Annotated in this window: 56 protein-coding genes and 1 pseudogene (1 of these 57 cut by a window edge); 19 read left to right on the plus strand and 38 right to left on the minus strand. The window is 42.2% G+C overall.

The annotated features are described in order from the left end of the window. On the minus strand, positions 1-351 hold the 5' end (the start) of the coding sequence (locus BOD01S_RS02450; protein ID WP_036155284.1) for an MBL fold metallo-hydrolase. The gene continues 498 nt to the left of window position 1, outside the view; only the first 351 of its 849 coding nucleotides appear in the window; its start codon is at positions 349-351; its stop codon lies beyond the left edge, outside the window. 236 nt (positions 352-587) lie between these two features. Here BOD01S_RS02450 and BOD01S_RS23170 point away from each other — a divergent pair, with 236 nt between their 5' ends. Then, the gene (locus tag BOD01S_RS23170) at positions 588-2,543 is read left to right on the plus strand and encodes a sigma-70 family RNA polymerase sigma factor (RefSeq protein WP_244887224.1); all 1,956 of its coding nucleotides are present in this window, start codon (positions 588-590) and stop codon (positions 2,541-2,543) included. 404 nt (positions 2,544-2,947) lie between these two features. Continuing rightward, a complete protein-coding gene (locus tag BOD01S_RS02460) occupies positions 2,948-3,421 on the plus strand; it encodes a GNAT family N-acetyltransferase (RefSeq protein ID WP_081977977.1) in 474 nt (157 codons plus the stop codon). Positions 3,422-3,511: 90 nt separating this feature from the next. On the opposite strand, the gene BOD01S_RS02465 is transcribed toward BOD01S_RS02460, so the two are convergent. The 3 genes from BOD01S_RS02465 to BOD01S_RS02475 form a co-directional block, all read right to left on the minus strand. Next, the gene (locus tag BOD01S_RS02465; protein ID WP_036155286.1) at positions 3,512-4,702 is read right to left on the minus strand and encodes an MFS transporter; all 1,191 of its coding nucleotides are present in this window, start codon (positions 4,700-4,702) and stop codon (positions 3,512-3,514) included. A 164-nt stretch (positions 4,703-4,866) separates the two neighbouring features. Beyond that, complete coding sequence (locus tag BOD01S_RS02470) at positions 4,867-5,106, minus strand: hypothetical protein (protein WP_036155288.1); 240 nt, start codon at positions 5,104-5,106, stop codon at positions 4,867-4,869. A 123-nt stretch (positions 5,107-5,229) separates the two neighbouring features. Beyond that, complete coding sequence (locus BOD01S_RS02475) at positions 5,230-5,436, minus strand: hypothetical protein (protein WP_036155290.1); 207 nt, start codon at positions 5,434-5,436, stop codon at positions 5,230-5,232. A 285-nt stretch (positions 5,437-5,721) separates the two neighbouring features. Between BOD01S_RS02475 and BOD01S_RS02480 the strand changes: the two genes are divergently transcribed. Continuing rightward, positions 5,722-6,243 carry a sigma-70 family RNA polymerase sigma factor gene (locus tag BOD01S_RS02480; protein WP_052124872.1) on the plus strand — a complete coding sequence of 174 codons (522 nt, stop codon included), beginning with the start codon at positions 5,722-5,724 and terminating at the stop codon, positions 6,241-6,243. Beyond that, the gene (locus tag BOD01S_RS02485) at positions 6,236-6,856 is read left to right on the plus strand and encodes a hypothetical protein (protein ID WP_036155292.1); all 621 of its coding nucleotides are present in this window, start codon (positions 6,236-6,238) and stop codon (positions 6,854-6,856) included. Before BOD01S_RS02480 ends, BOD01S_RS02485 begins: the two co-directional genes overlap by 8 nt. Before the next feature lie 103 nt (positions 6,857-6,959). On the opposite strand, the gene BOD01S_RS02490 is transcribed toward BOD01S_RS02485, so the two are convergent. The 3 genes from BOD01S_RS02490 to BOD01S_RS02500 form a co-directional block, all read right to left on the minus strand. After that, positions 6,960-8,369, minus strand: coding sequence for a DHA2 family efflux MFS transporter permease subunit (locus tag BOD01S_RS02490; RefSeq protein ID WP_036155294.1), 1,410 nt, complete (start codon positions 8,367-8,369; stop codon positions 6,960-6,962). 538 nt (positions 8,370-8,907) lie between these two features. Next, positions 8,908-9,117: a DUF6366 family protein gene (locus BOD01S_RS02495; protein WP_036155296.1), complete on the minus strand. Its 210-nt coding sequence runs from the start codon at positions 9,115-9,117 to the stop codon at positions 8,908-8,910. A gap of 128 nt (positions 9,118-9,245) precedes the next feature. Continuing rightward, positions 9,246-9,785, minus strand: coding sequence for a hypothetical protein (locus BOD01S_RS02500; protein WP_036155301.1), 540 nt, complete (start codon positions 9,783-9,785; stop codon positions 9,246-9,248). 496 nt (positions 9,786-10,281) lie between these two features. Here BOD01S_RS02500 and BOD01S_RS23495 point away from each other — a divergent pair, with 496 nt between their 5' ends. The 4 genes from BOD01S_RS23495 to BOD01S_RS02520 all read left to right on the plus strand — a co-directional run bounded on the left by BOD01S_RS23495 (position 10,282) and on the right by BOD01S_RS02520 (position 15,566). Next, complete coding sequence (locus BOD01S_RS23495) at positions 10,282-10,896, plus strand: hypothetical protein (protein WP_052124873.1); 615 nt, start codon at positions 10,282-10,284, stop codon at positions 10,894-10,896. Positions 10,897-11,232: 336 nt separating this feature from the next. Continuing rightward, complete coding sequence (locus BOD01S_RS02510) at positions 11,233-13,353, plus strand: methyl-accepting chemotaxis protein (protein WP_036155303.1); 2,121 nt, start codon at positions 11,233-11,235, stop codon at positions 13,351-13,353. Between the two features lie 285 nt (positions 13,354-13,638). Beyond that, positions 13,639-14,124: a PH domain-containing protein gene (locus BOD01S_RS02515; RefSeq protein ID WP_036155305.1), complete on the plus strand. Its 486-nt coding sequence runs from the start codon at positions 13,639-13,641 to the stop codon at positions 14,122-14,124. Continuing rightward, positions 14,124-15,566: a PH domain-containing protein gene (locus BOD01S_RS02520; RefSeq protein WP_036155490.1), complete on the plus strand. Its 1,443-nt coding sequence runs from the start codon at positions 14,124-14,126 to the stop codon at positions 15,564-15,566. Before BOD01S_RS02515 ends, BOD01S_RS02520 begins: the two co-directional genes overlap by 1 nt. Before the next feature lie 260 nt (positions 15,567-15,826). On the opposite strand, the gene BOD01S_RS02525 is transcribed toward BOD01S_RS02520, so the two are convergent. The 5 genes and pseudogenes from BOD01S_RS02525 to BOD01S_RS02540 form a co-directional block, all read right to left on the minus strand. Further along, a complete protein-coding gene (locus tag BOD01S_RS02525) occupies positions 15,827-16,096 on the minus strand; it encodes a hypothetical protein (protein ID WP_036155307.1) in 270 nt (89 codons plus the stop codon). Positions 16,097-16,464: 368 nt separating this feature from the next. Further along, positions 16,465-16,683: pseudogene (locus tag BOD01S_RS02530) on the minus strand (ABC transporter permease subunit); the annotation flags it as partial. A gap of 11 nt (positions 16,684-16,694) precedes the next feature. Then, complete coding sequence (locus BOD01S_RS22800; RefSeq protein WP_156117039.1) at positions 16,695-16,868, minus strand: alpha/beta fold hydrolase; 174 nt, start codon at positions 16,866-16,868, stop codon at positions 16,695-16,697. Between the two features lie 394 nt (positions 16,869-17,262). After that, positions 17,263-18,513 (minus strand): MFS transporter, encoded by a 1,251-nt coding sequence (locus BOD01S_RS02535; protein WP_088321742.1) that lies wholly within the window; start codon positions 18,511-18,513, stop codon positions 17,263-17,265. A gap of 18 nt (positions 18,514-18,531) precedes the next feature. Beyond that, the gene (locus BOD01S_RS02540; protein ID WP_036155311.1) at positions 18,532-19,122 is read right to left on the minus strand and encodes an ArsR/SmtB family transcription factor; all 591 of its coding nucleotides are present in this window, start codon (positions 19,120-19,122) and stop codon (positions 18,532-18,534) included. A 288-nt stretch (positions 19,123-19,410) separates the two neighbouring features. On the opposite strand from BOD01S_RS02540, the gene BOD01S_RS02545 reads away from it, so the two are divergent. After that, a complete protein-coding gene (locus tag BOD01S_RS02545; RefSeq protein WP_036155313.1) occupies positions 19,411-19,791 on the plus strand; it encodes an SLAP domain-containing protein in 381 nt (126 codons plus the stop codon). Positions 19,792-19,854: 63 nt separating this feature from the next. Here BOD01S_RS02545 and BOD01S_RS02550 read toward each other — a convergent pair whose 3' ends face one another. After that, the gene (locus tag BOD01S_RS02550; RefSeq protein WP_036155314.1) at positions 19,855-20,349 is read right to left on the minus strand and encodes an LURP-one-related/scramblase family protein; all 495 of its coding nucleotides are present in this window, start codon (positions 20,347-20,349) and stop codon (positions 19,855-19,857) included. 281 nt (positions 20,350-20,630) lie between these two features. Between BOD01S_RS02550 and BOD01S_RS02555 the strand changes: the two genes are divergently transcribed. The 3 genes from BOD01S_RS02555 (at position 20,631) to BOD01S_RS02565 (ending at position 23,736) form a co-directional block, all read left to right on the plus strand. Next, a complete protein-coding gene (locus BOD01S_RS02555) occupies positions 20,631-21,125 on the plus strand; it encodes a sigma-70 family RNA polymerase sigma factor (RefSeq protein ID WP_052124874.1) in 495 nt (164 codons plus the stop codon). Further along, positions 21,109-22,116 carry a hypothetical protein gene (locus tag BOD01S_RS02560; RefSeq protein ID WP_036155320.1) on the plus strand — a complete coding sequence of 336 codons (1,008 nt, stop codon included), beginning with the start codon at positions 21,109-21,111 and terminating at the stop codon, positions 22,114-22,116. The genes BOD01S_RS02555 and BOD01S_RS02560 overlap by 17 nt, the downstream gene beginning before the upstream one ends. Before the next feature lie 321 nt (positions 22,117-22,437). Next, positions 22,438-23,736: a globin-coupled sensor protein gene (locus BOD01S_RS02565; protein ID WP_036155322.1), complete on the plus strand. Its 1,299-nt coding sequence runs from the start codon at positions 22,438-22,440 to the stop codon at positions 23,734-23,736. Between the two features lie 54 nt (positions 23,737-23,790). Here the strand turns inward: BOD01S_RS02565 and BOD01S_RS02570 are convergent, their stop codons facing one another. Continuing rightward, entirely contained in the window at positions 23,791-24,459 is a 669-nt protein-coding gene (locus BOD01S_RS02570; protein WP_052124875.1) for a peptidylprolyl isomerase, read from the minus strand. A gap of 167 nt (positions 24,460-24,626) precedes the next feature. On the opposite strand from BOD01S_RS02570, the gene BOD01S_RS02575 reads away from it, so the two are divergent. The 4 genes from BOD01S_RS02575 (at position 24,627) to BOD01S_RS02590 (ending at position 27,228) form a co-directional block, all read left to right on the plus strand. Further along, complete coding sequence (locus BOD01S_RS02575; protein ID WP_036155498.1) at positions 24,627-25,073, plus strand: staygreen family protein; 447 nt, start codon at positions 24,627-24,629, stop codon at positions 25,071-25,073. Positions 25,074-25,167: 94 nt separating this feature from the next. Then, positions 25,168-25,659 carry an AAA family ATPase gene (locus BOD01S_RS02580; RefSeq protein WP_036155324.1) on the plus strand — a complete coding sequence of 164 codons (492 nt, stop codon included), beginning with the start codon at positions 25,168-25,170 and terminating at the stop codon, positions 25,657-25,659. A gap of 38 nt (positions 25,660-25,697) precedes the next feature. Beyond that, positions 25,698-26,135 carry a DUF4279 domain-containing protein gene (locus tag BOD01S_RS02585; protein WP_036155327.1) on the plus strand — a complete coding sequence of 146 codons (438 nt, stop codon included), beginning with the start codon at positions 25,698-25,700 and terminating at the stop codon, positions 26,133-26,135. Positions 26,136-26,829: 694 nt separating this feature from the next. Further along, positions 26,830-27,228 carry a hypothetical protein gene (locus BOD01S_RS02590; RefSeq protein ID WP_036155329.1) on the plus strand — a complete coding sequence of 133 codons (399 nt, stop codon included), beginning with the start codon at positions 26,830-26,832 and terminating at the stop codon, positions 27,226-27,228. A 462-nt stretch (positions 27,229-27,690) separates the two neighbouring features. Here the strand turns inward: BOD01S_RS02590 and BOD01S_RS02595 are convergent, their stop codons facing one another. The 18 genes from BOD01S_RS02595 to BOD01S_RS02675 form a co-directional block, all read right to left on the minus strand. Continuing rightward, entirely contained in the window at positions 27,691-28,026 is a 336-nt protein-coding gene (locus BOD01S_RS02595) for a hypothetical protein (RefSeq protein ID WP_036155332.1), read from the minus strand. A 315-nt stretch (positions 28,027-28,341) separates the two neighbouring features. Next, positions 28,342-29,328 (minus strand): hypothetical protein, encoded by a 987-nt coding sequence (locus BOD01S_RS02600; protein WP_036155334.1) that lies wholly within the window; start codon positions 29,326-29,328, stop codon positions 28,342-28,344. 289 nt (positions 29,329-29,617) lie between these two features. Next, entirely contained in the window at positions 29,618-30,172 is a 555-nt protein-coding gene (locus tag BOD01S_RS02605) for a hypothetical protein (protein WP_036155336.1), read from the minus strand. Positions 30,173-30,412: 240 nt separating this feature from the next. Continuing rightward, on the minus strand, positions 30,413-30,757 hold the full coding sequence (locus BOD01S_RS02610; protein WP_052124876.1) for a hypothetical protein: 345 nt from the start codon (positions 30,755-30,757) through the stop codon (positions 30,413-30,415). An 85-nt stretch (positions 30,758-30,842) separates the two neighbouring features. After that, a complete protein-coding gene (locus tag BOD01S_RS02615) occupies positions 30,843-31,265 on the minus strand; it encodes a DUF6678 family protein (protein ID WP_036155340.1) in 423 nt (140 codons plus the stop codon). Between the two features lie 140 nt (positions 31,266-31,405). Then, entirely contained in the window at positions 31,406-31,681 is a 276-nt protein-coding gene (locus BOD01S_RS02620) for a hypothetical protein (RefSeq protein ID WP_036155342.1), read from the minus strand. Positions 31,682-31,769: 88 nt separating this feature from the next. Then, positions 31,770-32,249: a hypothetical protein gene (locus BOD01S_RS02625; protein ID WP_036155344.1), complete on the minus strand. Its 480-nt coding sequence runs from the start codon at positions 32,247-32,249 to the stop codon at positions 31,770-31,772. A gap of 704 nt (positions 32,250-32,953) precedes the next feature. Next, positions 32,954-34,213: a VWA domain-containing protein gene (locus BOD01S_RS02630; protein WP_052124877.1), complete on the minus strand. Its 1,260-nt coding sequence runs from the start codon at positions 34,211-34,213 to the stop codon at positions 32,954-32,956. Continuing rightward, entirely contained in the window at positions 34,188-36,602 is a 2,415-nt protein-coding gene (locus BOD01S_RS02635; RefSeq protein ID WP_036155346.1) for a DUF5682 family protein, read from the minus strand. Before BOD01S_RS02635 ends, BOD01S_RS02630 begins: the two co-directional genes overlap by 26 nt. Next, positions 36,602-37,705: an AAA family ATPase gene (locus BOD01S_RS02640; protein WP_036155348.1), complete on the minus strand. Its 1,104-nt coding sequence runs from the start codon at positions 37,703-37,705 to the stop codon at positions 36,602-36,604. The genes BOD01S_RS02635 and BOD01S_RS02640 overlap by 1 nt, the downstream gene beginning before the upstream one ends. A 35-nt stretch (positions 37,706-37,740) precedes the next feature. Continuing rightward, positions 37,741-39,576, minus strand: a complete 1,836-nt coding sequence (locus BOD01S_RS02645; protein WP_052124878.1) for a HEAT repeat domain-containing protein — start codon at positions 39,574-39,576, stop codon at positions 37,741-37,743. A 61-nt stretch (positions 39,577-39,637) separates the two neighbouring features. After that, positions 39,638-41,074: an SWIM zinc finger family protein gene (locus tag BOD01S_RS02650; RefSeq protein WP_036155350.1), complete on the minus strand. Its 1,437-nt coding sequence runs from the start codon at positions 41,072-41,074 to the stop codon at positions 39,638-39,640. Between the two features lie 304 nt (positions 41,075-41,378). Continuing rightward, the gene (locus BOD01S_RS23175) at positions 41,379-41,537 is read right to left on the minus strand and encodes a hypothetical protein (RefSeq protein ID WP_156117040.1); all 159 of its coding nucleotides are present in this window, start codon (positions 41,535-41,537) and stop codon (positions 41,379-41,381) included. A 79-nt stretch (positions 41,538-41,616) separates the two neighbouring features. Further along, a complete protein-coding gene (locus tag BOD01S_RS02655; RefSeq protein ID WP_244887231.1) occupies positions 41,617-42,138 on the minus strand; it encodes a hypothetical protein in 522 nt (173 codons plus the stop codon). 126 nt (positions 42,139-42,264) lie between these two features. Beyond that, entirely contained in the window at positions 42,265-42,831 is a 567-nt protein-coding gene (locus BOD01S_RS02660; protein WP_036155354.1) for a hypothetical protein, read from the minus strand. A 108-nt stretch (positions 42,832-42,939) separates the two neighbouring features. Beyond that, positions 42,940-43,320, minus strand: coding sequence for an Imm10 family immunity protein (locus tag BOD01S_RS02665; protein ID WP_052124879.1), 381 nt, complete (start codon positions 43,318-43,320; stop codon positions 42,940-42,942). Positions 43,321-43,407: 87 nt separating this feature from the next. Continuing rightward, positions 43,408-45,054 (minus strand): DUF6138 family protein, encoded by a 1,647-nt coding sequence (locus tag BOD01S_RS02670; protein ID WP_036155356.1) that lies wholly within the window; start codon positions 45,052-45,054, stop codon positions 43,408-43,410. 20 nt (positions 45,055-45,074) lie between these two features. After that, complete coding sequence (locus BOD01S_RS02675; protein WP_036155358.1) at positions 45,075-45,875, minus strand: hypothetical protein; 801 nt, start codon at positions 45,873-45,875, stop codon at positions 45,075-45,077. 415 nt (positions 45,876-46,290) lie between these two features. Between BOD01S_RS02675 and BOD01S_RS02680 the strand changes: the two genes are divergently transcribed. Beyond that, entirely contained in the window at positions 46,291-47,673 is a 1,383-nt protein-coding gene (locus BOD01S_RS02680; protein ID WP_036155361.1) for an SMI1/KNR4 family protein, read from the plus strand. A 97-nt stretch (positions 47,674-47,770) separates the two neighbouring features. Here BOD01S_RS02680 and BOD01S_RS02685 read toward each other — a convergent pair whose 3' ends face one another. After that, on the minus strand, positions 47,771-48,655 hold the full coding sequence (locus BOD01S_RS02685; protein ID WP_036155363.1) for a YwqG family protein: 885 nt from the start codon (positions 48,653-48,655) through the stop codon (positions 47,771-47,773). A gap of 167 nt (positions 48,656-48,822) precedes the next feature. On the opposite strand from BOD01S_RS02685, the gene BOD01S_RS02690 reads away from it, so the two are divergent. Next, the gene (locus BOD01S_RS02690) at positions 48,823-49,269 is read left to right on the plus strand and encodes a hypothetical protein (protein WP_036155365.1); all 447 of its coding nucleotides are present in this window, start codon (positions 48,823-48,825) and stop codon (positions 49,267-49,269) included. A gap of 461 nt (positions 49,270-49,730) precedes the next feature. Beyond that, the gene (locus BOD01S_RS02695; RefSeq protein ID WP_036155367.1) at positions 49,731-50,801 is read left to right on the plus strand and encodes a hypothetical protein; all 1,071 of its coding nucleotides are present in this window, start codon (positions 49,731-49,733) and stop codon (positions 50,799-50,801) included. 352 nt (positions 50,802-51,153) lie between these two features. Here the strand turns inward: BOD01S_RS02695 and BOD01S_RS02700 are convergent, their stop codons facing one another. From BOD01S_RS02700 to BOD01S_RS02720, 5 genes are all read right to left on the minus strand, one after another. Further along, positions 51,154-52,443 (minus strand): hypothetical protein, encoded by a 1,290-nt coding sequence (locus BOD01S_RS02700; protein ID WP_036155369.1) that lies wholly within the window; start codon positions 52,441-52,443, stop codon positions 51,154-51,156. Between the two features lie 18 nt (positions 52,444-52,461). Then, positions 52,462-53,136, minus strand: coding sequence for a hypothetical protein (locus BOD01S_RS02705; RefSeq protein WP_036155371.1), 675 nt, complete (start codon positions 53,134-53,136; stop codon positions 52,462-52,464). Positions 53,137-53,359: 223 nt separating this feature from the next. Beyond that, the gene (locus tag BOD01S_RS02710) at positions 53,360-55,624 is read right to left on the minus strand and encodes a hypothetical protein (RefSeq protein ID WP_052124880.1); all 2,265 of its coding nucleotides are present in this window, start codon (positions 55,622-55,624) and stop codon (positions 53,360-53,362) included. 68 nt (positions 55,625-55,692) lie between these two features. After that, entirely contained in the window at positions 55,693-56,754 is a 1,062-nt protein-coding gene (locus BOD01S_RS02715) for a suppressor of fused domain protein (RefSeq protein WP_036155373.1), read from the minus strand. A 128-nt stretch (positions 56,755-56,882) separates the two neighbouring features. Further along, positions 56,883-57,623 (minus strand): YwqG family protein, encoded by a 741-nt coding sequence (locus BOD01S_RS02720; protein ID WP_036155509.1) that lies wholly within the window; start codon positions 57,621-57,623, stop codon positions 56,883-56,885. Between the last annotated feature and the right edge of the window lie 48 nt (positions 57,624-57,671).

A 57,671-nucleotide genomic window follows, 5' to 3' on the forward strand; every position in this document is an offset into this window, starting at 1 on the left:
TTCGATACCTTTGTGGACCCTCTCATCAATTGCCTCATCGGACCACGACAATGGTTGTAATTTTACCATTTCCTCCTTTGTTTCTCTCGAGGAAACTATCAGTGTCTCACCTAGAGCAGGCAGGCCAAAAATATGATCCCAATGCGAATGGGTTAAGATGACGATGTCCGGATGCGGCACACCTCGCTCCTGAAGCTCTTTAAAAAAATAGTTGGCATGGCTTTCGGAGTTGCCCGCATCGATCATCAATGCTTTCCCGCTGCCGACTACCATCCCTAATACTGGACGGTCTGTATCGGATATTGGTGTACTGTACCAAAAACGTTTGCCTATTTGTTTTATTGAATGCATGTAATCCATCTCCTTCACTGCCCTAACCGGTGCAGTAGTTAGATTTCAATCTAGCAACAAACGGCTGTAAAATCAACTACTATCAGCAGCTAATTCCCTTCTAGCACAATTGTTAGAACACGGGAATGTTATAATAATCCCCAGTACAAAAATATTGTAAATAGCTGAAACCTTTTAGGTATCAGGCTGCCTCTAAATAATGAGAGGAGTGACATACATAGATGAAGCATGATTGCATGACAGTAGAAAAGGCGATAAATGGCGATGTAGAGGCTTTCGAGGAATGTATTGCAGCAGAGAAGCAGCGCCTTTTTTACAAAGCCCTATCTTATGTCGGAAATAAAGAGGATGCGTCAGATGCTGTGCAAGAGACACTTTATAAAGCTTTTTTATCAATTGGCCAGCTGCAAAATCCCCAATATTTTTCTACCTGGTTGTTTAAAATATTGATTCGTGAATGTTACCGGCTTCAAAAGAAGAGAAACCGGCTCATTCCGTTTGATGACGATGAAATCATCAGACGGCTAGAGCAGCCTAGCGAGGAAGAGAAGAATGATCATGTAAGTGATGCGCTGTCAAAATTGACTCTCCCGCAGCGGTCGGCCATCGTATTGTTCTATTATTATAGCTTTCCCATCAGGGAAATCGCAGACATGATGAAAAAGCCCGAAGGAACAGTTAAAACGCTGCTTCATAGAGCAAGAAAGACAATGAAGACACACTTGACTGCTGTCATGAACAAAAATATGAATGTAACGGAGGTTATTTATTTGGTAAAAGAAGAACTAGAGAAAATTGCCCGGTCCCTTGTACAAGTACCTCAGGATTTCCGTAAAGTTATTGAGAATTATGAAGAGGATGAAGCCTATTTTTCATGGATGGAAGAGGAAAAAGGAATTATTGGCGTAAAGCTCGATACAGAGGGCCGGCTCACATACTTGACGATTGATATGCAAAAAGAAGACCAAAATACCGCGCCTTCTCTATCAGTTGAAGAAAAACAGGCAATAGCAGAACGATACCTCCTCCAGCACTACCCAGATGCCTTGCAGCATTTCACCTATCATCATGTAAAGGAGTTAAAAGAGTGTAACGCCGCCCGCTTCTACTTTGAGCAGCTGGTAATGGGTATTCCGTTAAGCGCTGCCGGCAGCTATATTGATGTGAATAATAGCGGGGAAGTTATCCTGTTTAACTATAAGGGTGTAAAAGCAGTTCCGCCTATTCCAAAACAGCTTATTTTAAAAGAGAATTTAACAGAACATGTCCTTGATCAGCTGTATTTTGAGCTTGTTGCAGATCAAATGCATGCAGAAATTCATAATGTAGAAGAAGACTCCCTGCGGCTCGTCTACTTACCTAACCTGGTTCCTATGAAATATAGGGCGGCTGATATGAATCCGGAGTCAGCGATTGAACAGGATGAGAAGATACGAGAAGTAACAAGGCCTCTTCCCTCTCTTGATTTGAACGTACAAACAGAACGGCCTGTGGAAGAAATCATCGGCATAACCGATACAATGGAAAAACTTCGGGAGGTTGACTGGGGAGAAGAAATAGGAATTGTGTGGCGGGAACGCGGGTGGAACTTTACTAATGAAGATTTATCATTTGAATCCTATCTAAAAGAGAGGACAGAACAAACCGTAAAAGCATTTATCTCTAAAGAAACAGGAAGAGTCCGAAGCTTCATGTGGTTCCAGAAACGTACAGGCAGCTTACAGCTCGGGCATGAAGCATGCTTTGAAAAGGCGCTTCACTTCCTGCAGCTGGTCATTCCAGAGCTTCTTCCTTACGTACAATATATCATTCCGCAAAATGAAGAAGAGGTACGTGAAAACGAAACAAAGGAATTTTTCATGTTTCGATTGTACAATGACCACGGAATACCTGTTCATTCAGAAGTCATTAATATAGCTGTCAATAAGGAGACGGGCCAAATCGATCATTATTCGGGTCCCCGTATAACTGTGCAGCAATTAAAAGAACTGCCGCACGAGCCCGTCCTTTCTCCTGAACAGGCATTTGAAAAATTCAAGGAGCACTTGGATTTCCAATTGGCATGGGAGAAGGATTACGTTGAGGAAGAGGAAGTGTATGAATTAGTATATAAAGCTTGTGACCGTTATACAAAAACCGCTATCCGTGCAATCGATGCGGTCACTGGCGAGGTAATATGTAATAAGGAGTAACCGTTCCATCACCGAGACAGTTTGACTTTTCAGCGGGTAACTAGAAAAATACTCTATATTATGCGGAGGTGTTTTTGCATTTATCCAGCTATTTCTAGCGTAAAATACGATTATGGGTTATAAAAATGATTTGTGCCTTTTAAAGGCATTGGCGTCTTACAATAAATTTGCTATAATATAAATAGGATAATTTTTACATCACCTTTGCTGAAAGTGTGTAAATACTATCTTGATATCAAACTAATCAGATCACTGTGTAAAGGTCTTTGAAGCATTTGAAGAGTCATTCCCTTCAATTGTTTTGAAGGCTTTTTTGTGTTGGTCTGAAACAAGAAGCGAGGAGGATGCAAGCAGAGGCCAGTCTACCCAGCATGTGCAAAATAATTTTACAGGAGGGAAATATAATGAAAGAGATCAAGACGATAATCATCATACAAGCAGGTTTGAATGAATTGGATTTAGTAGCGGAACTGTTTGACCAGCACCGGGTTTTCAGCTGGCAAACATCGGCGTTTCAAGAAGGACGCACCTTCCTGAAGGAAAGAATAGAGCGAAAGGAATCTGTTATCTTCTTAGCAGCTGATCAAAAAAGAAACGGTGACAAGACTCCGCTTGGATTTGTTCAGCTCTACCCAACCTTTTCGTCCCTTTACATGAAGAGTATTTGGATAGTAAATGACTTATTTGTTGCTCCTTTTGCAAGAAGAAATGGTATAGCAAAGCAATTAATGCTAAAGGCAAGAGCATTCGCATTAGACACTGGTGCAAAAGGATTGAGATTGGAAACAGCAATTGATAACGATAGAGCCCAACATTTATATGAATCATTAGGGTATAAGAAAAATATCCGCGGCTTCCATTATCATTATTATTTCTAAAACCTGTCCTTTGTAAGAAGCAGCATGACATAGTCCTATCCAACATGAAAACGCCCTGCATCATGCAGCGGCGTTTTTGTATTTATTCAGCTATTTGACTAAGCGCATATACCGGAACCGGACGATGCAGGCAGCAGCAATCCCAATGGCCGCAACAAACCCATCAAATATAAAGATATGGGCGATATCCCCTTTTTTCGCGATAAGCCCTGTTGCAATCGGCAATGCGACCGCCGCAATACTAGATGCGGTTGCAACAAGACCCGTAACAGTCCCCTTCTTCCGCCAAAACAGCTCCGTCATGATCGTAATAGCAAGCTGTAAAATACCGGCAGTTGTAAACCCTAAAAAGAATGAACCGATCACCATAAAGGAAGCATTCTTCCATGTCAAAACAAGCATAACGGTAAGAGCCGTCAAAATCGGATAAATAATGAGCACTGTCACAGGACGGATGAGCCTGTTTAATATAAATGCTAAAATGAGTACTGATAGTAATGATCCCATACTGTAGTAGCTCAATAATTTTACAGAATCATTTACTGCCAGGCCTATTACCTGCTCCCCGTAACTCGGCAGCCAGATTTGCGCCACTGTAAACAATGCCGTAGAGGTAAACCCAATGACAATAAGCGCAATGCCCTCTTTCCAAAAGTCAGGGTTAAGCTTTTGGTTCTGTTCCTCGAATTTCCGGTCTGTCTCAAATGCTTCTGAAACCTCCCCATGGTTCGGGAAATGAGACCAAATTAAGATGAAAAGATTCATCATGTAAATAATGGCTAACAGATAAAAAGCATATCCATAGAACAGCCCTTTTTCGCTTAAAAATAAGATAATAAACGGCAATATAATGGCTCCAATGGCCATGAAGGCCTTTACCATTACATTGGCAGAGCCAGCCTTTTTCTTGAATATCTCCACAAGCGCTGGGTAGGACCCTGCATCCATAGCTGCATTCCCAAAACCGGCTAAAATGGCAAAAATAAGCGCCATATAATAATTCGTCGTCAGCGGTATGCCGATTGCAAAGACGGCCATTGCAATGCTGGCAAAAAGCAGCAGCGGCTTCCGCCCTATTTTATCCGACAAAATGCCAAAACTGCTGTACGAAAGCAATTTACCAAAACCTATTGCGGCGATGATATAGCTGACACCTGTGCGGTCAGTGTTCCATTGTTCCGTTAAATATGTCATATGGGATGACAAAATAATATTCACCATACCGAGCAGAAAATAGTTGCTGTAAAGCCCGATAGATGCTTGTATATATGATTTTCTCATATTAATCTCCTCATCTATAGCAGCGCCTTTACTTTAACACTTTAAATCATTAAAGAATACTAAGTCAATATATTTTTAACAGTTGGAAACTTGCCCACTATAAAAAACTGCCTCCCTCGTTAGGCAAGGCTAACAAACAGGAGACAGTTTAGGAGCTTTTATTTTTATGATTTTGCTGAAAACTGCTGGCCAAATTTTTGGGCAATCGCCAGCACTTCCGCTACTTTCTCAGGCTTTAAAATATCCTGCATTTGAGGTACAAATTGCAAAGCGTCTTCCTGGGTGAAGGTTCCTTCCTGCTGTTTTTTAAAATTCTCCGCAAGCAGCGCCTTTGCTTCCTCCACTTTTTCAGGTTTCACACGCTCTAAAATATAATGAAAAAATTTCTCCTGACCTGGGTTCATATTATATCCTCCTTGACTTTCAACTCTTCTGATCTTATCATTTTCCAGCTATAATTTATACGTACAATGCAAGAAAAGATAGACGTATTCTATTTGTTTATTTCTAACAGGTACTACACTTTCTTATTTCGAGCTATTTTTAGACCGGTTGTCATCCCGGATGCCCTTTGCGAAATAAATAATAAGGGTAATCGCTCCCACAGCTGCTATAAGCATACTAATGATAAAACCTGTAGCCCATAAACCAAATGTCAGCTTCAAATCTGCATACATAAAAATAGCGAGCATCACTGCCCCTATAAACATCAGCACACTTCCTGTTTTTTTCAATGATGAACCTCCTCTTGCTGCCATACAAAATAATTACTCACATTTATCTTACACGATTTTTACCAGGACTCACAAATGTATGATAACAACTTCCTATTTTTTAGGATGAGTATGTATCATAATTAGTACCCTCACAGTTTTCTCAGAAATAATATCGCCACTAACTTACTCTAAAAAACTAGGTTTTATCACCTCTTTCTCAAATTAACAAATTAAAATATGGAAATATTGAATAATATTAACTCCTTGTATCGTCTAATTTATAAGTAGAAAGGAGAGACATCATTGGCAAGCGAACAGATAACAAGATTAGAGTGGGCTATGAATGCGCATGGGGAAAAATTAATGCGTCTAGCTTATACATATGTAAAAGACAAACATATCGCTGAAGATATTTTACAAGATGTATTTTTGAAGGCTTTTGAAAAGCAACATCAATTTAAAGGCAAATCTTCTTATGAAACATATTTATATCGAATGACAGTCAACCGCTGTAAAGATTACATGAAAAGCTGGCCGTTTAAAAAGTTATTTTTCACGGAGCGTGTAGAGGAGCCGCATACATCTACGTCTGCTGAGGAAATATTTATCCGATTTGAGGAGGATTATGAATTAGGCGAACAAATACTATCCTTGCCTATTAAATATCGGGAGGTAGTCATCTTTTATTTTTACTTGGATTATTCAATCGGTGAGATATGTGAAACTCTTCAATTGTCAGAGCGTACGGTTTACACAAGATTGCGCCGTGCTAGAGAACGACTGAAGAAAAATTTAGAAGAGCAAGCAGGTGAATATAATGAATGACTGGAATAACGAAAAGATACAGCGGGGAATTGATGCCCATATTGCAACAAATCAATTATTTACTTCTGAATTAAAAGAGAACATTCAAAAAAGGGCATTGCAGCGTGAGCGCACATTACAGCGTAAACAGAGAGCCAAACGGAAAAGTTTCCTTATTTCAGTAGCCTGTAGTCTTACGATGACAACAGCTGTATTATTTTTTGTCTTACACCAAGCTGAGACACACCGACAAGTAGAGGAGCCCCCTGTCACTACAGCCAGCTCAACCGAAGCCATAGCCTTATTTTCTGAACTGATGAATAAAGCACTAAAAGGTTTTTCTGCTGTCGGAACAAACAACTTTGACATGATGAAGCAGTACTTTCATTCGGATGTGCTGTTGGATGAAGTAAATAAAACTGTTCAGTTTGCAGGAGATATTGAGCCGCTGCAAACTAACTATTTTCCAATAGCTGATCTAAAAGATATAGAGCTCCTCTCTGCTTTTGAACAAACGAAAACTGGAATGTATGTCATGCTTCGGGTAGACTTTAACTCATTCGAAATTTACTTTCAGCGTGATCCATTAAATGAAGACGACTACCGTATTACAGCAATTGTTAACGCTAATTAGCCACATTGTTCCTGTCATATACCGAGAAAGCTAACAGAGGCTTATTTTCTCGATTCCATACACGGCTTATAAAAAACTCCCACCGAAGTGAGAGTTTTTCCACTTAATGACTCGGTCTGCTGTTTTTAATGAAGAAAGATCCGATCAAGCCTAAAACTGCGACAATCAATACAACGATAAAGGCGTGCTGGACACCGTACGCCAGCATATCAAGCGGCTGGCCGAAACCATGCTTTTCTGTATAGCTGTTTTGGCCGGCTGTAAACATCGTAATCGCCACGGCTGTACCGGCAGCCCCTGCCACCTGTGTCAAAGTATTCATCGCAGCTGAACCGTCAGCATATAGCTGAGGTGGCAATTGATTCATCGCATTTGTCTGGGACGGCATAATCGTCATTGATACGCCGACAAAGAAGATACATAATGTCCCGACAACCTGCCATACTGGCGTTGTGGAGGACAGGATCACTAACATTAAAATAGAGCCTATCGTGATAAGTGTATAGCCGATGCGGGTAAACACACGTGCCCCCACTTTATCAAAGTTTGAACCGACAATCGGCGACATAATGATATTTAAAATATTTGCCGGTAACATAAGTAGACCTGCCGCAACTGATGTATAGGCTAACACACTTTTCAAATACAGCGGGATTAAGATGGCTACTGATAAAATCATAAATAATGTTGCAACCATCAATGCGGTACCTAAGGCGAACATTGGATATTTAAACACTTGCAAATTGATCATCGGTTCCGTCATGCTGAATTGGCGTAAAACAAATAAGACCAATGCTGCAATCCCTACAACAAGCGGTATCCAAACAATCGGATCAGAGAATGAACGCTCTGCCAATGTAGCTAACGCATAAACAAATCCGCCAAACCCGATTGTTGAGAGCAGTAGTGAAATCACATCAATCTTGGGCTTTGTAATAGTAGAAACATTTTCCATTTTCGGCGCACCAATTAGTAATAATACAATATATAAACCAATCATGATCCAGAAAATATAGTGCCAGCTTGAAGAGCTGATAATTAATCCCGCAAGCGTTGGTCCTAGTGCCGGACCTGCAGTTAATACTAGCCCAACGATCCCCATTACAGGGCCCCGTTTTTCTACAGGGAATATCATAAGGATTACGCTAAACATTAATGGAAGGAAAATCCCCGTTCCAATTGCTTGAATTAAGCGCCCTACCAATAATACGGTAAAGCTTGGAGAAACGGCAGCAAGGACTCCGCCAATTAACGAAATGACTAAAGCGCCTACAATTAACTGGCGCGTTGTAAACCAGCGAACCAAATATGCTGATAGCGGTACTAAAATAGCTAAAACTAATAAATATCCGGTCGTTAGCCATTGGCCTGTTCCCGGGCCGATTTTAAAATCTGTCATGATGTCTGTTAACGCCATGTTTAAAGCAGTTTCACCAAATAAACCGATGAACGATCCAAACATTAAGACAGCAGCCATCCATTTTGGACTTTTGACTTGTAAATGTGATTGCATGTGTAACTTCCTATTCTTTTTTAGATTTCCTGCAGTATAGAAGGATAAGGAATGGTTAACCATTTAACGCTGTTCCCTTATATACCGAACGGTCTATTCGCTACTATAACAAAAAAAATCCTAGAAATTCAATGCAAAATTTAACCCCTCCCATACCCAAAGACACATTTCCGTCACATTTAGATTCTTAACTTGGATATTTTCGGAAAATAAAAAGAGTTGTGTGAGCACCTTTGAATTATGTAAGCGACTTCATTTCAACCACTCTCATATTGCAATCGCGTGCTAACAGTTCTTGTTCACTCAGATAGAATGGCTTCTATTTTTTCAAGTGCTTTTTTAGAAAATATATAAAATCATTATTCTAGTTACATGATATCCCTTTCACTATTTATGTAGTTATTTATCAAAAATTAGAAAGAAAACAACTGTCTCTATGTATATCATTAGCATTAATTCAAAAATGGTGGAGAGGCTTTAAGCTGCAAAAGCATCCTCCCCACCATTCAATATTGCATTTCCACAGGAATTTCCTACATTAAAATAATAATTGGTAGATGAAATAACCTATAAGGAATACTGTTATTAATACTCCGATACCCTTCCATCCCAAATCACCTGCTAGATCAGTTAGACTACCATTAGCAGCTCGATTAAAACCTTCCTGTAGTGAGCCGGCAGTGTTACTTTTCAATTCCTTCTGTCTTAGTCTTTCCCTCTCCTCTGCAGGCTGCTCTTTTCTTTCCAATCGCCTTCCCCCTCTTTTGACTGGCCTTCTCCGGCTATTGTTATCATTTCTTTTTCCTACAAGTTTGAAAAATGGGAGTTTTATTCAAGCTAGGCTTTATAAGTAGATTATCGCTTAACATACCCTCTTTAGGATAATTTGTTTCTAATTCGATGCAGGAACGACAGGGTCGCCATAAATATAGTTACTCCCCATAAAAACAATCCTCCGTACGTTACCACATACACCCAACCGGCTAATCCTTCTGCGTATCCTTTTGGAAGCACTCCTAAAAACTGAAGAGCTGTCAAGAAACTGACTAGAACCGTTAATGCGCCGACAGACCATCCTGATATGATTAATAACCATTTTGGAAATTTCTCTCCCCAGGAAGTCACGAAGGTTAATGCATATAAAGATGCCAGTACTGCCAGGACAGCTGTGAAATCTATACCGTGGGTGTATAGTGTGTATAAAAAAGCAGATCCTTCCTTCAATGCGGCGCCAAAGTCTGCTACACTTTGCACAGCTTGTTTTGTTGTAAGCCCTACAGTTGATCCCCATGCCCACAGTGATTTTAAAATTGCATACGGCAATAGAGCAAGGGTAGCAACATAGCCCCATCCCTTAGTCACATAAATTTTATCAGGCGTATCTGTCCTTATACTTTTCTCATATTTCAAACCCAAAAGACATTCTCCCTTCTCCTTTGAGCAATGAAGTCCATTAGCTTTAAAGTCTACATTAAAAACTAAGTCTTCAAAAACTATAAGCAGGTTCCTCCTACTTTTTATATCCTCTAAGCAGATTACATTGCACACACTTTCCGATTGATTCTGGATATACTTTTTAATTGTATCTATTTATCGTGGAGAAAGGCTTATGGAATAAATTGTATTTCCGAAACCGTTCATATAAACTCCTTCCTGATTTGAGCCCATAGTCTGTTTGTTCAATAGTATGGTCCGTTTTTTAAACAAATTTATTTCCCTTACACTTAATACCGCAGTCTTCCAGCCGCTAATTCAAATATAACAAAACGGCCAAAAACCGTTCAGTGTTAATGTTAAATATTGTATAGGATTGTCTTAAATCATCTCCTTCTTTCAATGACTAGGTCATTAGACCAATTCGGTGTAGTCACTTTTCATACAGTACAATATCCGAAGAAGAAGGAGCGATAACATGACTTTTCCCCCAAACGGATTCCCAGGCGGATTCCAGGGAGGGTTTCCAGGTGGAATGCCTAGTGGAATGCCGGGTGGATTCCCAGGCGGCGGCCAAGGCGGATTCCCAGGTGGATTCCCAGGTGGCGGCCAAGGCGGGTTCCCAGGTGGATTCCCAGGTGGCGGCCAAGGCGGGTTCCCGGGTGGATTCCCAGGCGGCGGCCAAGGCGGGTTCCCGGGCAGCTTCCCAGGCGGCGGCCAAGGCGGGTTCCCAGGTGGGTTCCCAGGCGGCGGCCAAGGCGGGTTCCCAGGTGGATTCCCAGGCGGCGGCCAAGGACAGGGCAGCTCAACAACCCCTCCGCCTCCATCCCAGCAAACTATTAATCGATATCAAAGTATAAGGCAAAACCCTGCTCAAGCACAAAGTATGCTGCAGCAAGGTGGTCAAAGCGGCATTACAAGATTCGCAGCAGGCTGTGATGGCAGATGGACGATCGTTCTCCTGCGCAATGGCCAGCTATTTTTAATGTATGTGCTTTCCTCAAATGTAACGGGTAACACAACAGGTATTATTTGGCCAAATTATACTTTTGGCTCATTCCCATCCTCAGCGATTGCAGCTTACTCTTGCTAGCAGAATGTTAGGTGTCCCGTTTTATACCGTCAAAAAAAGCTGTCCATTTAGGATAGCTTTTTTGTTTTTAAAGTAACAAACCATTCTTTTAGAGCCATAACGCCAAATTGCTCCTTCAGCCCAGAAGCACTCCTCTCTTTACATTTACCGTATTATTTTTCTCTCCTTTTAAATGTGTCTTTCTGTACTTCCTCACACCCAGCTTTAGGAGAACATTGATTTTTATCAAGAAAATATTAATTAGCCCTAAAAATGTGTAACCAAATATTCCTTTTCCTTGGGTAATTGTATATAATTTATAAGTCTTGTATAGGAAAGAAGAAGGGGAATGGATAAATGAAAAGAAAAAATAGTATCGTTTTTAAACTCTCGGCTTTAATTATAGGTATTTTCACAGTACTATTTGTTGTCTTTGCTTTAATGACGAGTATAACTACCCATAAAGAAACGGTAAAAAGTGCGGAGGAATTTGCCGTTACTGATACGGAACGTGTCGCATTAAGACTAAGTCAGCAGTTCAGGCAGGTCGATGAATCGTTAACGACAACAAAGAATGTTTTAGAAACGTTATATGCAGAGAAAAAACTTCGGGCAGCAGAGATTCTTACAATCTTAGAGGCAAATTTAGAAGGAAGCCCGAATGCTGTTGGGATGTCTATTATTTTTGAAAAAGACGCACTGACAATAAACCCGCTCTCTACTGAGGAGCAACAACTCATTGATCCACAAGGAAGGTTTGCTGCTTATTTACAAAAGACAAGAAACGGTTACGAGCTAAACCCTGCATCAGATTACGATAAACCTGGCCTGGGGGACTGGTATTTAGTTCCTAAAAGCGAAAAAAAGCCAGTATTTCAAGAACCGGTTACATATAATATAGATGACAAAGAAGGCACTATGACGATGCTGTCCGTCCCTCTTTTAACAAAGGACGGAAAATTCCTCGGTGTACTGATGGCCAGTATTTCACTAAATTTCTTAACAGATTTAACAGAGGAAATTACGCCTGCTGGAGGATACGCTAGTGTCATTTCAAATGATGGAACAGTCATTGCCAACAGCTTGAAGGATGCGATGAACGGGACAAATATGAAGGATGCGATCGATTGGAAACCGGTCAAGGATGCGATAGACCGCGGGGAAACGACATCTGTATACGTGGATTCTAAAAGCTTTAATGAACGTGCTTTCAATTCATTTGCACCGATTCAACTGGACGGTTTTGATGAAACATGGACAATTCAAACAGTTCTGCCTCGCTCGGTAATTATTGAGCCTTTCGAAAAAATCGCTATTATAACAATCTTTGGCGGTCTTGTTATTATGCTGCTGATGGGGCTTTCAACAGCTTGGTTTATTAACCGTCATATCAAGCCGCTTACAAGTGTCCAAAAATCAATGGAGCATGCAGCAGCTGGTGATTTAACGGAAAAGGTTGATACGGCACGTCTGAAACAGGACGAAATAGGCTCTGTTGCCACATCATATAACTATATGCTGGACCAGACGAATCAAGCACTTGCTGAAGTACTGGAAGCATCTTCGCGGCTCACTGATTCCTCCGCGATTGTCAATCATGCATTTGAAGAAATTGTCGCTTCCAGCCAGGAGGTTTCCGCGGCGATAGGAGAAATTGCATTAGGTGCATCGAAGCAATCAGAAGATACAGAGGAAACAAGCGAGCAAATTGGCAGACTTGCAGATCAAATTACGTCTATCTCCACTCTTTCAGATACGATGGATCACTTATCTCAGCAAAGTGTCCAATCGACTCAGAACGGGCTGGAGCAGGTTGCGCGTCTTCGTGAACAAAATGAGGTTGCCAATCAAATGAATGAACAAGTTGAACAACAGATACATGCTTTGACTGATAAAATTGCGGGCATTAATCAAATCATTACTTCTATCCAAGACATTACAGCTCAGACAAATCTACTTGCATTAAATGCAAGTATTGAAGCGGCACGTGCCGGTGAACATGGAAAAGGCTTTGCTGTTGTAGCTGAGGAAGTACGCAAGCTGGCAGAGCAATCCAGCAATGAAACAAGCACCATCCAAAAAACTGTCCACGAAATTTTAGAGCAGTCGAAAGCAACAATTGAAGTAGTAAATGAGAACACTAAATCGATGAAAGACCAAAATGAATCTGTTGCAAGTACAGGTCAATCCTTTACTCGAAATGCCGAACTGACAGAAGAAATGAATAATATCATCGCAGAACTATCTGCCAAGCTCGCTGAGATGGTCGCAAACAAAGACCAGGCTATTTTCGCCATCCAGAGTGTTTCAGCCATCTCAGAGGAGACAGCTGCTTCTGCTGAGGAAGTAAGTGCCTCTTCTGTCGCACAGCAGGATGAATTACAAAAAGTAGCGGAATCTGTTCACCACCTGACACGTATTTCGTTGGAATTAAAGCAGATTGTTGAGCGTTTCAAGCTCGCTGAAGGCAAAGAGTAAACTTAGATACCGTCATAGTGAAATAGCTTCCTATGGGTTTCATCAGATGAAGACATATAGTAACGAACCAGCTGCCATTTTTGGAGCAGCTGGTTTGTTTTTTCGTTAGACAGCCAATCGATTATCATTTATCCATATTTTCATTATGAGGACTGCCTGGTTTAGAATCCCTCCCCTTTCGTTTAAAGCAGGAAACCAAAACAGGCATGTTTTCCCAAAAAACTTGAAACTATTCGTCGCTCTTATCCGTAAGTAAATGGAAGACAGCAAGAAAAGGAGTATTGTATGGACGTTACATATTATAAAATCTCAGAGAAAACCTCTAAAATCCGTAATATAAGCGAGGTGATCACATCTGTTCTAGCAATCATTGTTTTAGGAGTATTACGTATTTGTACCGTTATGTTTTCCTGGTGGAGCTGGGTTGATTATGTTCTATACGGCTTGTTTGCCATTACTGTGTTAGGCGCATTATGGTCGATAGTGATCGAACACCCGCTTTTTTATAAAACATTCCGTTATGGGATGACAGACGATTATCTCTTTATTAAAAGCGGTATCTTTACCATTTCGGAAACAGTCGTGCCAATGGCAAAGATTCAGTCAATCGATTTAAATCAAGGCATTCTTATGCGTAAATTCAATGTTTTTTCGGTTACTGTGACAACGATGAAAGGCCACCATACCATTCCCTATTTAGAGGAATCGGTCGCAAAACATATACGCGAGGAAATTGCGAAGCTGGCCCGGCTAAAGGAGCTGGATGAATAATGACTTTCCGATATCCGAAAATAAAACTACTATATGATGTCATTTCATTGATTCAAGGCTGGCTCTTCCCTATCTTTTTCTTTTATATTGTCAGGTTTACTAGCGACGGGACATTCTGGATTACCTTAAAAATCTTGCTTGGTATTGTGTTAATAGTGGGATTATTTAACCGCTTCGGAGAGACGTTGTTTACACATGTGGAATTCTTGGATGAAGGGGCGCACGTTTATACAGGCGTATTTTCTAAAAAAGAACGCTTTGTACCAAAGGAAAAATTCGAAAACATTCAAACTTCCGCATCCATTATTCAAAAAATCTTCCGCGCAGCTCAAGTAACGATGGAAACAGGAGACGCAACAGGTGATATTGAACTTACGTTTGTACCGCAGCGCTTCGTTCCTACGCTGGAGTCTTATATATTGACCGCAAACGTCAGACCAAGTGAAGAAAATGAGATTGAGCCTGAAACACAACAAGTAGACAAGCCCGTCCGGACGACGTTATTTACGCCGTCCACAACAGATTTACTAAAGGCATCCTTGACTTCCTTTAGCTTTTTGGCGATCTTCCCGGTTATTGCCTCGCTATGGTCTGACTGGAAGGTTGGTGAGTGGCTGCCATTTGAAGTTTCGGCACTTCCACTGGCGCTGATCATCATCCTTATTGTTTTATTTGTGATTCTTGCCATTGCATTCGGTATTTTCAAAACGTTCAATGCCTATTACCGTTATGATATTTCGATGGATGATGAGCGTATTTATGTAAAGAAGGGCTGGCTATCTTCCCAAAGCTTTTCCATCCGGAAAGAAAAGGTACAGGCCGTTATTTATAAGCAAAGCCTTTACCAGCGTTTATTAAAGGTGACGACTATCCGCCTAATTTCTACCGGAGAAATACTTGCTTCCGAAGAACAGCAGATTAATGAATTTTTCCCGTATTTACCGACAGCAAAAGCAAACGAGCTTATCGCACAAATGCTGCCGCATTTTACTCGGCAGCAGCCGGAACACCAGGCGAGCAACAAAGCAAAAGCCTTAATTTTTTTTCGACTTCCGATTTTTAGCTTCGTTGTACTACTCGGCGCATTTTGGAAGGACATCTTTTTCTACTTGGCAGCCGTTACACTTTTATATACTTATATAGCCCGCTATTTACAATATAGCCATTTATCGTTTGCGATGAATGAACGCCACTTACAAATTACAACCGGCGCTTTTACAATTGAAACAATTGTGACGAACCGACCGAAGCTCATCGAAATGGAATGTAAAAGCTCTACGTTACAGCGGCGTTTTAACGTCATGGACATTCATGTTGCAAACCGTGCCAAGCCGATTCATATTAGTACACTGCAGGATATCGATGAAGCATTCCGCACGGTCTTTATGCAATGGTTTGAAGCGCGTAAGCATGATATACATTATGAGCGGCCTTCAAGCTAAATAAGAACATATAACAAAAACGCTCACCCACATAAGTTCAACATAAAACTGCTAGTTTGCTACCGATTGATTGTATCTTTTGAAAAAGTTGAATTGTAATTTACGATCAAGCCTTAATTTCCAAATAAACCCCTCGTATTTTAACCCACATTTGATTAAAATACGGGGGTTATCTGTTTCTCGCTTTTTATTAGAAAGACCAATTACAGAATATAAATTTAAAACAAAAACATTCACCATTTGAACCCGAAAGCTCAAACTTACTCTTTAAAAGTCTTCGCATACTCATATCCTACTATTATCAGCCCTAATACTGTCAATATTATGCCTATAGCAAAGGGAAGCCCTAAAAATAATGACTGTGCAACTTCATTGCCATATTGCTTCTCCCCAAAAATGACATACCATAATTTCGATTTTCCGGTCCATCCTGTAATACTAGTTGCATATATAGCGCCTGAAATGATAATTGCTGAGGTCATTATTAAACCACCCAGCATGATAAATCCACCGATGATCGTTCTTTTCAAGCATTTCTCCTCCCAGCTGTTTTTTAAATGATTTTTAATTGGTTAAGAATATTTTTGGAAATCTCTATTTTATATTAACAGAAATAACCAGTAGGACTTCCCCAAAATCCCCGGTTTTATTTAAAATAACCAATTAATTTTATAAAACTGCAGCAAGATTACATATTTTGGTTATTTAATCATAATACACAATAATAAAAGCGTAAGACATCTACGTTTCTCAAGCTATTTTAGTCATACTCTATTCTCGGCTAAAATTCCTTCCCCAGTCATCCCGCCTGATTTCTGTTAGAACGCCTATTTTTCACTCCCCTTTCGAGAATCAAAAAAACGCCTGAGAATGATCACTCATTTCCAGACGTTCTTCGTTACTTCGCATTGCGCGGATCTAGTGCATCTCGCAGTGCATCACCAATATAGTTAATGGATAAAACCGTTAATAGCGTAAGAATACCCGGTGCAATCCACAGCCAAGGCTGCGATGTCAATATCTTAATCGACTGTGCACTCGACAGCATATTTCCCCAGCTCGCCTCAGGTGGCTGTACGCCTAATCCTAAAAAGCTCAGTGCTGCTTCATCCAATATAGGTACACAATTTAATAATCCTCAGCCAGCGGTGTTAACCATGGCTTGAAATCTGAATGGTCACTCCCAGGACCACCGTGCACAGCGACCAGCACTGGTTTTTTTACCATTTTTGGTCCTGCTGGAATATAACCGGAACCTTCTACATCAAAATAAATCTTCGTTCCATTAATCGATGCAAACATTTTCTTCCTCACTTTTACTCTATTTTTTAACCACAATATTGTAATAATCTATATTCCTATTTGTTTGGTCAAGTTATTATTTCTATGTAACTATAATACGAAAGACCTTGAAATGTACAATCAAAAAAACACTATGGATTTCCAATACAAAAATAGATACGCAATGGAAATAAAGCGAATGAAAAGGCGCAGTAAGCAATTTATTAATAAACCGACGACTATATCATTTAGACTATTAGATCCAGCATTACATCGGTGTCATGGTTGAAGGAGCGGCTGAATGATAAGCAGGCTAGAAGGTGGAGAAACAAAAGGGCGGCATACCGAGGAAGATAGATTGGTTCCTTTTAAAAAGAATAGCCTCTCCTAAAAGTCTGGCGAGGCTCCAAAAAAATCAGTTCATTTCTTTTACTACTTTCGAGTTTAGTATAAATAAGATAGAAATGACCACGATGAGAATTCCACATACGAGCATAATGTTAGAGATTGTTAGTTTCAGGACGAGTGCTAGTGAAATGCAAGCGTAGGAAAGCGGAACGAGACCATTAGACGAGGCATTGATTAAGCTCATTACCCTTCCCATTTTTTCCTCATCACTTTGCTCTTGTATAGTAGAGATAAGTGAAACATTGATAATTGATGAGAGGACTCCCATCATCGAAAGCAAAGCAATCCCCTGCCAAAGAACGCCGATTTGACCAAGCAGGGACAGAAACATGCCAAGGAAAGTGATCATAACGAGAATCATCAATCCCCTTTTCTTTCTAATATTTAATATTCCCGCTATGATTGCCCCAACAAGCATGCCTCCTTGATAAGAGCTCTGCAGGAAACTTAAATCTAATGCTGCTCCGTGAATCACTTTATCCACTATAAGAGGTATGCCCATCAGTAGAGGACCAAAAAAGAAGAAGTTAATTATTATAAGAATGAAAAGCATATTTTTTAAAAAGGGCATCTTCCAGACATAGGTGAAGCCTTCTGCTAACTGTTCTTTTGCCGAACCCTCTTTCAGCAGCGCTGCAGCTATGTTATCTTCCTTTATTAGAAATGAAAAAGTGAAGGTCAGCATTAAAAGAAGGGCAATAATAGAAAACAAAAGGCTGAACGATCCGACAGTAAGTATCCACCCACCAATCATCGGGCCGGAAAACATGGCAATCTGATTGGAGCTTTGTATAAATGAATTGGAGCGTGTAAGCTCGTTTTTTGAGACTAAAGACGGCAGCAGCGATGTGTTGGCAGGAGAAAAGAATGCATCTAACACACCAAATAATAAGGCAAAGCAAACGAGCGGCCATAATTCGAGTATACTCATTTGAAGAAAAATAATCATCGTCACGACTAGTAAACACCTTACCAGACTGGAAACGAGCATGATTTGAGACCTTTTATAACGGTCAGCCCACACACCGCCGACCGTCATAAAGATCACACGCGGAATCATCGTCACCATCATGACAATTCCAAGGGCACTTTCTCTATTTAGGACGGTAATAATATACCACTGCTCTGCAAACAAATAAGTAGATAACGCTAAAAAAGAGGCTGTACTTGAAAGCCATAAAAAAACAAAGGCACGGTTTTTTAGCAAACTGGCAGAGACAGCTTCTTTCTTATCTAAAATCGCTTGATCTCTATTCAAAAGAATCTCCCCTCACAATCATGATTTGTTATTAAAAAGAGGCTCCTCGATTTGAAAGGCAGTAGTCATTAAATAGTAATTTTGTTTTTCTTCGTCCGTATCGTCTTCTTCAAGCATTTCTAAAAGCTCCCTATACTTACGTGTAAACTCAAGAAATTTTTCCTTGCTTACTCTACATTCTTTTTGAATGGAAAGCTTTGGCCATTCTTCTACATTGGAAGAATGTAATTCAAAAGCTTCATCTGGAGCTGTTAACACTCTTGTTTTCGCACGGTCAATCACTTCCAAGTATGATTGTCTAGTAGCTTCTTTTGCTTCTACATAATTTAATAAATGATCCGCAGGGATGAACCCCCTCGCTACTGCCTGATAAAACTTCAGTATATTCCCTCCCCGTTCTTCTTTTCTTACAAGTTGGATAATTTCGTGCTTCTCCAATTCACGAAGATGATAAAGAATCTTTGCTCTCGATAAGTTAAGCTCTTGAGCAAGCATCTGCCCTGTATGAGGCTGTTCAACCAGCAGCATCAGCATTTTTGTTCGTAACGGGTCACTAATTACCTTTAATTGTTCATAGCTCTCAATAATAAAAATCGGCTTTTGCTGCATCATTCATTCTCCTTTTTAACCGGTTAATTTTTATTAACTGTAAACCAAAGTTCAGGAAATGTAAATACAGACTTTTCCCTCTATTCAAAAAATACATTTCCTGCCTCCAAAATGAATAGATAAAAATCGGCTATTACCAAAATAAACATACAGCTTATTTACCGATAAGTGCCATTGACGCTTATTTTTTATTAAGTCGTATACGCAATTAACCGAATGGGCTTTTGCTGATACGTCCCACCTGCTTACATTACGTATGATAAACTAAAGAAAAAGGAGGTGGCCTCTATGCAGCAGCTGCAATTCGAAGCATCGTGGCAAAAATCATTGTCTGCCAAAGACCGGGACCTGATTGAAACAATTTTTAACGAAACAAGATACAGCGGTGATTTCCCGGTTGTATTCTCTTCCATTAGAGAAGCGATCAACTATAAAAAGGACCTGTTAATTACCGTCCTTGTGCACAATTTTTCTTCTTCTCCTCTCACATTTGAGAATATACGACTCGTCTATTTAAACGGTCAGGATGTATTGGCAGACTATACATTTACGCTGCCGGCACTCATAATCCCGCCTTATACAAGCATGCCCTGGACACTTATTTTTCCTGAGGGCAGCTATACAGCAGCCACTTCCCCTTTAAAAGGCCGGCTGGAAATACACGATTAAAACGGCATAAAAAAACAGGGAATCCACCAATGGGTTCCCCGCTCATTATCAACACTCCCTACATTAAGTCGCCGCACTGGATGCCGCCGCATGATCAGCCTTCACACAGTCAATCGCCACTACAAGCGCAATCATAATCTTCTCCATCTCTTCCTTAACTATTTCCACCTTGTAGCTGTCGCCCCATGTGAACCATTCCTTGTTTACCTTCCCGACGACTTCCCCATTCTGGTACACCTGAAAGTTCATGTCCCACCAGTTCCCCTGTACTTCGATGCCCGCCGCTTCAATCGTATAGCGTGCTTTCAGGAAAGAAAACTCCTTCTTAATCGTCATTACTTCCGTGCCATTCACTTCTACAAAGAATTTCGGTAGAAAGCTGAACATCTTTTTCGTAATAAGAGCCACTTCCTCCCTTGCTGTATTCATAATAGTGAAGGTCTTGGGGATCTGCATAAAGCTCCCCTCCACAAAATACACATCGTTTTCCTGCTGATCCTTCACGGTAAACTTGCCGCTTAGGCTGAATACCTTCTGCTTGATATAAAGTTCCTTCATAATGTATTTCTCCTTTCGGCTCATTTTAAAAATTCACATCTATTTGTAGATGGCTTTATCAATCACTTTTATAAACTCGCAAAGAAAATTCCCCTATCCCTATTATTGTAACATATGGAAGTTAGATATAAATCTGTTCTGTAAACTGCTGCCAATGTTCCAAACTGGTTACAGAAGATATAGTCTATTGCCGACTCTTTTTTTATGATTAAATACAAATTATGGGTATTTGCAAATCCAGATGTTTCCGTGCTTCGTTTCATAAGTAGAGGGGGATGACAATGTACTTTGTAGAAGCGGTAGAACAATATACAACATACTTATTGAAAATGAGCTATCTCTATGTAAAAGACCGGCAGCTGGCAGAAGATATCGTACAAGAGGTGTTTGTGAAGCTTTATCAGAAATATGGTGAGGAGGTGCCGCTGGAAAACCCAAAAGGCTATCTCGTGCAAATGACAGTGAACCGCTGCCGAGACTACTTCCGAAGCTGGCACTACCGGAAAGTGCAGATCGTAGCATTTTTCGCAAATACGGAAGAAGCCGATGCTCCTCCTTCAGAAAACACAGATATCGCTGAGCATGTCTTAAAGCTGCCGTTTAAATACCGAGAAGTCGTCATTTTGCATTATTTTGATGAGCAAGGGACAGCTCAGATTTCCAGCATTTTAAATATACCAGTCGGCACAGTAAAGACAAGGCTGCAAAAAGCACGCCGGTTATTAAAGGGCATCCTGCTCGAGGAAGGAGTAGCAAGCTATGAACAACAAGTTTAATGATTCTTTAGAGAACTGGGAGAAAGCTGCGGAAGCGGTGAAAACAAGAATTTATCAGGAAACGATTTATAAAAAGCAAAAAAAGCTATTATTAAAACCTTTATTAACAGCTGCCGCCCTGCTCCTTTTTACAGTCGGTGCTATCTTTTTAACCTCTACACTGCTGACGACTAAAGAGACTCAGCTATCGGCCGAACATGCAGATTTTCGAATGTTTGATGAGCGAACAGTCGAAATCAAGAAATATGAGTTGTTTTATCGTGATTGGCGCTTCTTGCCACCGCAGGCTCTTGAATATTACGCCTTGAGTGAAACGGTTAATCAACAAGCCTTTTTTTATTACATGACACGTCAAGGTTACGAGTGGGATGAAAAACAGCGTAATGCTGTTAGAAAACGTGTAAAAACGACACTTCAACATGAAATGAGGAAGGACAACTCGAAAGCGTATTACGAAAAAATGTTTGCCGACCTGCAAATTACCGAGGAGGAGTATATTGACTATTACTTACTATTGAACAAGGAGGAGGAAATGCTCCAAGACGTTTTGTTTAGCAAAGAAAGCGAGTTGGATGAAGCATACGGAGACGCAGTAAAGGCATATCAACAGTTTGCAGGTCTTACGGACGAATTAAAACTACTGGAAAGATGGGGCCCTAGAAGAACGCAACCAATGAATCCACAGCCTGACTTGCCGTTTGATAAAGTTCACTTATCATTACAAGTGACAACAAATAAGGAAGGAGAATTTATTTTTTCAAAAAGCATGAACTTCCCTATGTACCTCGGTTATACGTATAAAGCTTTCCTATCTGATATCAAGCAGGACATCGTTAAGGAAGAACTAACTAGGTACTCTTTGAATCGCTACCGGGAGGCACTACGAACATATACAAGCGGTGACTCGCAAAAAGGAAAGCTTGCAAAAGAGCTAGAAGCAGTGTTGGAAATACTAGAGCGGACGATTGAAACGGATTACCAAGGCGGGTAATCCAAGCTCCTGAAATAAGCCTGTTAAATATTTTACCTAAACAGGATTTTCCTGTATTTTGATATTTTATTTCCTTATCATTTCTACACTCTCTTTTTATAGAATAGAGGCATTTTATAATAGTAGAAAAGTAAAAGCGAATTCTTTCTGCCGTTATTCAGCTTCTCATTTTCTCAGCCCTATCGTATAAACAATGGCCCTCTTATCCTTTTTCCGTTATATGTTAATATTCCGAAAAAATAATTTCTGTTCAATAACCTATGTTAATACCGATATAAAATTATATTACGTTATTTAATGGGTGATTAGGGAGAGATTTTTATGAAAATGTTCGCTAAAAGAGAGATAGCGCCATCGTTAAAAGAGAGAGCAGAAAAAGAAAAGCACAATGTGAGAATTGATGTCCAGAAAAACAATCATTTAATCCAACAGTTATCGCTTATTGACCTTACGCTGGAAGACCTTGCCGTTGCCAAAACATTGCAGCCGCTTATTCGGGAAAATATCGAAAAGATATATAATCCTATCTATCATAATCCGTTTCCCGGAACTCGCAGTGTAGTCGATATGACGCCAATCGGAATCGATTTATCGGGCAGTCAGCAATATGTGATTAGCTTTTTTGACGGTATTATCGATGATAAGTACGCAGACAAGAGATACCAACTCAGCAAGTATTATTTAATGACAGGTGTTGAAGTAAGATGGTACCTTTGCACAAATCAATCATTCACCAATAACATCCAGGATCTTTTAGCAGAAGAGTTTAAGGATGATACAGAAAGCTTTGCACTTGCTACAAAAGTTACGTCAAAAATCTTTAACTTAGAAGTCCAGCTGTGCCTTTCAGCTTTGCAAATGCTGCAAAATGAGGCAGCCGCCACAAAGGAAACAGAGGCAAAAATGCACGTGAAAGAGTCCATCGGCACGATTACAGAAGAACTGGCTGCCATGTCAGAGGAAATGGGAGCTTCGGTAACAGATGTAATTGACCGTTCTGAAAATATAAAAACGTCTATAGAGGAAGGGCTTCAGTCGTCTATTATCTCAACGGAAACTTCCGTAACAGGAAGATCCCAGTTGGATCAAGCAATTGAACAGACCGTTTCCCTAAAAGATAGTGTGACAGAGATTCAAACAAGCATCCGCGCATTAGAAGTTAACTCTAAGGAAATCGGAGATATCGTGGCCGTAATCACGTCCATTGCCGACCAAACAAATCTATTAGCTTTAAACGCCGCCATCGAAGCTGCAAGAGCTGGAGAGCACGGAAAAGGCTTTTCAGTAGTGGCAGCTGAGGTAAGGAAACTAGCTGAGCAAACTAAAAATTCTTCAAGCAATATTACAGAGCTCGTTGTCTCCACGACTAGACAAATCGAAAATGTCGTTGAACAAATCGATGATGTCAACGCAAAAACGGTATTGGCGAATCAAAATGTCCAGGATACAGCAGAAAGCTTTGACAAAATTTTAACTGCCAGCACGGCGAGTAAGGAACAAAATGAGCGAAACAGTGAAGAAATGATTAAATTCACAGATATTCTAAAGGACATCGGAGAAGCCGGCTCAAAGGTAGCAGATTTAGCAGATACTTTACATGAAACAATGCAGGGATATTAAAAAACAGGCTATTCAAGAATTCTTGAGTAGCCTGCTTTATTTATAAAATAATTGCTATTTTTGTACAACCGGATCTGGATAATCAAAGCCTTTTGTATCGACTTCGACCTTTTTCATTTTCTGGTCTTCCAGCGGCTTGTCCGATGCGTCCCGTTCAACAGCCACAATCGCATCTACCGTTTCCATTCCTTCAATCACTTTTCCGAATGCTGCGTATTTTTCGTCAAGGTGCGAAGCTTCTTCTACCATAATAAAAAACTGCGAACTCGCTGAATCTGGATCCTCCGCACGCGCCATTGAAATGACACCACGCTCATGCTTCAAGTTATTTTCAAAGCCGTTTGATGTAAACTCACCTTTAATCGTATAGTCCGGTCCACCTAATCCATTTCCTGCCGGGTCTCCCCCTTGAATCATAAAACCGGGAATGACGCGGTGGAAAGTAAGCCCATCATAAAACCCGTCTTCCACTAACGAAATAAAGTTCGCTACTGTATTCGGTGCTGCAGCAGGATCTAGTTCAACCACAATTTTTTTGCCATTCTCCATCGTAATGGTTACAACCGGCTTTTCCTTCACATCTGGTGCATAATCCACTTGCTCCTCTGCTTCCGTACCTGTTGTCTTCTTATCATCTGTTGATGTTCCGCATCCAGCCAGGACAATAGAAACAAGCGCCAGCAGACCAAATGCTACATAAAATGCTCTTGATCGTTTAAACATATTTTCCGACTCCTTTCGTTCTTCACCCTACTGATTATATAATTCGAGGCTAACTGCCGGCAAATGAATAAAATGTGTGTTGGTAGGAAAATTAGGTTGTTTTTTCAGCAATGGAACGAATATCTGGTTCTCTACATATTGATAAAAAAACGATGGGAGCTGATTATTTGAGTAAATTTCAGCCCGAGAGATTGTCTGTGGAATATAGAGACGGGGTTACGGCGACTGCTCCTATAATTCCGCGGCGCTATACATTGACCCACTCCGATACAACAGGCCAGTTATTTTTAACACTCGGCACACATTATGCATGGGACCTGCTCAATCCGATAAGAGATGAAGTGCTGGGTACATGGATGCCATATGGATCTTGCTTTTGTGTATATGTATATATTGACCACGGAGAATTTGACGAAAGGACAGCAAAAAAACGCAATGAGGTTTTCAGGAGGGAACTACCGCTTGCGTTAACAGCAATACGGTATGGTGACCGGTTTTTATTCGCCAAATACCCTGCCCTGGATGATGCATCGCTTATCATCCACTTCGTATCATCCTATCCCCCATTTGCCAGACAGGAAAATTGGGGAACCTTCCGCAATTTCTCCGTTTAAATGATGCCCTGTCTATTTGCCAAATATAAAAGTATTCTCAACCTTCCTCTAATTGTATAATTTAGGAAATGAAATCTTAAAGGAGAGGATACTTTTGTTTTTTCTTCAGATGTCTGGCTTCCCCGGTTCGGGTAAATCAACACTCGAAAAGGAAATTGCCAAGGAATGCAAAGCAGTTATCGTCGATCATGATATTGTAAAATCCGCATTGCTCGAATCGATGGTCAAGCATGACTTAAATCTTTCGGCTTCCGGTAATATCGGCTATTCCATCGACTGGTCATTAGTCGACTTTTATTTGTCGCAGGGCTTCCCTGTTATTTTGGACTGCCCCTGCCTGTACAGTGAAATGATTGAAAAAGGACAAGCTTTAAGCAAACAACACGATGTAGCATACAAATATGTGGAATGTATCGCAAGAGATATCCATGTAGTGAATAAACGGTTGAAGGAACGAAAACAAATGATAAGCCAAATCGCCGCTGTCTCTTCAGAAGAAGGATTTTATCGCACAGTAGAAAACAGCGCTAAACCACACGATTCGAGTATTCTTCAGATAAATACATTACAGCCGTTGGAAGAATGAATAGCAGGAATAATACGTTATGTGAAAGGATAAGTGAGATGGAGAAAACAAACTTATATAGCTATATTGTATTCGAGGGCAATGATGACTTTCCGTTGGAGGCCGTAACGAACAGGCTGCAAGTCCAGCCGACTGAAACATGGAAGGTGGGAGAAAGAGTTGCGCCTAACCACCCAATTAATAAAAAAGTGAGATTTTATACTGCTTGGAAATATCAAATTGAGAAAGAAACAATGGATTCAGACGATGTTTTATGCCCCCTGCTGGAAGTGTTTCGGGATAAAACACATATTATTAATGAGTTGAAAAAAGAGCTGAACGTAAATGTACGGTTGCAGCTAGTCATCTTCATCTATGACGGCCATACTCCTGGGCTGTTCATTCATCCCGAGTTTGCTCAATTCGCTGCAGCGATTAATACCGGGCTGGATATTGATATGTATGCATATTCTTATAGCGAACCAGAAGAATTTTAAGAATTATTTCTATGACAGTAACTATAGAAAGCCAATGTATAAAATAATTACATTTGCTTTTGCAGCTTTAGGATAAAATTTGTTCAAAACGATTTAATTCTTTGTGGAGTTTTGATAAAAAAGTTTGATCATTTCCTACTGTTAATCTTCAATAATCGTTCCTGATTGTTGAATAGCTGGATTAATTAGAAAATCCATTCAAAGAACTTTACAAGAATGAAAAGTGGTACTCCACCGAATAATAAGCCCGCATGGCCTAAAACATGAGAAAAGAAAGTCATTCTTGCTGCTGAAATGCTTTTAACTAGGGAACATCAAAATTTGTTGAAGCTAGCGCTTGCTTAAAGGTTAAAAGTGGAGTTTCGCCGAATATAATAAATTACTTATCCAAATATTATATAAAGGTTAATTTAACGATTGTTGTGTTTGATGGGGAAATACTCTTATGGATAAAAGGACTCGTTTAAATGAACCTTTAGATGTCACACCCCCTCGCCCAAAATGTCTAAAACTTTCATCGATCTCCTAAAGGGAGGCAATTTTATGCTTCTAGGATGCCGTTTAACGGTAGCCTGTTAAATTACTCAGGACTTTGCTCGTGGTTTATTGCGAGTTGAAGCTAACACATGCCTTGTTTAGAATACTCTCGTTGCTGTTTATAAAAATCCAAGATTAGATGAAAAGGGGAAACAAAATGAAAACAAAATGGCTTATGAGTAGTAGTGCCATGATAATGGGTTTGTTAGGGTTGGCAGGAACCTTTATTCCCGAAGAAATTTCAAAAATATTGGAGATTGATTCTTCACCCATTACTCTGATTCTTCTGCAAATCATCGGAGGGCTATATTTAGGGTTCGCAATGTTGAACTGGTTTACACGTTCTGCCCTGATCGGTGGTATCTATAACAAACCTGTTGTATTGGGAAATCTGATGCATTGCATCGTTGTCTTTTTTGCCCTAATCCGGCAATTGGCGGAGCAGTTTCATTTTATATTCGTAATTTTGACAGTAGTTTATTTTGGGTTTGCCGCCTGGTTTACATTGGTTATGCGCTCGAACCCTTTAAGCAATCAATCAAAAATGTCTGTCTAACGTATAGTAAACAGGGATTTATAAAGGGTCTCTCTTTTTAAGTTCACTATGCTGAACCAGTCTTTTGAGCAAACCTAAGCATATTAAACGACAAAAATTCCAACTTTTATATTGAAAGAAGGAATTTTTCTTTTTTCTATTATGAGAATTGAAGTCAAAGATTACACGGGATCTAGCAGTCTAATTTTTTATATAATGATAAATCTTTTCAAGTTTTTTCATTTGTTTTCCCTTTGTTTTAAGGAGATGGCTTATGAATTTAATAACAAGTTAAAGACTTTCGAATAGAATGGCTTAAGTTAATCTAGATACTTCAATATTGTTCACCAATCTGGCCCATTTGTGTAGCAAGAAAAAGTCTTGCCTATCTACACAGGGATTTGATCAAACCTTTTTATAAACGATCGAACTTTATTTCAAAGCCACAGCTTTTCCCGTTCGTTTCTACTTCCTCTGCTCTTTTTATTCCTCAGGCTCAGTATCCGTCTCTTTATTTACTCTTACATCCCCTTGTTCCTTCGCCTCATATAGCTCGAACAGCTGTACAAACTCCTCAATGATCGATTGTGTCGCTTTTAATTCCCCAACAATCGTTGGATTCGCTGTTTGCAGCTCTGGTGTTGCGAGCTGCTTTTTTAGTACCGCCTGCTTTGTTTCCAAATGCTCTAAAAACTTGACTGCCCGCTTACGGCGGAATGTTTTAGCGCCTTCTGTTTTCCCCTCTCCCCCTTCCTTATGATGTCCGCGGTGTCTACCCTCGTGGTGGCTATGCTGTCCTCTATGTCCTTCACGTCTCATACTGCAATCTCCTTCAGCATACAATTGTATACACTTTAATACAGTTTTATTGTATACTTTTGTATACTTTTTAGTCAATTATATTTATGGTCTAAAATAGTCTGTCAGCTAAAAATAGGATAATACCTCATGCTAAAAGGCTGCAGGAATGGCGTTTCCCTTCTAATAGCACTGCCTTGTGAAAAAACCGTATGCTATCCTCCAAATAAAAAAGCAATACGGGAAGCACGCCTCCTGTATTGCTTTTTCACATTACGCAACCTTTTCATAAAAGAGCCGCTGCGTTTATTTATTCACTTTTATAGCTTTCAATACCTAATTGGGAGCGACAGTCTTATGCGGAATCAACCACTGGTCGCCATCATAGCCGATTACTGCATAGTCTTCACTCATTCCGTAATAGGTAACCGCTGATCCTGCGGCAATGATTGTTTTAATAGAGTTTTCCGCCATTACGGCTTCTGTTGTTTCCTGAACATACCAAGTACCTTTCGAAGTCAGCTTTGGTAAGACCTGCACATCAGACGCTTTCACAAATAATGTCTGCAAGTATTTAATTGTATCCGTATGCGCATAGACATTCACCGCATGATAATCACCAATTTTGATGCCCTGTGACCTTAACAGCGTATATTTAGGGAGCAGTTTTGTATAGTTGTACCCTAACTCCAGCATAATCGGTCTTGTCGTCCCTGATTTATAAGGCTGCCAGTATACCGGTGCGTCCTGCTTTACTTCTATTATTTCTCCTTCAGCTATCTCCCCCCGTTTTTCCGTAATGAAAATATCTGTCGGATCAAGGATGACCTTTACATTTTTATTGCCTTCCCGGACTATTTTTTCAAATTGGCCTGCCTCATTAAAGTTAAAACTGGCATCATTCAAATAGCTGTAATAGCTGTACACTAAATAACTGCCCTTAAATGACGGCACCTGCATGACCATGTTTTGGTTAATCCAAAGATGCGCCGGGTCCTTGTATAACTTCGTACGTGTCTCCAGCGGTATAGCTTTGAACTGTGTTAAATTTGACGCCTGTACCCTATAGCCGGAACTCATCCAGTAATAGGTCTGATTATTGTATTTTTCAATATTATATACGCGGAAATATTGCCCCTTCTTAACAACCATCGATTCAAATTGGCCGTTTGCATTCTTTTTATACACCTTCACGTCTTTGGAAAATGACAGCTTTCCTGTCTGACCCTTTACGATCTCCGCACCGTCCCACACTGCCGCATCCGTTTCTGAAGACCACCCGATCAAAAATAAAAGACAACAGGCGGCGAGCCACTTTTTCATTATCCTCCACTCCTCTTTTAAAAGATTGAAAAATCAGTAAAAAGTAATGTATAATCACTCTAACATAACTGCTAAATGGCAACTATAGATCAGAAGTAGTAATAGCAAGGCTTCGATAACGTCACGAGTAAAATATGTATCGGTTGTTTTTATTGCGGCTGGGACGGAAATAACCATCTATCAGGAATTCTACCGCGATGCGGATGTGTCCGGCCGATACGACTCTCCTAGGGCTTCAACACGTAAATATAATGTTATACGCATTCCCTGACTTCTTTGATAGATTAACTCAACCAACTATTTCATCCCAGAATCTTATAGGTCTAGGTTCTGCTATTTTCGGCCCCAACATCGGTACTCCGAATTCCCTATTAAAATATTCCTCTAGATTAAATCCATAATAAATAATATCGGTCTGCCAAACTGAATAGACTGGATTGCCTTCTATGCCCGATACAAACGGAATATATCTATGTTTATATATTGGTATAAGCTTTGGAGATTTACCTGTTTGGTATCGTGCGACTTCTATTGATTCATATAGTGATTTGGGTTTCTCTCCCCACGAACTTAACCAAAAGTTATTGTATTCAATATCAAAATTAATACCTTGCAATGGTCTATCGAGCCAGTCTTTAAGTTCTTCTTCAGAACCCTGTCTCCAATTAGGAAAGCCATCAGATATAGGTAATCGATACTGAAGGACCTTTAATAAATCTGGCGGGAACTTAATGGAATAGCGCTCTTCAATTTGCCTGACTTCTTCGTCTGTTAAACCTTGAGTGCTATTTATTCCCTTATGCTTTAAGTTGTTAAAAAGGAAAGACAAATATGTTTCGTCCATAAATAGTATCCCTGCTTTCCGTATTCACCGATTTGAGAACCTTAACCCCTAGTATCCAATCTTTACATTATGTTTACTTCCCCGGGATTTCAACCAATCTATCAATAATTGCTGTAGTTTGTAACGATTCTTCATCGTGGTTGGCACTGCAAAGTCCTCTTCAAGAACATCTTTACTTTGAAGTTAAAGTTCTTTCATCTTTCTTCAGGCCTTTTCTCTTTTCAAGAGAAACGTGTTGTACTACGAATCCGACTCTCTTACATCTACTTTCCAAGAAAATCTACCGGCTATGGCGTTTGCTACAGCCAATATTTCTTTCTCCATTTCATCAGTCAATTTATCAGGTATATCTATTTCTACGAGGTTTATTTCTTCAACATTATCAAGTGTATCAAATGCATAGCCGCCGTTTGTATTAGCAAATATCCCCGTCACCATAATTTCTTCCCCATTTATATTTTTATGAAATCTCAATTTACTTATAGGTTTTAGTCCTAACTCGGCAATACAGAATTGTTCCATCTCGAACGTTTGGATTGTTTTTTCATATTGCTCATCAGAATAAATCATTATATAGTCATACATATTAATCACCATCCATAAGAACAGTAAAAGCTATCTCTTTGATAGATTCCCGTTCACTTTTTAGCAGCTGCAATTCCAAAAGGCTTTATAATGTTAGTTTGCTTGTATCTGATATGTAGCCGTAAATAGTATATGTCTCATTCTCTTGTCGGTATGGAATGGATAATTCCTTTAATAGTTTGGCAAAATCATCCGTAATATCAATCACTTCCGGTGATACTAGACGGCCACGATATTTCAAATATCTTGGCCTTACCCGAATCCACTCAACAGTGTAAAATGGTGCTATGCCTTCTATCCAATCTCCCCAATAAGAAACATCCGTTTCAAATTCTTCTGGATATAACCGATCGTCTAACAAATACTTCCCTTGATAAGGCGGCGGAAATAGCAAAGTGTTTATAACCGCATCTTGGAGTTCCCGCCACTTTGTATCATTCATGATCGAAACTAAATTTCTTTCCGCAACGGCCTTCATTACTCTCGCTTTGTTTTGATTTGTTTCCATAATGAAACCCCAGTTCAATAAGTGATTTATTTAAATTATGGCTGCTAGACTCCGGATTGTGTAGAAACCGCAGACATTATCTTCCCTGCTCGTTCCCCTAATTATAGCAATGGCGACAGCTGTCTTACCCGGTATGACCGTCACATATCACGTAGGAGCGCAGTATCTAAATACTCTTTCCCCAAATAACCGCTGCAGATGACAGGGCGGTTAATGATTTCATACAGTTTTTTCAAATCCGATATATATTCTTGGGTCCAAATTTCAAACGAATCAAACTCCTCCTTAGAAATTTGATGATACTCCGGGGAGTCAGTTACGCCCGTTAGCATCTCGTACGCATAAATAGTATCGCCAAATTTCCCTACAGACTGGTATCTGCCTGTTTTCAGGCGGACATATTCAGTGTATCTCAAGGTCCTCACTCATCCTTTCATGAACGTGTTATAGAAATCGCGACCCCTGTGCTCAAGCCAATCACATCCACTTAGGATTATGTATCTTCTATAACAATTTCTGCGAATCATATTCCTTTAATTTAGTTTCAATGTAATTCCAAGCATCTGAAATTTCCTTGAATACCCAGCCAATTTCATTTAGCCCTTTCGTACTCTTTATTCCTACTAGTAGAGTTCTTATCGCTTCCTCAGATTTATCCCCAACAATTAATGCAATGGGAAATGGCATATCTCTGTACTTGTAGCTGCCCATACCAAATACATATTCCAGTTGATCGCCCCACTCATAAGACAGTTCACTTAAATCTATTATTAATGCACCTGGTTCCCAAGCTTCTAAAACGGCTTCACCAATCGCTCTCATGAAAATGGCATCTGAATTGCCTGTTGAACCAAAACCATATACCCCCATAAACTTCAGCACCATGATTTCGAGATAATTTACTTCGCTGGATTTACCAATATGAACTTCATATTTAATTTCACTCAATTCTTCCAATCTTTTTTGAGTTGTAGATATCTTCATATATTACTCCTTCCTATAGAAATTCTAATTAAAAGTCTATTGTTTGAATCCCATTAAAAATAATTATACCAGGCTATTCTCAACTGTTTTTCATAACGAAGTTCTCATGATAATAGCCAAATCGTTTGATCAGTTCTTTCTTTAAGGAGAATCGTACTTGCTTTTGGAATTAGAATACCTTTATAGGCATAATACACCTTCACGTTCTGTAAACTCGGCCTTATTAAACGTTGTTAGTTCTTCCCGCTAAAGTAGATGGTGAGAGATTCGGTTATACACGAAGCAGGCTTTGGCACACTTGAAATTATAATGCGCCATTTGAAGCTGTATGACCATAACTCGGTCGATATCGGTTAGCTCCTTATAAGCCAGCGATGCGGGCAGTATTTATCCTTCCTGCTGTCGGGCCAAATGTTAAGGAGGCGAATCCCCTTAACAGAACTCCGGTTAAAATCCTATTGCAGAATTTGGAAACTTGCGGAACTTGACGGAAAAAGTAAGGGATATCAATGGTTTGCTTTAACTCGGGGCTTGTATCCTGTTTATTAGGAGGCAAGGCCTTTCATAGCCTGTCTTATCAGAAAGCCTAAGTTTTAGAAAAAAGAGCCCTTCCAAATTCAGAAGAGCCTCTCTTTACCATTCAATAGTCTCAAAGATAGTTAAAGTACTTGGATATCCATATTCTACTTATTGAACTCATTTCGTCATGGCTGTATGTTCAGCCCGTTCACTAGTTCATTCAAATCACGGCCCTGCAGTGAGCCTGCCACGAGCTCCGGCAGCATGCCTGGCGTACAGGCGAAGCAAGGCGTACCGTCGCGAGAAAGTTGTCTAGCCAGCTGTTCATCATAAAATGGACGCCCGCTGTCCGACAACGACAGAAGGCACAGTGTCTGTACGCCCGATTCCCGCATTTCTCGCATGCGGCGTACCAGTGCTGATCGGTTGCCGCCTTCGTATAGGTCGGTTACGAGAATAAAGAGTGTCTTTTTCGGTTCTTCGATAAACGACTCACAGTACGCAACTGACTTGTTAATGTCCGTTCCCCCACCGAGTTGAACACCGAACAGCATGTCGACTGGATCATCCGCGCACTGCTCCGTAAGATCAACGACCTCTGTGTCAAACACAACGACACGGGTATTCAGCGCCGGCATGCTGGCAAAGACCGCGCCCGTTACCGACGCCCAGATGACCGACTCTGCCATCGATCCACTTTGGTCGATGTCGAGAATAACAGTCCATTCCTTATTGCGCCGTGCCCGGTCGAAATAATAGAATTTTTCAGGAATAAGAATGTCCCGCTCCCGATCATAATGCTTCAGATTACGTTGGATTGTCCGCTTCCAGTCCAGTCCGCTGAGCGAAGGCAACGGTGTATGCTGCCGTTTGTTCAGCGCCCCGATCACGGCACGTTGCATGTCTTCCTTTAAGCGAGCCATCAGGTCGTCAACAACAGCCTTGACGAGGAGGCGGGCGGTCTCTTTCGTCTTCTCGGGAATTTTACCCTTGAGCGCCATCAACATACCGACCATCTGGATATCCGGCTTTACCGATGCCAATAGTTCCGGCTCGAATAGAAGCTGCTTCCATCCCTTGCGCTCAATCGCATCGTTCTGGATGATAGAGACAACATCCTCCGCAAACAGGCTACGTACATCACCGAGCCAGCGGGACAGGTTTACCGCTCCTCTTCCTCCACCCGCACCGCGGCCGGAGACGTTTCCTACGCTCCGTCCAGAAGTGCCGCTAGACAAGCTGTCGTCCGTCTCGTCATATATAGCTGCCAGCGCGGCATCCATGATTGCTTCTTCTTCCGTCAACTGCACTGCGTCGCTTCCGGTCAATTCTTCAAGCTTACTCTGTGCGGCTTCGCCTAAGATTAATCGCCAGCGAGATACAGAGTGTTCCAGTTTTCCGTTCGTTTGATCCGTCATTTTAAAAATCCTCAAAATCAAATTCATTTAATTCATCAACCATTTTGTTCTCTTCCTCCTTCAGATCTCCGGTCAAAATTTCAGCTACCTGCTCCGCATGAACGCCCCATAACTCACCCAGTGTTTCGGCAATCATCGTTTTTTCTTGCGGCGAGAAAGAACTGAATGCCCGGCGAAGAAATACGAGTGCCCGCCTGAATTGATCATCGTCCAGCGAAAGGATGTAATCGTTTAACTGCTCCCATAGGCTCATTCGAGACAGCAGGGCGTATCGGTTGCGCATAGAGAGCCCTTCAAACCAGCCTGCCCCAAGGTCGGATGGTATGCCCGGCGACAGTCGGCGCGACACTTCCGCAGCACACTGGTTCGCATCCATCTCGCCTCGTTCCAGCAGCAAAGCGCAGGCGAAGCCGGAAAGCTTCGGGTTCCGATCGTCCCGCTCGGACAACTCGTTCAGTCCAGCCAACCAAAGCGGCACGTCGACAATGTCGTCATGCTCCTGGGCAATACGGTTCAAATCACTCATGGCAGCAACCATACTGTACGCCGCTTCATCATTACAATTAGCTGCATCAGTCAAGTACAGGCAGCCGCGGTAGAACAACTGCTCCAGCAACGGCACAAGTGCGACAGTATCCACACGGCGAATATCGCCGAAGGCAATGATACGCGACAGCTCGGCTGCAGCTGCTGCGATTTGAATCACATCTCGACTGTCAGCCGCTAAAGACTGCAGCACACGGCGTCCATCCTCCATTTGGGCAGTCATACCGCAGCGGACGGAGGCGCCGATCAAATCGGATGCCTCCGCAATGGAAGTACAGTTTTCCAGCTTCTCTCTCAATCGATGTGCGCTGGCAATCTCAATCGTTTCGCCTAGCAGCGTAGACTCAATGACCCTGATTTCGGCCTCTGGGGTCCATTGAATAACCCAGTCCTCGGCCCAAACAGCACGGTCTGCTCCAGCTGGACGAGAGCTCACAAACGGGATCTCCAAAAGCTCCAGACGACGAAACAGGAAAGAGCGGTTCAGGTCGAGAAAGGCGGATTCCTGTGACGAAACCCGGCGATTTTCCCTCAGGTCAAGGGACAAATCCGTTGCGACGGCGGTCTTGTATTTGGTCAGCTTGAGCCGCTTCAATTCGCGGTTCAAGTCATCCTGGAGCGGCGTTTGGCTAACCCCTTCGGCTAGGGAGCCGATTTCCGTGCCGACATCAACGCGGGCCAATGCCTCGGCTACCACCGACAGCTCGCCGCGGCCAAGCAGCGTTTGCGCCGCGTCTCGCAGCTCCATCAGTGTCGGCGCACTACCTCCGTGCAGTGAAGCGAGCCCTTCGGCTAACCGCACCGCTTCTATGACCTCGGCGGTGGAGCGGTAAGTGCCAGATGCCCGCAGCAGACGGGCTGCACTGGAAAGGTACAGTCTTGACAGTTCCTCCGGCCGGCCGCTCTCCATCGCTTCCCACATCATCTGGTAGTAGTGCGGGGCAGCGTTACCCGCCCCGTAGCCCGAAAGGCTGGACAGCCGATAATACGAATATGGCATCAGCGTCAACTTGGTCCGGCGGGAAGGCATCGTGGCCATCTCTTCATCGCTCATTGCGCCAATAGAAGGATATTCTAGTGCAGCGGCATGGTATGCGCCGCAAACGACAACCACCTTCGCCGGATCATGACCCGATTCAATCACTTTCATAATTTGCCGCCGCATATAAGCTTCACGTACCTGGTTATATGCATGCTCTTCCGGCTGCTCGGCTCGCTCTCGCTCTTCACCAAGGCTCCTTATCTCAGCGGAGTAGGCAAGTATGGCCTCCCGGTAAGCGTCCGTGTTGGCATTATGCTCAAAATGACGTTCCCAGTAGGTTTCGTAATCGTGCTCGCCGGCCAGTTCAGCAATCCGTTCATAAACCGAGGGTTCCGATGAGAAGGTCTCCCCTCCAATCGAAGACGTTCTAGAATTTTGTTGCGGTCCAGGCACCGGCAATTTCTGAGTTAACGACGCCTCTTTCGCCATCTCTTCTAATGCGATGTTCTTTTGTGGGTGGCGTCCTTCCTCTTTGCGTCGCCGCAAATCCTCTAGTGTTATCGCCACACCTGACGGCAGGTCGATCAATTTGCAGTCTGAGCCGTTCTCGGAAGCCCATCGCATCGCCTGCAGTTCCGGCGAATAAATAGCGAATGGCCAAAGCGCTGTCCGCACAGGCATTTCATCCGTAAAGGCCAGCACTGCCACGGGCGGCACGGTCATCGGATGAATCAGATCTTCGATCCGGTCCGTTGCGTCCGATGGTCCTTCAATCAAAACAGCCGTTGGGCGGATGCGGTTCAGATATTCCAAGAGATGGCGGGCACCTCCAGGGGAGAGGTGCCGAACGCCAAAGACAGGGACCCGGATATCTTCCGTGGCAAACATCACTCGTTCAGCTCCCTACACGCCTGATACAATCCGCGCCACTCCGATCCCCGTTTCTTCATAACGTTATTAAGATATTCCTTCCATACTAATTTGTCCTTATCATCATCCTTCACGATTGCGCCCTGCAGACCGGCGGCCAGATCTTCGTCCGTCAGTTCACCGCTTCCAAAGCTCGCTGCCAGTGCCATGCTGTTCGTCAAAAGAGATATTGCTTCGGCAGTGGAGATAACGCCCCCCGGGGATTTCAGTTTCTCCTTACGGTCGAGCGTCATCCCGCTGCGCAACTCTCGGAAGATAGTCACGACTTTTAGCAGTGCTTCGTCCGCTGGAGGAGCTGACTGCAGCTGATATGAAGCAGCAATCTCGCCTACACGTTTTTTGACGATGGAGAGTTCCGTCTCAAGATCGGAAGGAGACGGCAGCACAATGATATTAAATCGCCTTTTGAGAGCGGCGGACATCTCGTTAACGCCGCGGTCCCTTGTGTTCGCCGTTGCGATGATGGAGAAACCTTTGCGGGCAATTGTCTCGCTGCCAAGTTCGGGGACCGAGACGGTCTTTTCGGATAAAATGGAGATCAACGCATCTTGAACCTCTGATGCGCAGCGTGAAATTTCCTCGAAGCGTGCGATGCTGCCTTCTTCCATTGCACGCATAATCGGGCTGCGCACCAATGCCTCCGGCGTCGGGCCGTTCGCGAGCAGCATGGCGTAGTTCCATGAATAACGGACCTGCTCTTCGCTCGTGCCTGCCGTGCCTTGTACGACAAGTCCTGATTTGCCGCAGACCGCGGCCGACAGATTCTCAGACAACCACGATTTGGCCGTGCCCGGCTCGCCAATCAGAAGCAGCGCGCGGTCCGTAACGAGCGTCGCGATGGCCATCTCAACCAGCCGTTTATTTCCGATGTATTTTGGCGTGATATCCAACTTTCCGGCTTTGCCTCCAGTAATATACTTCAGTACGGCACGGGGCGACATCTGCCAACCTGGAGGAACCGCTCCCTTGTCTTCCTTTTTCAGTGCCTCAATTTCATCGTAATAGAGCAGCTCCGCTGGAAGGCGCATGGCATCCTGCGACTGCTTGTTTGCTATGGACATATCAAGTTCTCCTCTCGATTTTAGTTTTCATAGAATTATATCGAAGCAGCTCGGCGGCGAAGCGTATGAATGATTTCTTCAAGATTTACCTTCAGGCCGTCATACTTAATGTCCTTAAGCAGTGCCTCTAAACGGTCCGCGCTTTCTGCAGCCATATGGTCAGGAGCTTGGAGCAGCCGTTCGCTCTCCTCGTAATACATACTGTATGTGCGTTTCCAATCTTTTTTCTCCATCCATTTCAAGAGGAGATTATATTTTATTTCCACATCGAAGCCGCCGGCATCAAGCGCAGCGAAAATATACGGCCCATCATGATTGTTCGCATTCTCCACTGCTTGCTCAATATAAGGCAGCAGCTTCGGATTCCCGGGTACAGCCAGTGCAGATACTAGCTGTAGATTTTCTCGCTCAATTAGCCAATCGAGCCAGCGTCGATCCCATTCCACTTCAATTCTTTCCTGTGGCAGCCGGCTGCGTATATACCCTTTATAGACATACAGCTCTTCCTTAAGCGTATCAAGCAGCGCCATCTGCGTTTCTTGGGACTTCTTCGTTACAAGAGTTTTAAGGCGTCCCCAGCCCGAACCGACGTACTGATCGTACAGTTCAGCAGGCGTCAGTCTACGCTTTGTCGCTCGGAATGCGTATTGCAAATAAATCGGGTTCTGTTCTTCCAGGTGCTTAAGCACAGCCAGCGCTTCGTCCGTATCCATATTCTCTAGGTAAGCTGCAGCCTGTATCAAAACACGTCTACGCTCCCATTCAGAGAGTCGGCCCAAGGCGGGGTATTCCGATGGGTTTCCGGCAAGGTCTAAATACAGCTGTCCCAGTTTAGAATGATGGGCATTTTTGAAAGCGATTAGGAAAGGCTCCAGCTCGTTCCATTGCTTTTCCTTACCCTTCTTATCCTCTTCTCCTGCGCCTTCCTTCCGGAGCCGCTCCACAAAAAGCGGCAGAAGCATGTCGATCATTTCTGTAGCCGGAGCATAGCCGATCGCTTCGGCCGCCAGCATAGCATTCTTTCCCTTGAAAGAATCGTACAGCCGCTGTCGCGCCGCTTCCGAATTACAGACCGCTAATGCTCTGTATGCACCTTCCCGGACCGCCTTTTTCTTGTCTTGCGACCACTCCAGCAGCCGTGTCTCATAACCCGGATACGGACCTAGGCAGGCGATTGCTGCAGATCGTATCTTATCAGCCCCTTCTTCGGCTGCACGTACAAGCAGTTCCAGTGACCGGTCATCTTCCGGATCGACGCCCAGCTCTCTTACGACCTGCAGGCGCCGTTCTTCTTCACGCCCTCCCTGCATATCCAGCTCAGACAGCAGGTGTGGTACAATGGCGCGGCCGTAGCTCGGCAGAATGTTCCGTGCGGCAAAGTCCGCGATCTCTGAATAGGAATCTCCGAGAGCCTTCATGGCAAAAGGGAACAGCCGTAAATCACAAAACAGTCCCTGCTCATACGCCGACGTTACAATTTCATACCGGCCTCCCCCAGATTCGGACAACGCGTTCTGTACTTCCGTCAACTGACGGTAGGAGTATATCGTCATCAGCTCTGGCATTTCGCTATCTTTTTCCTTTTCTTTCCGAACCTGTCCTTCTGCTGCTGTGACTCCTTGCGTCGAAAGCACCGAATTTAACAACAACGATACATCTTGAAGCCGGACAGCTCTCACTTCCGGATCCGCAGGGCCTGCCAGCGCAGCCACTCCTTCGGCCAGCCTTTTAAATACTGGTGCCCGCTCCCCTAGCTGTGCCAGCTTCGGCTCTAGCCTTTTTAGGCGGAAATCTTCTGCCGCCAGGTCACTGCCTGCAATATATAGTCGGCGCAGTTCGCCTTGAAGTTCCTGCAATAAAGTCGTGCTCATTCATTTCTCCTCCCGGTTTCCCGTTTTCCGTTAATTACAAGGCTTAGGTGGCAGGTGGTGATTAGTACAGCAGCCGTGCCACCCTGCCCCCTTGAAGAATCGTCAGCGGCTGGGCGATTAGCCGGCCTGCATCCATCCGGTGCTCAAACATCACCAATACGCAGCAATCGACCATCAGCGATGAATCAACCAGTGACAGAAGCTGTGTCGATCCCTGCGCCAGACGAAATACGTCACCGAGCCTCAGTGAATTCCCCGCAGGGTCCATAAGCACGAAGTCACCATTTTCCGTGGAAGCGATACGGGATGCCTTTAGCAGCACGACCGGCGAACGATCGGCAAGCGGGTCTTTCAGCTGATTTTTAACAACCTTGACCGCTTCAGGAATCGAAGGCCAAGCCGCAGCGCATGCTGCTTCCAAGTCAGCGCTTTCCGTCTTGCGAGGTAAAATGCCTTCAAAGCGTACCCGGGCATTGATACCGCCCGGATACCGATAGAGCTCAGCAATTTTCGCAACGTCGAAGAAGCTGTCTTCCTCCTTCATAAACTTTACCGCCTTGAACGGCCGGTACTGCACAGTGCGGTGGATCCGGTCGCTACCCAGTTCAAGCCAGAATCCAGTGTCCACGAACTCACGCCGTGCTTCATCCCTGCAGCTATAGAAGGCTAGTTGAAGTAACTCAACATTCTCCGTTACCCGTCCTGCCTCCTTTAATTCTGCCAATTGCCAGGCATGTCCCAGCCATTCCTCAATCGTCGACTCTGTATCTGGCTTTAGATCCGGGTCTTCCTGTTTGGCTTGCAAATAAATCCTGCCCTTCTTGATAAAAGCGTGCAGCAGCGTTAACTGTTCGGCCGCGTATGTATAACTGCTTTCGCGGTCTTGACCTTCCAGAAGCAGGGCGAGCCGTCTTAATTCATTTTCCGCTCCAGTCAAATAGCTGCTGCCTAGCGACTTGGCGTGCTTGTTTAGACTCTTAACAGTCTGGGTATCCGTTGTTCCCAGCCCCCCGCGCACCAGCGATAGCACCAGCTTCTCTAGTTCATCCAGCGCTTCGAGCTGCCGGGCAATTTTCTTCTTAAGCGCACTCTTGTTGACTTTCTTCGGCTTGTCGGGCAGTTCGCCGCTTTCTCGTTTCGCCTTGCTTTCCTCCCGTTTTTCTGCTTTATCCCGCTTAGACACAATGTCCTCCGGCACAGCACTTTTCTTGAAGTCCAAGCCATCTGCATAGGCGTACATTAAACCAAGTGCATGCTTGCATGGAAATTGCCGGCTCGGGCAGTTGCAGCGTGCGACAGGATTGTCCGGCGCGATAAAATCAACAGAGCAGACATAATTGGATTTGCCGCTGCCTAGGCATTCCCCGAATAATAAATCTTCTTCCTCAGATACGTAAAGTTTAATTAACTTGTCCTTCTGTACCAGTCCCCGTCCATTTTTGGCCGCGGATGCATTCGGAGCAAGTGAATCGATATATGACGCTGTTAGTTGAAGCAAATCTAACGCTCCTCCCCAAAATTGTATTTTGATTACTTATCGAATTTTCTATAGCTATTCAATAGATATTACGCTGAATACCTATCCATGATTTCTATTTAACAGGTTATTTTAACCATATATGTTAATTTTATTGATTTTATATCGAATCTAATTCTTCTGCAAATTACAGCATGTTAACATTTTTATAGTTTCGAATAATAGAAAAAAGGGCGTTCACTGGAAATTCCGACTTTTTATTTTACTCCCTGCTATTTTTATTTAATTTCATGGCGAATATCACGAAGCAGCGACGTATCCAGCTTCACTTTTCCCAATCTTTTCTACAGATTGGCATCTGCCCGTATTCAGGCTGGGTATCATCAGGGTAACTTATGGCCATCAATACTCCTCTCATTGACCAGTCATAGTAACCTTCTCTTATTTTCCAGTAACCCATCCGCTGTACAGCACGACCAGGCATCTAAACTAGCCGGGGAATTACCTTCTCTTATTTTCCAGTAACCCATCCGCTGTACAGAGCGTCACCATCATATCGTCGGTTACTTCTGGCTTCCGATAACTTCAGCACGGGTAAGAAGCACCCATTGATTAACTTCATCGTATCCGGATACTTCGGCGGTCACTTGATATCGCGGGTACATCCATTCAGCAGGTGTTTTGGATTTCAAAACGGATGTGTCCGTTATACCTACCGCATAAGGTTCCAATAAGTTAATCAGCGTACCTTGCGGGAAAAAAGCTTCTATATATCCTTCCACCCGGGCTCCGACAGGAAATAGACGCTGAGTTCGATGCCAGTCTTCCAAACCGAGTTGAAGCTGTTCGTGCCACAGTTTCTCAAACTCCGCCTGACTGATCTCTTTATAATAGGATTCCTGCGCATCCAGTGGATGTTCTGCCAGCATGAAATGATAGAAATCATGCTTTCGATTCGATGTGATACAAGTGCCGTCATCATGAAAAACGATCTGTCTGTATGCCACACCATCATTATCAATTTCAAAATACCAGGTCCCCATCTCCGGTTCCTGAATATCTTTTATATATTTCAAAACAGTCACTCCAGTCAGATGAAAAGTTGCTTTTTGCTGTCTTATTCGTCTATATGTAGTTGTAAAAAATTTGGCTGCCATTATGAATGATGGCTCTGTAAAAGGGAGAGCGGCGAAGGCTTGTAAATTTCTATTTTAGTAAGTAGAACTTTCAATCTTAAAATCTGAATTAATATCAAATCCCCCAGACCCTTTCTTTTCTGCCTTTCGCAGTACAAACTCAAATGTAGGTTCATAATCTGCATCCTGCAACGTTTCTCCACCCAATATCTCTATGCTGTACCAGCCGTTTTCAATTTCAATGATTGGCTTTTTGTATTGTTGGTAATGATTAAGTAAAGCATTGACTCTTTCGCTCGTGAACTGTTCTAGTATCCGCCAAGTAAACAGCATGAAGATATTGTTTTCAACTTTCAGAGAATAGCCGCCACGTCTGAATTGTAAACGGCTATCTGTTTTCAGCAATTCCGGTGTATCACCAGAAAGATTGAAAATGATCGTATAGGGATAGTTTTCAATCCTTGCCATTGGAAGTATGATCCCATCATGCACAACGTTATCGCCGCTCTCGTTTGTTGTAAATTCCATCGCTAAATTATCTGAAAGACTGTTGGACTGTTTCCAGCTTTCCAGCAGCAAAATATCCCCGAGAATAAAATAGTCTATAAGGTCATTCAGCACTTCGGTAAATTTGTATATCACGGTAACCTCTCTTTCCGCCTTTTATCCTATAGCTGCTTTCATTATGTTCTTCCAATTCAACGGGATTTTTAAAGAATGTCATTGCATCTACGAACCAAGGGCACAGTACTACTTCACCTCAATTACGATCTCCTGATCTGCATTCAGCTTATTAAACTGACTTATTAAGGTATGATACCTTTTTTCGTCTATGCCATATTCAATGTCTATTGAATCAGTTATGCCAAGTGATCTTGCGGTCTCTTTAGTTAAAAAGATTGATATTAATTTCCGACTAATGATGATCTTTACTATTCCCCCGTACTCAGATCTATCTTCACTATTAAAGGTAATATGAACATTATTTAAAATAGGTATGTCTTCAATACATAATGACTTTTGAAATAGCACATATTCTTTCGTCTCAAATTCATCGTCTGCAAATCCAATTAATATTGTCTCATCCTCAATACCAAAATAAACAAATGAGGCTTTTAATAGAGTTATCATTCATTCCTCCTCTCTCACCGAAAAATTCCTGCTGACCTATCGGGATGAAACAGTTTTTGTCACTAGCCGGAATTGATTCAACAGCAATCAACTTACAAGAGCCAGCAGCTTTGCATACATAGGCTTAAGCTCCGGCTTTGTTTGTTTTGACGTTGCGGCCTTTTTCAGCTTTTCAAGGCTTCCGAATATCCGGTATAGAACAAGCTCCCGTTCATAAATTTCTTTAGATGACAGCTCTTGAAGAAGCGTCTCTGCCAGCTCAACGCGATCAATGACGAAGTTTTTTACATGTCTTGCTTCCTCATTCCCTGCAAGCAGAATGTCCATCAAAACCGACATAAGCTCCGGCTCCACGCCATGCACATCAATAAAGACTTCCGCATAGCCATCCTGTATCATCTGATGCTCAGTATCCACCATCTGCATATAACGAGAGATGAGTGGGAAATAGTCCTTGCTGTACAATCCTAGTCCGAGTACCGCATAGGTGCCAGGCATAACCGACTTTTCACTCGGTTCTGTATCCTTGTACCAAGCATAGGGTTCCATCGCGATGTTCGCATATGCCGCTAATTTTGGATAAAGAGCGGGATAAGTAAGTGCCGCTGCAAAAAAACGGTGCAGTCCCGATTTAGCCATCTTTTTTAGAGGAAGATAGCTCTTTTGTTTGCTTTTCAGCTTCAAGCTATATTCTTTCGGAAATCCTTTTTGCAGCAACTCGATCATGTAATCCAACACTTCCCCATAAGCTGCCTCCTCCTCGGCCAAAATCCGGACTTCAATGGTCTGGGTTACATCATTATTATGAATTTCTGCATAGGTCCCTTTGTACACTGGGGTGAATTTCCCGCTCCCCCGCCGGATATAATCTTCCGCCTGTTTTGAGCCAAGCTGGACTGCAAGTTTCAAATATTGCTCACGAGTATCGGGTCTTTTCTTTCCTATTTGCAGAGCAGTATATACAAAGAATGAAAGTTGATCTGCATTCGGATTTATAAGGGCCCTTTCCTCTTTCGGTATCCATTCTATCGCATAGCTGTCTGCACGGTTAAAATAGCGAGGAAGATAAACGTTCTGTATCCAATCCTCCATAGCCGAAGTATATTGACCAATCCATTCGCTCAAGCGTTCTTTGTTGCTGCAGAGCTTGGCAGATAAACGCCCGATTAAAGGGTCAACCGTATCTTCTTTCTGCTCGATTAGATCAGGGTTTACCAAATGACGGGAAAAGAAAAATTGGTCATCCACACTTGGTAACACGGGAAGATCAGCCATAATTTTGGATGTTATAAAATTCTGGAATGATTGGCGGAGCTGGTTCAGCTTCACATTATTTACGAGCTGATCGCAAATATGTATGTCTTCTTCTTTCATTTCAACCGAAAAAACAATCTGGAATCGATAATCAAAAAAATGAGGACCAAGTTTATCCGATAAAAAAAGCTCCTCCACTTCCTTGCGTAATGCCGGATAAAGCTCAGTTCTAATTCGTTCTTCTGTGAGCTCGGCAATATAAGGACCTGCTTCGATTTTATAAGAGCTGTCAGTCCAATCAAACGGTTCATCAATATCAATATGTATTTTCCCATCACGCCAAGCGACCTGTAAATAATCCATTACTCCTACCTGAAGCGGACGATGGGATACGAACTCATTTATTCTTTTGCTCTCTTTGTTGTATATTGTCATCAGCTTGTTCCACACATCATCTAAAAAACCCTGTGCTGCGTCCATTCCTGTTCCTCCTCTTTGTGCTAAAGATACGTTCCGAATAAATATTCCATCCGTTCACGGGAATAACTATCCTCTCCACGCCAGGTTGCTACAGACATATAATCTGTGCCTCGTCCCCTCTCTTTGCGGAAATCACTTCCAGCTACAAGTAACCCGGCATATCCCCAAATTTCAAGTACTGAATCTCTTTCATGCTTATTCGATGGAAATACATCTTTCCAGCGTTTCTCAAGACCGCGTGCTCCATCCTGCTTATCGCACTCATTTATCGCTTGTATCATTTCTTTCAGAATGTGCACGTCATCTTTTGTTACGACAAGCTCGGGTTCTTTACTTATCATTTCCAGATCCATTAAGCAATAGATGAGATTGTTGTGGCGTACGCCTCCCCATTTTACTCTCTCGAATTGAAGGACATTCAAATCATAATGGATGTATTGTTCATCAGACATTAGACGATTGTTGTTGCAATAAGCACATGAACTATACATCGGTTCCTCTGCTTGTTTGGCATGGTATGCATGTACACAGAGTTCATGGGTCAACGCCCAGCTTGATAAAGCGCTTCGTAAGTAGACCTTCCGGGTTGTTAAACTATGCAGAAAGGCTTTAACGACTTTCTCCTGGTTTATTTCATGTTCATGAATCTGCCGCAATCTGCTGATACATTCATCGTGTGTGATGGTCAGAGGATCAAACATAAGTCCTTTGTTCTTCGCATATTCAAAATCCTCTGCGCTGCAGTTTGCCAGCCCGCCTTGTTTCCAACCGCTTGCTGACCAAAAAGTGCTTGTTAATATCTTCTTTGCTTTAGCTTCCATCATAACTCCCTCCCCATCTCCGAATTCCGCCTCAAATACTCCTTGGAATCGCCATGATAATAAATGCCATCTGCCTGACAGCTTCTCTGATCCTCAATTTGTATATTTACTTTATTATACCAATTCTCTTATAAACTGGCATGCCGTTCGCTTTAGCAGATTGACTTAAGGTCGTGACGACGGAATATTTAAGAACCTGGTGTACAGTATCTAAATATCTCCTACATGCTGATCTGAATTTTTCACCCGCATTACTAGCTATATCTAAAAGCCTATATTCAGAATACTTGCCATTCTTTGGTTTCTTATGATGAAAGAATTATAGTATTCTCTATTATAGTAATTACTATTTTATAGGCAGAGGCTGCCAAGCACGAATGAAGCTAGTGTCTTACTAATCCTTTTGGAGGTAGAAATGAATCAAACACTATTTGAGCAACTGAACAAGTGGCATGAAGAAGACGAGCATCAGAAAATTGTAGATTTGCTGATAGCTATCCCCGATGAAGAACTAGACTATGACGCGATTAGTCGTCTTGCTAGAGCCTATAATAATTTGGGGCTTTACGAGGAAGGACTCTCTCAATTTGATAAAATTTCAGAGGCCGGCAAACAAGATCCTCTCTGGCATTATCGGGTAGGCTTTGCTCTTTATTATTTAAAGCGCTACGAGGAATCGGTGGAGGCCTTCCGCAAATCTGACCAATTAGAGCCCGATAATCAAAGTACGGAGTATTTTTTAAGTCATAGTATTCAAAAGGCGGAGAAACAGAAAAGAGAAGAACTCCGTCTTGCCAAGAAGAAAGCTTCCTTGGAACACAGCAGTTCAGTAACGGAGAAAGCACTTTTTTCTGATATATTTTTAGCTGATTTCTGGGAGGACAGCGAGTATGCAAAAGAAGATTATCAATCCGAGCCACCTACGGATGAACTGATTAATTCAATTGAACAAGAGCTTGGTTACAAGCTTCCCTCCTCTTATATTCAGCTGATGAAGCATCAAAACGGCGGTGTACCGAAGAACACTAACTTTCCAACACAGGAACCGACTTCCTGGGCAGAGGATCATATTGCCATTACAGGGATTATGGGGATTGGCCGCGAGAAAAGCTACTCACTGTGCGGGGATGGGGGCAGCCAATTTATGATTGAGGAATGGGGATATCCTGACATTGGCGTAGTGATTTGTGATTGTCCTTCAGCCGGGCATGATGTCATCATGCTGGACTACCGAGCATGCGGCAAAGATGGCGAACCTGAGGTCATTCATGTCGATCAAGAAGATGATTATGAGATTACCTTTCTAGCTGATAATTTTGAAGAATTTATCAAAGGCTTGGTGAATGAAGAACAATATGATACGTCTGAAGAAGATAAAAAAGAAGCTCTGGATAAAGTCGCGCATGGCAAATTTTCGCCGCTGCTGGAGAGGCTGTGCTCGCGGGTAACAGAAGTGGAACAGGTTGAACAGAAAATCCGCAGCATATGTACACGGATTGTTGAAGAAAAGGGCCATTTTTCTTTTCATGCAGATGAATTATCGTATGTCATGTATGATGTGCAGTTTTGGTTATATACGAAGTCATATCCAAACACTAGCCGCGAGCAATATTTGGCAGTCTACCAGAACATAATCGCTTTTGGCGGAGAATTTGGCCAACGCGGATATGCTCCTTCTTTTATTACCGATTGGCTTGATGCCCGTATCAGGGAAGAACGGATTGTACAGGACGACGGGGTTATCCGGTTTACCAGTTCGTATGCAGAGGAAGTCATCATTAAGTTAAAAGAAGCCTAATCGCAGATAAGAGCCTGCTTCTAAGGCAGGCTCTTCATCCTGTGATTTGCTCTAACTCACCAACATTGCCGGTTATACTCGCAGAGAGATAAATGCATTAGCTCGAATAGAGGGAGCAATACGTGTTTGCGAAGTTCCCCGCAAGCAAATCTTCCTTTCGAATATAGAACTGCAATTCTCCAGCGTCCCACCAGCAGAATCCGACCTCCTGATCAGAATCCAACGCGAGCAGTAATAGTGTATCTCCCACTTCCTGCTTAGCCCGATCGGAATCACCTTTAAAATGATCAGTAATCTGCTCCAATGCTGAATCCGTTGAATAGTTATACTGTTTGCCGGTCAACAGATGCAGAGCTGCTTCATATTCGCAGTCTCCGTGCTGGGTTGAGGGATAACCGAACATTACTGCCAGATCATTTGAGTTCCCATCGTTCAACTCGAAGCATAGCTCTTCATATTGTTCATACTCATGTTCATCGTCTTCTACCATTTCATAATCTACATAGCCATAATTCGGAGGTTCCATCGTTGATCTAGCACTTACCCGGTATCCTGTAAACTCCCTCTCAAGAGCAGTCACTTCAGGCGAACGGAGACGTTTAGCTTCCTGAAGCTTGTCCTCCGGTACATAGATCACCTTGTGCTCGATACCATATGCAGGTTCATCTACTCCTACGAAAAAGTACAATATGCCTTTCACAGGCAGCAGTGCTTCTTCATCTTGATGTGTCAATTCACTTAAACGAAGCTGGGCTAAAAATGTCATGGGCGTTCCACCAGAATCCACCGGCCACTCTACGCTGGCAGGAAGATCGGGGTCGCCTCCTATACGGGATGAGCCTATCTCATTGTATGTTTCGATCTTTTTCTTAGACAAGCGAATACCTTGACGTACGGACTCTTTCAAATAATGCACCGCATGTTCGAACTGATTTTCGCGAACAATTCGTTCGAGCTTATTTTGATTGTTACTACTTAGCAATTGCTTCACCTTCCCTATATAAAATACAAAAATACGACGAGATTATGGTCTGCAATATTTAACACTACGTAATTGTAACATATGGAAATGTAATGGTATTATCTATTAATGATGTTCATATTTTCAGAACAGTAACATCTTAATTATCAAATAAGCGGGAGGAAGCAATGACTTTTGTACTTCTCATAGCGGGAATTGCTGTGAATACCATTCTTTGTATATTTACGGGTGGTGGTGTTGTTATAGGCCTTGTTTTTTCCCTAATCGGACTGCCACAATCCAATTCCAAAAACAATTGGTTTTCGATGGACACGATCAAATTCGTACTGACCATCCTATTCACATTATTGACCCTGATTATATTCTCGTTCATTACATATGCGAATATTCGAACAGCGGGCACACTCGCATTCTCACGACTAGATTTATTTCAAGCTAAGAAGATGGTGCTGTTAGGGTTTATTCAGGGAGTCTTCTCTCTTATAGCATTTAAATGGCTTTTGCCCCAGTTTATTGGGGGACTAAAATTAGATACTAAGCATAAGTGGGTCATCGCTAGCGGTTCTGTATTGAGCATTGCGGGCGGTGGGATTACATGGCTAGGCTTTATGTAAGACCATGATTTTCCTGAAGAACGATCATTATTCCTAATGATTATGTAGAGGGTAAAATGAAACAAACACTTATTGAACAACTGAACCAGTGGCATGAGGAAGATGATCATCAGCAAATCGTAGATGCGCATACAGCGATCTCAAGCGAAAAACATCTATAATGAAGGTTTTGATTCTACATATCTTCCCCAAAGCCCATCTTACTTTTTATTTACATTGTTTGAGTCGTTTAATCACTACTTACATCAGTCCCTAACGCTTTAGATACAAAACTTAAGGGACCATCACTCGCTTTAGAAGTTATGAGAGTGAAAATGAATCTCTTTCAAAACGAAGCAGGAAATATATTTTATGCCATGTTATGATAAGAAACTCTTCTCTTAACTCATGTATAATTTCAATTGCGTGCTCTTTTATTATTGCTTTAAACTACACCACCAATGAATTGAGGGATCAGACCGATGAAACTTCAGTCGCTGTATGATGATTATTTAAATATAAAATTCAATAGAAATTTAACAACCGTTCAAACGGACAGCTTTAAGTATGTATTATGTGAAGATGAAAGTTCGGAACTATTCTTCAATGGTTACGAGGACGAAACATTCAGCGCATGGATCTCTGAATTACAGCCGAGGGACCCTAATTACACGGCAAAACCTAACTGGAATCCCGTACTTTCGAAGAACTTTCCACAGTTAAACGTATACGATGAGTTAATCTTTTACTACCTTTTGTTTACGATTAACGCGACAACCTCAATTATTAAGATTAATGCGTACAATGGTATGAATGATTTCATGAAGGGTTATTCTTTTTTTCAGTTATCCCAATTGCCTAGTGTCACCGCATTAAATGAAAAACAGCAAGCCGAGCTTAGAGATTTTTTCTTCTTTTTCTATCTCTATACGCATCCTGTTAACGAGGAAACTCTCCACTCCTTTTCATTCCGCGGGCAGGACTTAGTTCATACTAGAACAGGGATTAGAGTAGGACACTACCTTTCTAAATATCATGATTACTACCGAGACCATCTCGGCAATTATATGGATCAGATAGGTATATCCTCCGATGAAATCGATATATGCAAAAATTTAACGGAGGAGCTGTTAAGGACAATCGAGGGTAAATCCAAGCTGGTCATGCCACCGGAGGAAGGTTTGGAGGATCTACTACAGCTTATCAATAATGTTGATCTTTTGTTACATAAGAACATAGAAAATAAATCAGAGATTTTTAAAGTAATGGCGGAGTGTCTCACTATTGAGCGTTCAGGCCCTTATCGAGATCACTGCTTCAGAATGTTGCTGCAAAATTATGTCACGTATATCCTTTACTTTAACTTTGATGAACTGAATGAGCTAGTGGATTACTTCAGCAATACTCCGTTATGGTGCGAAAAGATCATCAATACGATCTTTACCGATGCCATCTTTATTCAGAAGATTATACGGCAAAATCGTATTGACATAACAAAGTACAAAAATATAACAGATTTTTTCAATGAGAGCGCTAGGAATATTTATCTTTAGTGAAGATATAATAGCAACTTTCTTTGGAAACATGCTAAAAATCAAAAAATATAGAAGATGATAACTATGCAGAGGAAGTAATTAATAAGTTAAAAGAAGCCTAATCAATCACTGGTCAATTCCAGTTCAGGTTCATGCCTAATAATGAAAGGAGCTCGCTTTCAAAGCGGGCTCCTCTTGTAATCTTCGTTGGATTTTCATCAATCATTATTTCAGCGGCGGTTCCGCCCTAATCTTTCATTCAGCGCAACAGCAAGTACTCTAAAGTGTCCCTTCTCTTCCGAGTCCAGCAGTTCATCCGAACTACTTTTCTCCATTCAGTAATATCCATCTAACTTAAAAAAGAACCTATTCAGCTTTGCTGATATACCGTTGCTGTAATCTTGTCTTTTGGACATATAAACATATAAAAAATGCCTTCACCATATTCGTCGAAATCAGCATAATCAATCTGCCCTATATACTGCATTCTTCGTTCACAACAAGGGCATACTGGATACTCGGCATCCTGGACCCAGCTTGGATGGCCGCCGATCTGTGAATCTAATTGTGACATGGTCCAAACAGCAGCATAATATGGGGATTGCGGCACATGTGCAAGATTTAGACAAGGCGGGGGTTCAGTACTGCTGTTTACGTCTTCAAGATCCGGAAGATAATCCGGTTTCTGATTAAATTGACTCCATACCGACATCCCCCTGTTATCCAGCTCCATATAAATTGTACTGAAGCATCCGCAAGCTTCGCAGGTTACTACTTGGAGGTTTTCCATAGACAGGTTCAGATATTGCAAAGCCGGGTGAGAGACAGCAATATCCATCAGCTTCGTTAACTTTCTTTTACACCATGGACATGCAGCGCTGCTTGTCTCAAGAAAACGCGCACGATACCCAATATTTACCTCATTATTTTGTTCGTTTACTTGTCTGATGGGATAACATACATGGTTAATAAGGTTGCGCCTTTCTCCCTCGGGCGTAAGCTCCCAACCACCATCAAGAGCATACGTTTCAGGAGTAACAAATAATTGCTCCGCCCATTCAGGCGGCTGTTTTCGCCATTGTTGAAACTGGTCTATAACTGCCGAATCACCGATCCACCCGAGTACAAGGAGAAGATGATTACGGTTGTCGTCATCCCACGCTATCCGCTCCAGAAGCTGATCTCGAATGTCCTGCGGTGAATCTTTAAATAGAATGGGATGATAAAACAAGCCGCGCTGTATGAGTTCTGGCAGAGCATCCGAAACATTATCATCCCGGTAGCATACTAGAGACAATAGAATGTCTTCTGCTTCACTTTCATTATTTACAGCAAGTAATTCCAACGCATATTTCATCATACTATCAGCTTCTTGATCAGATAATGATATGTATATCTGCTCCATGCTTAACGGATAAGAAACATATTGGATTAGCGGATCATACTTTTTTGGGGCATGCATCACCTTGAGAATCTCTACATGACCCGTTAAATTTTCATACAGATTCACCATTTTACGATGCTTTTCTATATAAGCCTGCTGTTTTTTTCGTTCCTGCTCCTGGTAGCAAGGCATGCAGATGCCGCCTGTTTTGGTCGCAGTGCTCGGCAAGATCGTCGCGCTGCACCCTTCCATCTTACATGGTAAACGTTCCGTCATTTCAATTAACCTCCTTAATTACGGCCCAATATACAGTTTATTTTCTGAGAAAACCGCTGAATATCCACGTCTATACAGCTCAAAGTATGCTGCGAACGGATCACCGTTCAATCTATAACGGTGCCACTGAAGATAATAGGAAATCCAGTAATCACAGGCAATCGAGTAATACGCCTCGTCCAAAATTTCAATCGGTTCATCGTAATCCTTCTGTTCGTTGATGATATCAAAAATCGTCTCATATATTTCAGGATCGTATTGCTGACGGATTTCATCTATTGATCCAGAAGGTATAATTTTAATCTCTTTAATGCCAAGCAAGTAATCTACTGAATCTACCGTATCTGCCTTCTCAGAGGACTCCAGTATTATATCCTTTAAACCTTGAATAAACTGTCGGCCGTAATTTATTAATATCTCATTTGTTACATTAACAGCTTTACTAGTAAAATATCCTGGCACTGCAGATCCGCTAAAATCCTCAGGTTCCAGCATTTTATAGATCTTTAATATCCTCTGCAAATAAGCATGTCCATCTTCAAGAGGTTCAAAAGTAGCCTCTACCCCTTTTCCATCTGGCATATATATTTGGAAATACCCATAGAACTGGGCTTCCTCAATATCTGATTCATCGGAGTCTACCTCTTCTTCCATAAGCTGAAGCAAATACCGTGCATACGTCTGTTTATCCATATGTATCTCTCCTCTTCTGCTAACCTGCCGCGTGTTGAGTCATTTTTTATCATATCTTATACTGTCGCCAACCCTCAATAGCAGTAACGTATTAGTTGGCATGTTGCTGCCACGGCAGGAGCAGTATTTAACGTATCTATTTACGATAGAAAAAGGCTATGTTAAAAGTCCTTTTGGTTTTTAACACAGCCTCTATTATCACTTTAGTTTATACGTGATATTACTACTTTGAAGAATAATTAATAATCATGGCTTCCCGCGTACCCTCATCGTAAGCAATCCACAATTCATCTCCCACCGCTACACCATACACAGGTTCGATTGTCTGTTTAATGTGATAGGTCACTCCATCCTTTTCTACGGTAATTGCAGCTACTGGGCGTTCTCCATGCGTCCCGTTAAAATGAACGGAGAGAACTTTAGCCGCCCCCTGCTTACCTTGAAGTAATCGGGTTTCCTTTTGCAAATCTTCTTTTTTCATAGCAACCGGAATCACTGTACCCACATTCACGGTCATGTTTTCAGGTACAAAGAGACCATTCACTTTACGGATCCGGTCCGTACCGCTAGAAATGATGACTTCCAAAAGCATAAGCTGCTTCTTATCTATAACTATTGGCATTTTCTGCACGTGGATCACTTCACCTTGCAGGGATATTTGATCCGATGCCTTTTCTATATTCATAGTTCCGTAGCTTAAAATTCTCGCCATTCCCTGAATCAAAATCAAGTTCGCCCGTTCCCCGGTGCGATATTCAAATCCGAAAGACTGGACGACCGGTATTGTATAAACGCGTCCCTCGGCTGTGAAGTGAAGCTGAAGAGCTTGTCCCCGGTTTACACTTCCATAACGTTCGATACGGGTAAGGACTGCATCTTTAATAAGTGCTTGTTTAGAATCCTGCGATGCATGTTTAAGGTCCTCTTCTGTGATGAATACAGCCTTATGTTTCTTTCGGTTATAGCTGATCATGACGGTATCACCGATTTGAATAGGATTCAGATAGGAGATGACTTGCTTGATTTCAACCTCTTTCATTTGACCTTCATCCTCAAACTGAACAGTAAACCGTACTTGCGGCCTTTCATTCACATATAAACCCGACTCTTCCATATTCTTAATCCTGCCCTGAATATGCTGGCCATCTCTTATTTTTTTCTTACTTGCATTCGCATACAAGCGAGGAGCAAATGCGAGGCCTATGAATGACACTAGCGTGATGAAGACCCAAATCGCCCAATTAATTACAAGCGCTCCACCTTGCTTTATATAATTCCAAAAGCTTTGAATGGACACTTTATTTTCGACTTCAGTAAGCATCCATTCCTCGACCTGAGTGCTCGAAAGAACCTTAGCCTGCTGAATTTCCATATCAAGAAATCCTGCCGTAATGTCTCCACCGCGATAATAAAGGATGTCACTGCCTGATTGCTTATAAAATTCAGTCTCGTCATTTTTTAAGTTCTCGTAGGACAGCTGCTCCAAAAGAGCATTGGCATCTTGAAACTCTCCGGATTTCTCATTGAATACATATCCGGTCACAGTTCCTTCTAATTCATCTTCTGCAGTAGATCCTGCGATCAGAACCTCCTCGTCATTCAGCAAGAATACACGAGCTTGGTAAACCGGCTTAGGTGTTGGAACCGGATTTTCCCAATGATTCTCGTTAGCGTTATAAAATGAGGCTTCTTCAGGGTAGTTCCCATTCTCGCGAACTAACTTACCATTGTTGAAACCGAAGACTTTAGCAAATTGAGCCCCAGCCCGGTCCTCTGCAGCAAATGTACCTTCATCATCATTTTGCAGCAGCACAGATACAGCACCATTTCCATCTAATATCCCGCTGACTAATGCTGTTCTATCATCCTTTAAAGCTACAGAAAATAAGGGTACTGCTTTGTCGTTCTTAAAGCTCCCATGCACTTCATCTATCCGAACAGGCCTTGCCGGAAGCAAATCCTGTTCGCCTAAATTCACTTTATCCAGCTTTCCGTCCTTCACCTGAGCTATAAACAATGCATTTTCTGGTGTTTCCCCAGCTACAATGAGTCTTCCGCGCCAGGAATAAACATTTGAGCTCCATGAGGATTTAAGGTGCATCGTTCCCTGTGCCAGCTCTTCAACCATGCCTGTTGAGTGGAAGTAATTGATTTGCAGACCATAAGAATCATCGTAAGTTGGGATAATGATTCCATCCTGCTGGTAAGCCGCCGGTCCCAACCCGGCTATGAAATCGGTATGTACAGTCGTATCACCAATTAAGGTTTCCTTATCGGTATTAAAAAAATAAACATCATATTGCTCTCCAACCGGGTGTTTTGCTAAGCCAATGAGCTGCTTTCCCCCATCCAGCATATAGACCTTCTCAAAGGATGGTTGATACTCGTCTATATATTCCTTATAATCGCCCCATAGGAAATAACTTAACACTATTACTGGAATGAAAAACAGTAAATTCCCGAGAGATACCGCTCGCATTATTTTCATCTTGTTTTTCTCCCTTTAAATTATGTAAACCTCATAAATTCGTTGTTATATACATGGAAAGACAATTACTATCCGATCGTAGAAACCACATTCCCATCTTGATCCTTGATGTATGTTTTAACGACTTGAAGTTTTAATTCTTTATAAGAAGACAAATGAATTTCTCCTTCTTTAGGCAGAAGCTTGTGCATAAGCTCGTTAACAACCGTTTCGTCCAGTTTTAAATGGATGTTCTGCTCATCTGTTTCGATTCCAGTCGTTGGAGCGGATTCCAATGTTACGCTTATCCCATTGCTCATTAACACCAAATCTTTTCCCTTAAGCAGCCGGCCGCGCAGCAGCATTGCAATCGTCCCAGCCTGCTTCGCTCCTAGCGTAAGTACAGACGGCTTTTTACTGAATAGGCCATTCTTGCCGGGTTCCCAGGACAACTGATCCACAAATAAAAATCCGGTGCTCGAACCGTCACGGTCTATTCCTACTTGGACACTCTCCTTCACAGCAGGGACCTGCAGAATAGAATTGCGGGATAAGTCCGTAATATAACCCGGCAGTTCTGCTTTTCCAGCCTCAAGTAAACCTCTTGTATTCCAAGTTTTCATAGCCTCCAGCTCATCTTCCGTAATCCCTACCATTTGAAGAAATTCAACGCGTCCGTTAGGCGTATGCAGCGTCTCCAGTTCCTGATCTGGTATAAAGGCAAGAGCAGTCAGCTGTGTATCAGCTCCCAGGCAGATTGGCCCGTTGGCATCCAAATAATCGCCGGAAGCGAATATATTGCCGCTGTTAAATACATATCGTCCCATGTTTTGAAGTAAGTTTAATGCCCAAGCTGGTGGCTCCTCCTCATCCTGGCCGCGGGCGACCCGGAAAGTAAGTTCAAACCCATAGCCGCTATAATCAGGATTTTCCGATTCCTTCTCATAAAGCTCCGAGAAACCAAACGTTACAATATGCCAATGTGGAAAAGGTGACTCCGCTTTATAAGCACTAAGGCCGTCTAATGGATCTTGACCACCGAGCATATAAGGAATTGCAGTACCATAATGCTTTGGCTCCTGTTGCCCGTACAGCTTCGTCATTTCCTCTTCAATTGCGTTCCATCCTGTCGTATTCACTTCTTCGGTCATCTTTTCTCCTCCAACTCGTTAATTTTACAGTTACTTGCCATTGTATTGAAAATAGAAGCGGCTCAAATGTGTCCGATTGCAAAGCCCATACTATACACTTTCGAACAGCTCATCGTACTCGTATCTCCCTAGCAGCATTGCCAATCATATACGACTTTTGAAAAATCCCTATTTTTCAAAGCATCCTTTGGGATAGAGAAAACACAGTTCCCGGAATCCCCGAACATAATGCCGCATTCTTCATCGATATCCAGCTGCAATAAAAGAAAATCGTCATCATCAAAACCAATATAATCATTTTGAACAAAATAGGGATATCCGCCAACTCTGCTATCGCTGCTATAGCAGTCTTCACTCAGTTTCTCATATTCTGCTTCTGACAGCTTATTCGCAAAAATTTCCTGGAAGAGGTCTAATGAGGACGACATAGGCATTTCCCTTGTTTTAAAATACATTTTACCGCTGTCTGAAAAAGGAAGATTCCCCTTATATTCTTCATTTTCATACGGATGTTTCTTTACTATATGTTCTTCATTTTCTTCATAATCTTCTATGTATTTTACGAGAACCGGGTCTTCCAAACCAAACAGGTCAGTGTTTGCAACATAAAATTGCAGTAATCCCTTTTCAGGTAATTCAGCTAGATTTTCAAGATCTGCCATATTGATCTGCGCTAAAAACAACATAGGCTCCCCAGCTTCATCAGTTGGATACTCTTCCACACTTTTCAAATAAGGGCACCCGCCTAATTTACTGTCCCATGGTTTTGTTTCTTCACGCTTGAAACTTATTTCATTGCTATACCTAAAAGTACCTTTAATTAAGTTTTCATGTTTTTTCAACAGTCCAGGAATTTCATATTTTATCAATGCAAGTGCCCCCATTCTGATAAACGGCTCTTTACTTAACCGATTTAC

Source organism: Lysinibacillus odysseyi 34hs-1 = NBRC 100172 (genome assembly GCF_001591965.1).
GTDB lineage: Bacteria > Bacillota > Bacilli > Bacillales_A > Planococcaceae > Lysinibacillus_B > Lysinibacillus_B odysseyi.

Coding starts and splice junctions, on each gene's coding strand:
- BOD01S_RS23170 (WP_244887224.1), top strand. CDS start 588: ATGACAGTAGAAAAGGCGATAAATGGCGATGTAGAGGCTTTCGAGGAA.
- BOD01S_RS02460 (WP_081977977.1), top strand. CDS start 2,948: ATGAAAGAGATCAAGACGATAATCATCATACAAGCAGGTTTGAATGAA.
- BOD01S_RS02465 (WP_036155286.1), bottom strand. CDS start 4,702: ATGAGAAAATCATATATACAAGCATCTATCGGGCTTTACAGCAACTAT.
- BOD01S_RS02470 (WP_036155288.1), bottom strand. CDS start 5,106: ATGAACCCAGGTCAGGAGAAATTTTTTCATTATATTTTAGAGCGTGTG.
- BOD01S_RS02485 (WP_036155292.1), top strand. CDS start 6,236: ATGAATGACTGGAATAACGAAAAGATACAGCGGGGAATTGATGCCCAT.
- BOD01S_RS02490 (WP_036155294.1), bottom strand. CDS start 8,369: ATGCAATCACATTTACAAGTCAAAAGTCCAAAATGGATGGCTGCTGTC.
- BOD01S_RS23495 (WP_052124873.1), top strand. CDS start 10,282: ATGACTTTTCCCCCAAACGGATTCCCAGGCGGATTCCAGGGAGGGTTT.
- BOD01S_RS02510 (WP_036155303.1), top strand. CDS start 11,233: ATGAAAAGAAAAAATAGTATCGTTTTTAAACTCTCGGCTTTAATTATA.
- BOD01S_RS02515 (WP_036155305.1), top strand. CDS start 13,639: ATGGACGTTACATATTATAAAATCTCAGAGAAAACCTCTAAAATCCGT.
- BOD01S_RS02520 (WP_036155490.1), top strand. CDS start 14,124: ATGACTTTCCGATATCCGAAAATAAAACTACTATATGATGTCATTTCA.
- BOD01S_RS22800 (WP_156117039.1), bottom strand. CDS start 16,868: ATGTTTGCATCGATTAATGGAACGAAGATTTATTTTGATGTAGAAGGT.
- BOD01S_RS02540 (WP_036155311.1), bottom strand. CDS start 19,122: ATGCAGCAAAAGCCGATTTTTATTATTGAGAGCTATGAACAATTAAAG.
- BOD01S_RS02545 (WP_036155313.1), top strand. CDS start 19,411: ATGCAGCAGCTGCAATTCGAAGCATCGTGGCAAAAATCATTGTCTGCC.
- BOD01S_RS02550 (WP_036155314.1), bottom strand. CDS start 20,349: ATGAAGGAACTTTATATCAAGCAGAAGGTATTCAGCCTAAGCGGCAAG.
- BOD01S_RS02555 (WP_052124874.1), top strand. CDS start 20,631: ATGTACTTTGTAGAAGCGGTAGAACAATATACAACATACTTATTGAAA.
- BOD01S_RS02560 (WP_036155320.1), top strand. CDS start 21,109: ATGAACAACAAGTTTAATGATTCTTTAGAGAACTGGGAGAAAGCTGCG.
- BOD01S_RS02565 (WP_036155322.1), top strand. CDS start 22,438: ATGAAAATGTTCGCTAAAAGAGAGATAGCGCCATCGTTAAAAGAGAGA.
- BOD01S_RS02570 (WP_052124875.1), bottom strand. CDS start 24,459: ATGTTTAAACGATCAAGAGCATTTTATGTAGCATTTGGTCTGCTGGCG.
- BOD01S_RS02585 (WP_036155327.1), top strand. CDS start 25,698: ATGGAGAAAACAAACTTATATAGCTATATTGTATTCGAGGGCAATGAT.
- BOD01S_RS02590 (WP_036155329.1), top strand. CDS start 26,830: ATGAAAACAAAATGGCTTATGAGTAGTAGTGCCATGATAATGGGTTTG.
- BOD01S_RS02595 (WP_036155332.1), bottom strand. CDS start 28,026: ATGAGACGTGAAGGACATAGAGGACAGCATAGCCACCACGAGGGTAGA.
- BOD01S_RS02600 (WP_036155334.1), bottom strand. CDS start 29,328: ATGAAAAAGTGGCTCGCCGCCTGTTGTCTTTTATTTTTGATCGGGTGG.
- BOD01S_RS02605 (WP_036155336.1), bottom strand. CDS start 30,172: ATGGACGAAACATATTTGTCTTTCCTTTTTAACAACTTAAAGCATAAG.
- BOD01S_RS02610 (WP_052124876.1), bottom strand. CDS start 30,757: ATGTATGACTATATAATGATTTATTCTGATGAGCAATATGAAAAAACA.
- BOD01S_RS02615 (WP_036155340.1), bottom strand. CDS start 31,265: ATGGAAACAAATCAAAACAAAGCGAGAGTAATGAAGGCCGTTGCGGAA.
- BOD01S_RS02625 (WP_036155344.1), bottom strand. CDS start 32,249: ATGAAGATATCTACAACTCAAAAAAGATTGGAAGAATTGAGTGAAATT.
- BOD01S_RS02630 (WP_052124877.1), bottom strand. CDS start 34,213: ATGAATTTGATTTTGAGGATTTTTAAAATGACGGATCAAACGAACGGA.
- BOD01S_RS02635 (WP_036155346.1), bottom strand. CDS start 36,602: ATGTTTGCCACGGAAGATATCCGGGTCCCTGTCTTTGGCGTTCGGCAC.
- BOD01S_RS02640 (WP_036155348.1), bottom strand. CDS start 37,705: ATGTCCATAGCAAACAAGCAGTCGCAGGATGCCATGCGCCTTCCAGCG.
- BOD01S_RS02645 (WP_052124878.1), bottom strand. CDS start 39,576: ATGAGCACGACTTTATTGCAGGAACTTCAAGGCGAACTGCGCCGACTA.
- BOD01S_RS23175 (WP_156117040.1), bottom strand. CDS start 41,537: ATGCCTGGTCGTGCTGTACAGCGGATGGGTTACTGGAAAATAAGAGAA.
- BOD01S_RS02665 (WP_052124879.1), bottom strand. CDS start 43,320: ATGATAACTCTATTAAAAGCCTCATTTGTTTATTTTGGTATTGAGGAT.
- BOD01S_RS02670 (WP_036155356.1), bottom strand. CDS start 45,054: ATGGACGCAGCACAGGGTTTTTTAGATGATGTGTGGAACAAGCTGATG.
- BOD01S_RS02675 (WP_036155358.1), bottom strand. CDS start 45,875: ATGGAAGCTAAAGCAAAGAAGATATTAACAAGCACTTTTTGGTCAGCA.
- BOD01S_RS02680 (WP_036155361.1), top strand. CDS start 46,291: ATGAATCAAACACTATTTGAGCAACTGAACAAGTGGCATGAAGAAGAC.
- BOD01S_RS02690 (WP_036155365.1), top strand. CDS start 48,823: ATGACTTTTGTACTTCTCATAGCGGGAATTGCTGTGAATACCATTCTT.
- BOD01S_RS02695 (WP_036155367.1), top strand. CDS start 49,731: ATGAAACTTCAGTCGCTGTATGATGATTATTTAAATATAAAATTCAAT.
- BOD01S_RS02700 (WP_036155369.1), bottom strand. CDS start 52,443: ATGACGGAACGTTTACCATGTAAGATGGAAGGGTGCAGCGCGACGATC.
- BOD01S_RS02705 (WP_036155371.1), bottom strand. CDS start 53,136: ATGGATAAACAGACGTATGCACGGTATTTGCTTCAGCTTATGGAAGAA.
- BOD01S_RS02710 (WP_052124880.1), bottom strand. CDS start 55,624: ATGAAAATAATGCGAGCGGTATCTCTCGGGAATTTACTGTTTTTCATT.
- BOD01S_RS02715 (WP_036155373.1), bottom strand. CDS start 56,754: ATGACCGAAGAAGTGAATACGACAGGATGGAACGCAATTGAAGAGGAA.